The organism is Streptomyces sp. NPDC051677 (assembly GCF_044453465.1).
Classification (GTDB): Bacteria; Actinomycetota; Actinomycetes; order Streptomycetales; family Streptomycetaceae; genus Streptomyces.
This window is the reverse complement of the sequence record NZ_JBITCT010000006.1, coordinates 1-55789: the sequence shown is the minus strand read 5'-3', so window position 1 is coordinate 55789 and position 55789 is coordinate 1. Positions and strand designations below refer to the sequence as shown.

The 55789-nt window shown below is 68.3% G+C and carries 50 protein-coding genes and 4 pseudogenes (1 of these 54 cut by a window edge); 24 read left to right on the top strand and 30 right to left on the bottom strand.

Going from position 1 to position 55789, the window contains the following annotated elements:
- Together ACIBAF_RS08830 and ACIBAF_RS08825 are read right to left on the bottom strand one after the other, a co-directional pair.
- On the bottom strand, nucleotides 1-472 hold the 5' portion of the coding sequence (locus ACIBAF_RS08830) for an ABC transporter ATP-binding protein (protein WP_399462447.1). Its footprint begins 305 nt before the window's first position; the window shows 472 of its 777 coding nt (coding positions 1-472); the start codon lies at nucleotides 470-472; its stop codon lies beyond the left edge, outside the window.
- On the bottom strand, nucleotides 469-1809 hold the full coding sequence (locus ACIBAF_RS08825; protein ID WP_399462445.1) for an ABC transporter substrate-binding protein: 1341 nt from the start codon (nucleotides 1807-1809) through the stop codon (nucleotides 469-471). The genes ACIBAF_RS08830 and ACIBAF_RS08825 overlap by 4 nt, the downstream gene beginning before the upstream one ends.
- 104 nt (nucleotides 1810-1913) lie before the next feature.
- Between ACIBAF_RS08825 and ACIBAF_RS08820 the strand changes: the two genes are divergently transcribed.
- The 3 genes from ACIBAF_RS08820 to ACIBAF_RS08810 all read left to right on the top strand — a co-directional run bounded on the left by ACIBAF_RS08820 (nucleotide 1914) and on the right by ACIBAF_RS08810 (nucleotide 5604).
- Nucleotides 1914-2798: an IclR family transcriptional regulator gene (locus ACIBAF_RS08820; protein ID WP_399462444.1), complete on the top strand. Its 885-nt coding sequence runs from the start codon at nucleotides 1914-1916 to the stop codon at nucleotides 2796-2798.
- A gap of 183 nt (nucleotides 2799-2981) precedes the next feature.
- Nucleotides 2982-4088, top strand: coding sequence for an NAD(P)-dependent alcohol dehydrogenase (locus ACIBAF_RS08815; RefSeq protein ID WP_399462443.1), 1107 nt, complete (start codon nucleotides 2982-2984; stop codon nucleotides 4086-4088).
- Between the two features lie 55 nt (nucleotides 4089-4143).
- Nucleotides 4144-5604, top strand: a complete 1461-nt coding sequence (locus tag ACIBAF_RS08810) for an aldehyde dehydrogenase family protein (protein ID WP_399462442.1) — start codon at nucleotides 4144-4146, stop codon at nucleotides 5602-5604.
- Here the strand turns inward: ACIBAF_RS08810 and ACIBAF_RS08805 are convergent.
- The gene (locus tag ACIBAF_RS08805; RefSeq protein WP_399462441.1) at nucleotides 5592-6530 is read right to left on the bottom strand and encodes a helix-turn-helix domain-containing protein; all 939 of its coding nucleotides are present in this window, start codon (nucleotides 6528-6530) and stop codon (nucleotides 5592-5594) included. The genes ACIBAF_RS08810 and ACIBAF_RS08805 overlap by 13 nt on opposite strands.
- A gap of 126 nt (nucleotides 6531-6656) precedes the next feature.
- Between ACIBAF_RS08805 and ACIBAF_RS08800 the strand changes: the two genes are divergently transcribed.
- From ACIBAF_RS08800 to ACIBAF_RS08785, 4 genes are all read left to right on the top strand, one after another.
- A complete protein-coding gene (locus ACIBAF_RS08800; protein ID WP_399462648.1) occupies nucleotides 6657-7514 on the top strand; it encodes an NAD-dependent protein deacetylase of SIR2 family in 858 nt (285 codons plus the stop codon).
- A gap of 46 nt (nucleotides 7515-7560) precedes the next feature.
- Nucleotides 7561-8313 carry an NAD(P)H-binding protein gene (locus ACIBAF_RS08795; RefSeq protein ID WP_399462440.1) on the top strand — a complete coding sequence of 251 codons (753 nt, stop codon included), beginning with the start codon at nucleotides 7561-7563 and terminating at the stop codon, nucleotides 8311-8313.
- A gap of 191 nt (nucleotides 8314-8504) precedes the next feature.
- Nucleotides 8505-9266 (top strand): nuclear transport factor 2 family protein, encoded by a 762-nt coding sequence (locus ACIBAF_RS08790; protein WP_399462439.1) that lies wholly within the window; start codon nucleotides 8505-8507, stop codon nucleotides 9264-9266.
- A 139-nt stretch (nucleotides 9267-9405) separates the two neighbouring features.
- Nucleotides 9406-10410: a protein-ADP-ribose hydrolase gene (locus ACIBAF_RS08785; RefSeq protein ID WP_399462438.1), complete on the top strand. Its 1005-nt coding sequence runs from the start codon at nucleotides 9406-9408 to the stop codon at nucleotides 10408-10410.
- Here the strand turns inward: ACIBAF_RS08785 and ACIBAF_RS08780 are convergent.
- Nucleotides 10400-10858, bottom strand: a complete 459-nt coding sequence (locus tag ACIBAF_RS08780) for an Lrp/AsnC family transcriptional regulator (RefSeq protein ID WP_399462437.1) — start codon at nucleotides 10856-10858, stop codon at nucleotides 10400-10402. The genes ACIBAF_RS08785 and ACIBAF_RS08780 overlap by 11 nt on opposite strands.
- A gap of 165 nt (nucleotides 10859-11023) precedes the next feature.
- Here ACIBAF_RS08780 and ACIBAF_RS08775 point away from each other — a divergent pair, with 165 nt between their 5' ends.
- Both ACIBAF_RS08775 and ACIBAF_RS08770 read left to right on the top strand, forming a co-directional pair.
- Nucleotides 11024-11668 (top strand): AzlC family ABC transporter permease, encoded by a 645-nt coding sequence (locus tag ACIBAF_RS08775; protein WP_399462647.1) that lies wholly within the window; start codon nucleotides 11024-11026, stop codon nucleotides 11666-11668.
- Nucleotides 11661-11990 carry a branched-chain amino acid transporter permease gene (locus ACIBAF_RS08770; protein WP_399462436.1) on the top strand — a complete coding sequence of 110 codons (330 nt, stop codon included), beginning with the start codon at nucleotides 11661-11663 and terminating at the stop codon, nucleotides 11988-11990. Before ACIBAF_RS08775 ends, ACIBAF_RS08770 begins: the two co-directional genes overlap by 8 nt.
- Nucleotides 11991-12064: 74 nt before the next feature.
- On the opposite strand, the gene ACIBAF_RS08765 is transcribed toward ACIBAF_RS08770, so the two are convergent.
- On the bottom strand, nucleotides 12065-13231 hold the full coding sequence (locus ACIBAF_RS08765) for an alpha-hydroxy-acid oxidizing protein (RefSeq protein ID WP_399462435.1): 1167 nt from the start codon (nucleotides 13229-13231) through the stop codon (nucleotides 12065-12067).
- A 29-nt stretch (nucleotides 13232-13260) separates the two neighbouring features.
- Nucleotides 13261-14061 carry an enoyl-CoA hydratase/isomerase family protein gene (locus tag ACIBAF_RS08760; protein ID WP_399462434.1) on the bottom strand — a complete coding sequence of 267 codons (801 nt, stop codon included), beginning with the start codon at nucleotides 14059-14061 and terminating at the stop codon, nucleotides 13261-13263.
- 196 nt (nucleotides 14062-14257) lie between these two features.
- On the opposite strand from ACIBAF_RS08760, the gene ACIBAF_RS08755 reads away from it, so the two are divergent.
- Nucleotides 14258-15046, top strand: a complete 789-nt coding sequence (locus ACIBAF_RS08755) for an enoyl-CoA hydratase/isomerase family protein (RefSeq protein WP_399462646.1) — start codon at nucleotides 14258-14260, stop codon at nucleotides 15044-15046.
- A gap of 81 nt (nucleotides 15047-15127) precedes the next feature.
- Here ACIBAF_RS08755 and ACIBAF_RS08750 read toward each other — a convergent pair whose 3' ends face one another.
- The 6 genes from ACIBAF_RS08750 to ACIBAF_RS08725 form a co-directional block, all read right to left on the bottom strand.
- On the bottom strand, nucleotides 15128-16282 hold the full coding sequence (locus ACIBAF_RS08750; protein WP_399462433.1) for an acyl-CoA dehydrogenase family protein: 1155 nt from the start codon (nucleotides 16280-16282) through the stop codon (nucleotides 15128-15130).
- 51 nt (nucleotides 16283-16333) lie between these two features.
- Nucleotides 16334-17128 (bottom strand): enoyl-CoA hydratase/isomerase family protein, encoded by a 795-nt coding sequence (locus ACIBAF_RS08745; RefSeq protein ID WP_399462432.1) that lies wholly within the window; start codon nucleotides 17126-17128, stop codon nucleotides 16334-16336.
- A gap of 24 nt (nucleotides 17129-17152) precedes the next feature.
- On the bottom strand, nucleotides 17153-18793 hold the full coding sequence (locus ACIBAF_RS08740) for an AMP-binding protein (protein WP_399462431.1): 1641 nt from the start codon (nucleotides 18791-18793) through the stop codon (nucleotides 17153-17155).
- A 62-nt stretch (nucleotides 18794-18855) separates the two neighbouring features.
- A complete protein-coding gene (locus tag ACIBAF_RS08735; protein ID WP_399462430.1) occupies nucleotides 18856-19596 on the bottom strand; it encodes an SDR family NAD(P)-dependent oxidoreductase in 741 nt (246 codons plus the stop codon).
- Between the two features lie 101 nt (nucleotides 19597-19697).
- The gene (locus ACIBAF_RS08730; protein ID WP_399462429.1) at nucleotides 19698-21734 is read right to left on the bottom strand and encodes an FAD-dependent oxidoreductase; all 2037 of its coding nucleotides are present in this window, start codon (nucleotides 21732-21734) and stop codon (nucleotides 19698-19700) included.
- A complete protein-coding gene (locus tag ACIBAF_RS08725) occupies nucleotides 21731-23443 on the bottom strand; it encodes an AMP-binding protein (RefSeq protein WP_399462428.1) in 1713 nt (570 codons plus the stop codon). The genes ACIBAF_RS08730 and ACIBAF_RS08725 overlap by 4 nt, the downstream gene beginning before the upstream one ends.
- A gap of 291 nt (nucleotides 23444-23734) precedes the next feature.
- On the opposite strand from ACIBAF_RS08725, the gene ACIBAF_RS08720 reads away from it, so the two are divergent.
- Complete coding sequence (locus tag ACIBAF_RS08720; RefSeq protein ID WP_399462427.1) at nucleotides 23735-24442, top strand: TetR/AcrR family transcriptional regulator; 708 nt, start codon at nucleotides 23735-23737, stop codon at nucleotides 24440-24442.
- Nucleotides 24443-24484: 42 nt separating this feature from the next.
- On the opposite strand, the gene ACIBAF_RS08715 is transcribed toward ACIBAF_RS08720, so the two are convergent.
- On the bottom strand, nucleotides 24485-25297 hold the full coding sequence (locus ACIBAF_RS08715) for a thioesterase family protein (protein WP_399462426.1): 813 nt from the start codon (nucleotides 25295-25297) through the stop codon (nucleotides 24485-24487).
- Between the two features lie 197 nt (nucleotides 25298-25494).
- On the bottom strand, nucleotides 25495-27024 hold the full coding sequence (locus ACIBAF_RS08710) for a 3-hydroxyacyl-CoA dehydrogenase (protein WP_399462425.1): 1530 nt from the start codon (nucleotides 27022-27024) through the stop codon (nucleotides 25495-25497).
- Nucleotides 27025-27134: 110 nt separating this feature from the next.
- On the opposite strand from ACIBAF_RS08710, the gene ACIBAF_RS08705 reads away from it, so the two are divergent.
- The gene (locus ACIBAF_RS08705; RefSeq protein ID WP_399462424.1) at nucleotides 27135-28064 is read left to right on the top strand and encodes a LysR substrate-binding domain-containing protein; all 930 of its coding nucleotides are present in this window, start codon (nucleotides 27135-27137) and stop codon (nucleotides 28062-28064) included.
- 141 nt (nucleotides 28065-28205) lie between these two features.
- On the opposite strand, the pseudogene ACIBAF_RS08700 reads toward ACIBAF_RS08705, so the two are convergent.
- Nucleotides 28206-28655 (bottom strand): annotated as a pseudogene (locus tag ACIBAF_RS08700) (acyl-CoA dehydrogenase family protein); the annotation flags it as partial.
- Nucleotides 28656-28864: 209 nt separating this feature from the next.
- On the opposite strand from ACIBAF_RS08700, the gene ACIBAF_RS08695 reads away from it, so the two are divergent.
- The 3 genes from ACIBAF_RS08695 to ACIBAF_RS08685 are packed head-to-tail and all read left to right on the top strand — an operon-like array spanning nucleotide 28865 to nucleotide 32422.
- Complete coding sequence (locus ACIBAF_RS08695; protein WP_399462423.1) at nucleotides 28865-29959, top strand: branched-chain amino acid aminotransferase; 1095 nt, start codon at nucleotides 28865-28867, stop codon at nucleotides 29957-29959.
- Nucleotides 29960-30001: 42 nt separating this feature from the next.
- Complete coding sequence (locus ACIBAF_RS08690; RefSeq protein ID WP_399462422.1) at nucleotides 30002-30958, top strand: NAD(P)-dependent oxidoreductase; 957 nt, start codon at nucleotides 30002-30004, stop codon at nucleotides 30956-30958.
- A 36-nt stretch (nucleotides 30959-30994) separates the two neighbouring features.
- Nucleotides 30995-32422, top strand: coding sequence for an amino acid permease (locus tag ACIBAF_RS08685; RefSeq protein WP_399462421.1), 1428 nt, complete (start codon nucleotides 30995-30997; stop codon nucleotides 32420-32422).
- A gap of 84 nt (nucleotides 32423-32506) precedes the next feature.
- Here the strand turns inward: ACIBAF_RS08685 and ACIBAF_RS08680 are convergent, their stop codons facing one another.
- The gene (locus ACIBAF_RS08680; protein WP_399462420.1) at nucleotides 32507-33319 is read right to left on the bottom strand and encodes an enoyl-CoA hydratase/isomerase family protein; all 813 of its coding nucleotides are present in this window, start codon (nucleotides 33317-33319) and stop codon (nucleotides 32507-32509) included.
- Between the two features lie 246 nt (nucleotides 33320-33565).
- Here ACIBAF_RS08680 and ACIBAF_RS08675 point away from each other — a divergent pair, with 246 nt between their 5' ends.
- Together ACIBAF_RS08675 and ACIBAF_RS08670 are read left to right on the top strand one after the other, a co-directional pair.
- Complete coding sequence (locus ACIBAF_RS08675; RefSeq protein ID WP_399462419.1) at nucleotides 33566-34078, top strand: winged helix-turn-helix transcriptional regulator; 513 nt, start codon at nucleotides 33566-33568, stop codon at nucleotides 34076-34078.
- 21 nt (nucleotides 34079-34099) lie between these two features.
- Nucleotides 34100-34219, top strand: a pseudogene (locus ACIBAF_RS08670) (gamma-glutamyl-gamma-aminobutyrate hydrolase family protein); the annotation flags it as partial.
- 107 nt (nucleotides 34220-34326) lie between these two features.
- On the opposite strand, the gene ACIBAF_RS08665 reads toward ACIBAF_RS08670, so the two are convergent.
- Nucleotides 34327-34788 carry an Lrp/AsnC family transcriptional regulator gene (locus ACIBAF_RS08665; RefSeq protein ID WP_399462418.1) on the bottom strand — a complete coding sequence of 154 codons (462 nt, stop codon included), beginning with the start codon at nucleotides 34786-34788 and terminating at the stop codon, nucleotides 34327-34329.
- A gap of 66 nt (nucleotides 34789-34854) precedes the next feature.
- Between ACIBAF_RS08665 and ACIBAF_RS08660 the strand changes: the two genes are divergently transcribed.
- The 5 genes from ACIBAF_RS08660 to ACIBAF_RS08640 all read left to right on the top strand — a co-directional run bounded on the left by ACIBAF_RS08660 (nucleotide 34855) and on the right by ACIBAF_RS08640 (nucleotide 37999).
- The gene (locus ACIBAF_RS08660) at nucleotides 34855-35157 is read left to right on the top strand and encodes a hypothetical protein (protein WP_399462417.1); all 303 of its coding nucleotides are present in this window, start codon (nucleotides 34855-34857) and stop codon (nucleotides 35155-35157) included.
- 72 nt (nucleotides 35158-35229) lie between these two features.
- Nucleotides 35230-36042 carry an amidohydrolase family protein gene (locus ACIBAF_RS08655; protein ID WP_399462416.1) on the top strand — a complete coding sequence of 271 codons (813 nt, stop codon included), beginning with the start codon at nucleotides 35230-35232 and terminating at the stop codon, nucleotides 36040-36042.
- 154 nt (nucleotides 36043-36196) lie between these two features.
- On the top strand, nucleotides 36197-36472 hold the full coding sequence (locus tag ACIBAF_RS08650; RefSeq protein ID WP_399462414.1) for a hypothetical protein: 276 nt from the start codon (nucleotides 36197-36199) through the stop codon (nucleotides 36470-36472).
- 74 nt (nucleotides 36473-36546) lie between these two features.
- Entirely contained in the window at nucleotides 36547-36672 is a 126-nt protein-coding gene (locus ACIBAF_RS08645; protein WP_399462413.1) for a hypothetical protein, read from the top strand.
- Nucleotides 36673-36931: 259 nt separating this feature from the next.
- Nucleotides 36932-37999, top strand: a complete 1068-nt coding sequence (locus ACIBAF_RS08640) for an alkene reductase (protein ID WP_399462412.1) — start codon at nucleotides 36932-36934, stop codon at nucleotides 37997-37999.
- 376 nt (nucleotides 38000-38375) lie between these two features.
- Here the strand turns inward: ACIBAF_RS08640 and ACIBAF_RS08635 are convergent, their stop codons facing one another.
- The 5 genes from ACIBAF_RS08635 to ACIBAF_RS08615 form a co-directional block, all read right to left on the bottom strand.
- Nucleotides 38376-38621 (bottom strand): hypothetical protein, encoded by a 246-nt coding sequence (locus tag ACIBAF_RS08635; RefSeq protein ID WP_399462411.1) that lies wholly within the window; start codon nucleotides 38619-38621, stop codon nucleotides 38376-38378.
- A 79-nt stretch (nucleotides 38622-38700) separates the two neighbouring features.
- Nucleotides 38701-39009 carry a putative quinol monooxygenase gene (locus ACIBAF_RS08630; RefSeq protein WP_399462410.1) on the bottom strand — a complete coding sequence of 103 codons (309 nt, stop codon included), beginning with the start codon at nucleotides 39007-39009 and terminating at the stop codon, nucleotides 38701-38703.
- A gap of 598 nt (nucleotides 39010-39607) precedes the next feature.
- Nucleotides 39608-40405, bottom strand: a complete 798-nt coding sequence (locus ACIBAF_RS08625; RefSeq protein ID WP_399462409.1) for a TIGR03084 family metal-binding protein — start codon at nucleotides 40403-40405, stop codon at nucleotides 39608-39610.
- A 56-nt stretch (nucleotides 40406-40461) separates the two neighbouring features.
- A complete protein-coding gene (locus ACIBAF_RS08620; RefSeq protein WP_399462408.1) occupies nucleotides 40462-41715 on the bottom strand; it encodes a serine hydrolase domain-containing protein in 1254 nt (417 codons plus the stop codon).
- A gap of 56 nt (nucleotides 41716-41771) precedes the next feature.
- Complete coding sequence (locus tag ACIBAF_RS08615) at nucleotides 41772-43376, bottom strand: AMP-binding protein (protein WP_399462645.1); 1605 nt, start codon at nucleotides 43374-43376, stop codon at nucleotides 41772-41774.
- A gap of 245 nt (nucleotides 43377-43621) precedes the next feature.
- On the opposite strand from ACIBAF_RS08615, the gene ACIBAF_RS08610 reads away from it, so the two are divergent.
- Nucleotides 43622-44746: an NADH:flavin oxidoreductase gene (locus ACIBAF_RS08610; RefSeq protein ID WP_399462407.1), complete on the top strand. Its 1125-nt coding sequence runs from the start codon at nucleotides 43622-43624 to the stop codon at nucleotides 44744-44746.
- 374 nt (nucleotides 44747-45120) lie between these two features.
- Here the strand turns inward: ACIBAF_RS08610 and ACIBAF_RS08605 are convergent, their stop codons facing one another.
- The 8 genes and pseudogenes from ACIBAF_RS08605 to ACIBAF_RS08570 form a co-directional block, all read right to left on the bottom strand.
- A complete protein-coding gene (locus ACIBAF_RS08605) occupies nucleotides 45121-46365 on the bottom strand; it encodes an endonuclease/exonuclease/phosphatase family protein (RefSeq protein ID WP_399462644.1) in 1245 nt (414 codons plus the stop codon).
- A gap of 132 nt (nucleotides 46366-46497) precedes the next feature.
- Nucleotides 46498-48318: a LamG domain-containing protein gene (locus ACIBAF_RS08600; RefSeq protein ID WP_399462406.1), complete on the bottom strand. Its 1821-nt coding sequence runs from the start codon at nucleotides 48316-48318 to the stop codon at nucleotides 46498-46500.
- 318 nt (nucleotides 48319-48636) lie between these two features.
- Entirely contained in the window at nucleotides 48637-50898 is a 2262-nt protein-coding gene (locus tag ACIBAF_RS08595) for an ATP-binding protein (protein WP_399462405.1), read from the bottom strand.
- 67 nt (nucleotides 50899-50965) lie between these two features.
- A complete protein-coding gene (locus ACIBAF_RS08590) occupies nucleotides 50966-51247 on the bottom strand; it encodes a LacI family DNA-binding transcriptional regulator (RefSeq protein ID WP_399462404.1) in 282 nt (93 codons plus the stop codon).
- A pseudogene (locus tag ACIBAF_RS08585) lies at nucleotides 51244-51965 on the bottom strand (response regulator). Before ACIBAF_RS08585 ends, ACIBAF_RS08590 begins: the two are co-directional and overlap by 4 nt.
- A complete protein-coding gene (locus ACIBAF_RS08580) occupies nucleotides 51937-52281 on the bottom strand; it encodes a hypothetical protein (protein ID WP_399462663.1) in 345 nt (114 codons plus the stop codon). The pseudogene ACIBAF_RS08585 and the gene ACIBAF_RS08580 overlap by 29 nt, the downstream one beginning before the upstream one ends.
- Before the next feature lie 199 nt (nucleotides 52282-52480).
- Nucleotides 52481-52549 (bottom strand): annotated as a pseudogene (locus tag ACIBAF_RS08575) (hypothetical protein); the annotation flags it as partial.
- 92 nt (nucleotides 52550-52641) lie between these two features.
- Nucleotides 52642-53133 carry a winged helix-turn-helix transcriptional regulator gene (locus tag ACIBAF_RS08570; protein ID WP_399462403.1) on the bottom strand — a complete coding sequence of 164 codons (492 nt, stop codon included), beginning with the start codon at nucleotides 53131-53133 and terminating at the stop codon, nucleotides 52642-52644.
- Nucleotides 53134-53774: 641 nt separating this feature from the next.
- Between ACIBAF_RS08570 and ACIBAF_RS08565 the strand changes: the two genes are divergently transcribed.
- The gene (locus ACIBAF_RS08565) at nucleotides 53775-55535 is read left to right on the top strand and encodes an MFS transporter (protein ID WP_399462402.1); all 1761 of its coding nucleotides are present in this window, start codon (nucleotides 53775-53777) and stop codon (nucleotides 55533-55535) included.
- Nucleotides 55536-55789 lie beyond the last annotated feature (254 nt).

The following is a 55789-nucleotide window of genomic DNA, read 5'->3' as shown; positions in this document are numbered from 1 at the left end:
GCAGGCCGAGGCTCTCGGCACGCCGGTTGGCGAGGTCGATCAGACCGCACAGTTCCAGGACCTCGACGCACCGCTGGTGGGCCGCGCGCCGCGACAGCCGGGCGCCGTACGAGGCGCCGACCAGGACGTTCTCCAGGACGGTCATCCCGCCGAAGGGGCGCGGGATCTGGAACGCCCAGCCGATCCCCTGACGGCACCGCAGCTCCGGTGGCAGCGGCGTGACATCGTGGCCGTCGAGGTGGACGGTGCCCCGGTCCGGTGTCACCGATCCGGCCAGGGCGTTCAACAGGGTGGTCTTCCCGGCGCCGTTGGGGCCCACGATGCCGACGGCCTCGCCGGCGCCGACGCGGAAGTCGACGCCGTCCAGGACGCGCAGGTCACCGTAGTTCAGGGTGAGTCCGGCCCCGACGAGGACGTGCGGGAGGTCCTGCGTCCTCGCGGGGTCGGCTGCCGGGGTGCTGACGGCGCTCATGAGGTGTAGGGGCGCAGTCGCGCGGCGACGGGGACGTTGGGGTCGCTGGAGTTCTCGCACAGCACGAAGTCCAGCTTGTAGGGACTGCCCTGGGCCGCCTGCACCCACTGGCCGCCGAGGATGGGGGTGGCGACGACGTTGGCGTTGGGTCCCTTGCCCCACTGGAGCCTGCCGACCGGGGTCTGCACGTCGAGACCGGCGATCGCCTGGGCGACGGCCTTCTTGTCCTTGGGGTCGGCAGCGGCCTGGAACGCGGCCGCGGCCGCGTCGAACAGGGCGAGGCTGGGGCCGAGTTGCTGGGTCCACTGCTTGCCTGACGACTTCTGGTAGCCGTCGGCGAGGTCCTTGGACGAGGTCTTGGTGAGGGAGGAGCTGTAAGGGAAGGTCGGGGTCCAGTAGGCGCCGCCCGCGATGCCGATGCCTATGGAGCCCAGTGCCTCGACCTGGGAGGGGAAGAGGCCCGTCTTGGCGACCTGCACGATCTTGGGCTGGTAGCCCTGCTGCGCCGCCTGCCGCCAGAAGGTGGCGAAGTCGGAGGGGATGGGGAAGGTGTTGAAGATCTCGCAGTTCTGGGCCTTGAACCTGGCGATCTGCGACGAGTAGTCGTTGGTGCCGTCGGTGTAGGCGCCGGGATCGACGACGTCGTAGCCGTCCTTCTTCAGCAGGGGCCCGAGTGCCTGCCGGATGGCGTTGCCGTCGGAGTCGTTCGGCCACATGACGCCGGTCTTCCCGTTCGTCTTCACCTGTGGCCACAGATGTGTGTAGGCCTGGTGGAACTGCTCGACGCCGAAGCAGAAGTGGAAGGTGTACCGGAAGGCCTGCTTCTGGGTCGGCTTGGCTCCCCGGCCGAAGTACCAGGCCTCCCAGGGGACGACGGTGGAGATGCACGGGACGCCGGCGGCCTCGCATGCGTCGGAGACGGGGTTGACCGTCTCGGGCGTCGACGTGGTGAGCATCAGGTCGACGCCCTCGGCGTTGATCAGGTCGTTGGCGACCTGGGATCCGCGCTGCGGATTGGACTGGCCGTCCTTGTCGATGATCTTTACCTGGTACTTCTTGCCGCCGACGGTCAGGCCGTCGGCGAAGGCCTTGCGGGCGAGGCCGAGCACGTACGCGTCCGGCTCGCCGAAACCAGCCGCGGCGCCGGTGCGCGGGCTGACGAACCCGATCTTCAGGGTGGCCGTTCCGCTGCCGCCGCCGCTGCCGCCGCTGCCGACCTTGCAGGCGGCGAGCAGCGGACTGGCCAGGGCGAGTCCGGACATACCGAGTCCCGCCGTACGCAGAAGCTGGCGTCTGCTGGGTTCGGGAGACGGTTCGGACATAGGAGACTTAGGCATGTTCGCCCTCCTCGTGAACCAAAGGTGGGGGGAACGTAGGAGCGGCTGTCACGAAAGTCAACGCGGCGTTCCAATAACTGAAACATGCGGCGCTACCATGCGGCATGACCTCACGGAGACCGCCGTCGGCATCCGACGAGCCCACGCCCCCTGTCGAAGCCGACGCCGCCGAGGGCGCGGCGACGCCCCCGAAGGCGGCGGCCGCAGGGTTCTCCCAGTCCCTGGAGCGCGGACTGCTGATCCTCTCGTCGTTCAGCGAGACCCGGCCCGTGCTGGGCATTTCCGACCTGGGGCGCGCGGTCGGCCTCAACCGCAGCACCACCTACCGGTACGTGGCGACCCTCGCCAAACTCGGCTACCTGCAACAGGATCCGGACTCCCGGAAGTACTCCCTCGGGCCCCGGGTCGTCGACCTCGGGTTCGCGGCGATCAACTCCATGGAGATCACCCGCGTCGCCGGGCCGTTCCTGCAGGCCCTGTCGGACGAGACCGGCTACACCGTGAGCATGGCCGTGCTCGACGGCCCGGACATCGTCTACGTCGACCGGCGGCGCAGCGGTCGCGCGAGCGCCTTCGCCATGGGCCTCCACCTGCACGTCGGCTCCCGCCTTCCGGCCTACTGCACGTCGATGGGCAAGGTCCTGCTCGCCTACCAGGAGCCGGCCGTGCTGCGTGACCTGGTCGATCGCACGGACCTCGCCCGGCGGGGGCCGAAGACGATCACCGCGCGGGAGCAGCTCATGGTGGCGCTGGCCCGGGTCCGGCGCACCGGGTTCGCGCTCAACGACGAGGAACTCGCGCCCGGGCTGCGGTCGCTGGCCGCACCGGTGAGGGACCGGTCCGGCGCCGTGGTGGCCGCGGTCAACGTCGCGGTGCACCTCACGGTGTGGAACGCGTCGGTGGAATCCGTCATGTCGCGCCTCGAAGCCCCCCTGCGGCGCGCCACCACCGAGATCTCCACCCGGCTCGGTCATCGGCCGCAGGCCTGATGCACAGCCGTCTCAGCGATGTTGTTTGAATAGTTGAAACATCGGTCCCTATAAGCGGAACAAGGCGGACTCATTTCATTGACACCGGTTCCGGACCGGGCGCAGACTCACGCCGCCGCCACAGTTCTGTGGACGTAACTTCACCAGGCGAACAGAGCTGTTCTCTGTGTCCGGGAGGCCGCCATGCGTGTACAAGCCGCCGTGTTCGAGAAGCAGGACGGCCCGTTCCAGCTCCAGGACGTCGAGCTGGACGACCCGGAAGCGGGCGAGGTCGTCGTGCGGATCGCGGCCACCGGCATCTGCCACACCGACGGCCTGGCACGTCACGGTGACCTTCCCTTCCCCGCCCCCGGGGTGCTCGGTCACGAAGGCGCCGGTGTCGTGACGGCGGTGGGTCCCGGTGTCACATCGGTGCGGGAGGGCGACCACGTCGTCATCGGCTGGCCCTGGTGCGGCGAGTGCCGCAACTGCCTGGCGGGCGAGCCCCGTTACTGTGCCCGGCTCGGCGAACTGCTCGTCGGCGGAGTCCGGCCGGGGACCGGGACCTCGGCCCTGCGCCGCCCGGACGGGAGCGCCCTGCACGGACACTTCTTCGGCCAGTCGTCGTTCGCCACGCACTCCCTGACCCGGGCCAACAGCCTGGTGAAGGTCCCGCACGACGTCCCGCTCGACCTGCTCGGCCCCCTCGCCTGCGGGCTGTCCACGGGCGCGGGCGCCGTGCTGAACACACTGCGCCCGCAGACCGGCTCCAGCCTCGTGGTCTACGGCGCCGGCTCGGTGGGACTCGCCGCCGTCATGGCGGCCCGCAACAGCGGCGCGACCACGATCATCGCGGTCGACCGGCACGCCTCCCGGCTGGAGCTGGCGGCGGAACTCGGCGCCACCCACACCGTGAACGCCGCCGACACCGACCCCGTCGCCGCCGTGCACGACATCTGCGGCGGGCCCGCCGACAACGCCCTGGAGTGCACCGGCATCATCTCCGTCGTCCGCCAGGCCGCCGACTCGGTCGGCATGCTCGGCACCTGCGCACTCATCGGCGGCGCCCCGGCGGGAGCCGAGTTCACCCTCGACCACCTCACCACCCTGTGGGGCAAGCGCATCGTCGGCGTCCTCGGCGGCGGCGGCCGCAGTACCCAACTCATCGGCGCGCTCATCGAGTTGTACCGCCAGGGCCGCTTCCCCATGGAACGCCTCGTCTCCTGGTTCGCCTTCGACCAGATCGAGCAGGCGCTTCAGGCGTCGCACGCCGGCGACGTCATCAAGCCGATCGTCCGCATGCCCGTCTGAGCACCGCACGCCCCGTGGCCCTGCCGCGACTGCCCCGTACCGAAAGAAGCCCTTCATGTCTCTCACCCGTGAACTTTTCATCGGCGGCAAGGACGTGCCCGCCGTCTCCGGCCGCACCGCCGATGACATCGCCCCCTACACCGGTGAGGTCTACGCGACCGTCGCCGCGGCCGGGCCGGAGGACGTGACCCGGGCCGTGGACGCCGCCGACGCGGCGTTCCCCGCATGGGCCGCGCTCGCGCCCTTCGCCCGTCGCGCGATCTTCCTCAAGGCGGCGGATCTGCTGGACGCCCGTGCCGAGCAGGTGGCCGAGATCATGGCCCACGAGGCCGGCGGCACCCGCCCCTGGGCGTTCTTCAACGTGGCGCTGGCGGCGAACATCCTGCGGGAGGCCGCCGCCGCGATCACCGCTCCGCGCGGTGAGGTGCTCAGCGCGCAGGAGGAAGGCGCGCTGGGCCTGGCCGTGCGGGAACCGTTGGGCGTGGTCGCGGCGTTCGCGCCGTGGAACGCTCCGGTCATCCTCGGCGTCCGGGCCGTGGCGGCGCCGCTCGCCGCCGGCAACACGGTCGTCGTCAAGCCCAGCGAGGACGCGCCGATCGCCTGCGGACTGCTCGTCGCGGACGTACTGCGCGAGGCGGGACTGCCCGACGGTGTGCTCAACGTGGTCACCAACGCCCGCGAGGACGCGGCGGAGATCGCCGAGGTGCTGATCGCCGATCCCCGGGTGCGTGCCGTGAACTTCACGGGCTCCACCGGGGTCGGCCGGATCATCGGCACGCACGCGGCGAAGCACCTCAAGCCGGCCGTGCTGGAACTGGGCGGCAAGAACGCGGTGATCGTCCTGGACGACGCGGACGTGGACTACGCCGTCGACGCCGTCACCTTCAGCGTGTTCATGAACTCCGGGCAGATCTGCATGTCCGGCGACCGGATCCTCGTACACGAGTCGCTGGCCGAGGAGTTCACCCGGAAGTTCACCGCGAAGGTCGCCTCCCTCCAGGCCGGGGACCCCGCCCATCCGCACACCGTGGTGGGCCCGCTGGTCACCGCCTCCGCCGCACAGCGCGTCGCCGCTCTGGTGGAGGACGCGGTCGCCAAGGGCGCCACCGTGCTGACGGGCGGCGGACGACCGGAGGGCGCGGTGCACACGGCGACCGTGCTCACCGGCGTTCCCAAGGAGGCGGACCTGTACCACGCGGAGGCCTTCGGGCCGGTCTGCGTCGTCGAGACGTTCGGCGACGACGACACCGCCGTGGCCGTCACCAACGACACCGACCATGGTCTGACCTGCGGAATCATCACCGAGAACGCCACCCACGGGCTGAGCGTCGCCCGTCGGGTCCGCACGGGCATCGTGCACATCAACGACCAGTCCGTGGCCGACGAGCCCCACGCGCCCTTCGGCGGCGTGAAGGCCTCCGGCTACGGCCGGTTCGGTGGACGGTGGGGCATCGAGGCGTTCTCCAACACCCGCTGGGTGACGATCGCGACCCAGCAGGCCCGCTACCCCTTCTGATCGGCGCCCTGACGGACACCATGCGACTCGTTCGGCGCCTGTCCCCGGATCTCCTTGCGGAAGTCGATGGGGGAACGGCCCGTGCGTTGCATGAAGTACTTGCTGAACTGGGAGGCCGTGACGAAGCCGAGGCGGTCCGAGATCTGGGCGGCGGTCTCGTCGCCGTGCGCCAGCAGACGCTTCGCCTCCAGCACGACCCGGCGGTCGATGAACTCCTTCGCGCTGAGCCCGGCGCCCGACAGGGTCGCCCGGGCGAGGGTGCGGCCCGCATAGCCGAGCATGCGGGCGTAGTCCTCCACCCGTCGGGTGGCGGTGAAGTGCTGTTCGACCGCGTCACGGAACCGCAGGTAGGTCTCGTCCGGCTCCGGCGCGGGGCTGCCGACCGGGACGGTGAGATGGGCCAGCCGCAGCAGGAGGACGGCGAGGAGGTGGCGCAGGGCCGCGATGTGCACATCGAGTGGCAGGTGACCGAGCGCCTGGAACTCGCGGCGCAGGTGTTCCGCGGCCATGGTCACCGCCTCGGCCTCGGCGGCGACGGGGGTGCACACGACCGGTGCGTGCGGGTCGTCGACCCGGGCGGCCGTCGCCGTGGCCGGGTCCAGCACGTCCTGCTGGAAGAGGATCAGCGTGCCCTCGGCCTGGGTGAGGTCTCCCCACTGGTGCACCTGTCCCGGGCGCACCCACAGCCAGGAGCCCGGCCGCAGGGCGTGGCCCTCGAAATCGACGACGTGCCAGAGGTCGCCGGCGGTGAGAGTGAGCAGGTGATGGAAGTCGGGGCGCTGAGGCCGCACGAGGGTGCGCTCGGAGACGCGTCGCCGTAGCTCGGCCAGCGACATCACCTCCACACCGGCGGGAGTGCCCGCGGGAGCGGCAAACGCGACCTCGGGGATCTCACGCGGGGATCCGTGTCGGCTTTTGGCCATCATCAGTCGGAAGTTTATCCGGCTTTCCCTGCGCGCTCTTCGTACGTTGGTCGTACCGCTGCGGAAAACGGACGAGTACACGCACCAGATGTCCGTGGCACTGGAAGGAACCTGCGCGTCGTGAGCACCATGAACAACGTCCCCGTCTCGACCGCACCGGCGCGCGAGACCATCCGCGCCTGGCTGGACACGGCCGACCGGGTCCTGATCGCGGCCGGCGCGGGTCTGAGCGCGGCCGCCGGCTACGACTACGGCGACACCGAACGCTTCCGCGAACTGCTGCCGGCGCTGTACCGGCTCGGCCTGCGCTCGCGCTACCTGCTCGGCGTGCCCCTGCCGAAGGACATGATGTGGGGCTACTGGGCCGTCCACATCGACGACATCCGCTACGGCGCCGAACCCAACCCCCTGTACCGCACGCTGAGGCAGCTGGTCGGCGCCCGCGACCACTGGGTGATGACGTCCAACGTCGACGCCCTCTTCGCCCGCAACGGCTTCGAGGCGGACCGGGTCTTCACTCCGCAGGGCGACTACGGCCGCCTCCAGTGCACGGTCCCGTGCACCCGGGACACCTGGTCCAGCAGGCCGCACCTCGACACGCTCCTCGCCGCGTACGACCGTGACACCGGCCGGGTGACAGACCCGGCGGCCCTGCCGCGCTGCCCCCGCTGCGGCGCCGACGTCTTCCCCAACATCCGTGTCGGCCCTGAGTTCGTCGACGACTCCTATCTGCCCGCGGGGCAGCGGCTGGCTCGATGGCTCGACGGCGCGCCCACGGACAGCACCTTGCTCGTGCTGGAAATCGGCGCCGGATTCAATACCCCCGGCGTGATCCGCCGGCCCATGGAGAGCCTGGTGCGCCAGACCCCTCGGGCCCGCCTCGTCCGGATCAATCCCGACCATCCCGACGTCCCGTCGGACCTCGGGACACGAGCTCTGTCCGTTCCCCACGGAGCGGACCTGCTCCTCGACGGGCTCGCTCCCTGACGTCCGGCGCGGCGCGCCCCTGTCCCACAGGAAGAGAAGTCACGACATGTCCCAGGCATCCGAGGCACCCGTCCCCACGATCGCCGTCACCGGCTCCACCGGCCGACTGGGCGGGCGCGTCGCCCGGCGACTGGCCGGGCGGGGCGTCCCGCAGAAACTCCTGGCCCGCAACCCGGAACGGGCTCCACGGCTCCCCGGAGCGACGGCGGTGCGAAGCGCCTACGCCGACCAGGGCGCCGTGCGGGACGCCCTCGTCGGCACCCGCACCGTCTTCATGGTCTCCGCCTCCGAGAGCGCCGACCGGCTCGCCCAGCACAAGGCGTTCGTGGACGCCGCCGCGGAGGCGGGCGTCCGGCACGTGGTGTACGTGTCCTTCTACGGCGCGGCGCCCGACGCCACCTTCACCCTGGCGCGTGACCACTTCCACACCGAGCAGCACATCCGCGCGAGCGGCCTCGCGTACACCTTCCTCCGGGACAACTTCTACGCGGAGTTCGTACCCGACCTCGTCGGCGAGGACGGCGTCATCCGCGGACCGGCCGGGCACGGACGCGCCGCGTTCGTCGGCCAGGACGACATCGCCGACGCCGCCGCGTCGGTGCTGTCCCGGCCCGATGACCACGCGGGCCTCGCCTACGACCTGACCGGGCCCGAGTCCCTCACCCTGCTGGACGCCTGGGTGTCCACCTACACGGCCATCGCGTCCGGCGAACTCGACGGAGTCAGCGACGCCGTGCCCCGCCTCACCGACCACCCCGCCACGCCCCTCGCCGACGTCGTCCGCGCGACAGGGAGCTGACCCGCACCGCCGTCGGCACCGTCTGGCCGGACGACGTCCTCGCCCGGCTCGACAAACAAAGCGTGTCGCTTTTTGAACATCTTCAGTCGCCATTCCTGCGGATCGATCGCGCTTCGTCGACATAGTTTGAACACATCGCCGCCGGACCATCGGTCCGTCCCCGGCCGGGCCCTCAAGCAAGGAAGACAGTCATGAGCAACGCGAAGAACACCGTCCTTCAGGCCGCCACCGAGCTGTTCGGCGACAAGGACCCCTCCGCCGTGGACCGCTGGGCGGCAGCGGGCTACAAGCAGCACAGCGCGCTCGCCGCCGACGGGCCCGAGGCCCTGCGCGGGCTCGTCGCCGGCTTGGGCGAGGACTTCCGCTACGAAGGCGCCCGAGTCATCGCCGACGGCGACCTGGTCGCCCTGCACGGCACCTACCACGGCTTCGGTCCGGACCCGCTCGTCGGGTTCGACATCTTCCGGGTCGACGCCGACGGCAAGCTGGCCGAGCACTGGGACGCCCTGACCCCCGAGGTCAAGGACACCCTCTCGGGCCGCTCCCAGACCGACGGCCCCGCCGCGGTCACGGAGACCGACAAGACCGACGCCAACCGTGCCCTGGTGGCCGAGTTCGCCGAGAAGGTCCTCGTCGGCGCCGACTACTCGGTGCTCACCGACTACATCTCCACCGAGACCTACCACCAGCACAACACCGACGCCGCCGACGGCCTCGACGGCTTCGGGGCGGCCGCGGCCAAGTGGGCCGAGCAGGGCAAGAACCTCGTCTACAAGAAGGTGCACAGGGTCATCGCCGACGGCGAGTTCGTCCTGACGCAGTCCGAGGGCGAGTTCGGCGTGCCCGTCGCCTACTACGACCTCTTCCGGGTCGCGGACGGCAAGATCGTCGAGCACTGGGACGTCATCGCCCCCATCCCGGCCGAACTGCCCCACGGCAACGGCCTGTTCTGACCTGAGCGACCTCACCTACGCAGGAAAGACGTACAGAAGAGATGTGATCCACCCGCCGGTCGCCCGGCCCCGCGCGCGCCGACGTGCGGATGCCGGGCCATCGGCGCCCCTCGTTCACCCGCCCCGCCCGGAGCCTTTGATGATGCCGATCCGCGTCGAGTCCGATGCCGCCGCCGGGACGGAGACACAGCTCTCCGCACTGCCCCTGGCCGCCTACCGCACGGCCGTCGTCCTCGACGAGCCCTTCCGCCCCACGGCGGCCCCGGCCACACCGGCTCGGCTGGACGCCCATGTGCGCTCGGCACTGCAGCTGCTCAGCGCCGACCCGGCCGTGTCCCGGCTCGGGCTGCGGGCCGACTCACTGGGGCGCCTCCCCGACGCCGACACGGCCCGTCGGGCGCTGCGCGCCCTGCTGACCGTACGTGATCCCGGTCCGCTGCCGGAGGGAGCGGACCGGGAACTGGACGCGCTCCTCGGCGCGGAGCGGCGCCTACGGCCCGCCGTCTCGGCACGTGAACTGCCCACGATCGCAGAGGAGTTCCACGGCACGACCTTCCGGGCCCCGGCCGAGGCCGTGCTGTGGCGGGGAGACATCACCACGCTCGCCGCCGACGCCGTGGTCAACGCCGCCAACAGCCGACTGCTCGGCTGCTTCCGCCCTCTGCACCCCTGTATCGACAACGCCCTGCACAATGCCGCCGGACCTCGCCTGCGCGACGACTGCCACACGATCATCACGGCGCAAGGAGCCCCCGAACCCACCGGCACGGCCAAGATCACCCGGGGCTACCACCTGCCGGCCCGGTACGTCCTGCACACCGTCGGCCCCGTCGTCCAGGGCCGTCCGCACGCGCAGGACGCGCAGGCGCTCGCCTCCGTCTACCGGGCCTGCCTGGACCTCGCCGCCGAGGTGGAGACCATCCGCACGCTCGCCTTCTGCGCCGTCAGCACCGGAGTCTTCGGCTACCCCAAGGAGGAGGCCGCACCGGTCGCGCTGCACACCGTCGCCGACTGGATCGCAGCGCATCCCGGACGGTTCGACCGCGTGGTGTTCACCGTGTTCGAAGAAGACGACGAACGCGCCTACCGGCACGCCCTCGGCGCATGCGAGACCAATCCTCTCCACAGCGAATTCAAGCCGTGACCTTGATCTTCTTCATGGCGAGGTGGGATGCGATCCGCTGGACGCCGGGCAAACCCATGAGCTTGCGGGTCAGGAAGTCTTCGTAAGCAGCGTGGTCGGCGACGGCTACCTGGACGAAGTAGTCGGGGCGGCCGAACATCCTGTAGAAGTTCGCAACCTCGTCGTACCCGGCCACGGTGGCCTCGAAGGCTTCCACCGTCTTCCGGTCGGTGGCAGACACCTCGATCTCCACCAGGACTTGCAGGCCGCGTCCGAGGGCGACGGGGTCGATGACCGCCCGGTAGCCGACGATGACGCCGACCTCCTCAAGACGCTTGACTCGGCGCAGACAAGGCGCCGGGGTCAGGCCGACTCGTTTGGACAGCTCGAGGTTGGTCAACCGTCCGTCCTGTTGGAGTTGAGAGATAATTTCTCGATCGATGGCGTCTAGGTTTGATTCATTGCTCACAGCGGTATCCTAGCGCCATGATTGGCAATCAAAGTTCCCCATTTTTTGCCTATCATTTCTTGCATGCAAGCTTTGCCCGTCGCTGAGCACTCAGCGCTCCCCCATTCCGCTCCGCCCCCCGCCGCCCCCTCCGACTTCCGGTCCGCCCTCACGGACTCCGGTTCCGTGGGACTCGGTCTGGTTCCCTTGGGGCTTGCATTCGGTGTGTTCGTGACTCAATCCGGTCTCGACTGGTGGTGGGCCAGCGCGTTCACCAGCCTGATCTACGCCGGGTCCTTCGAATTTCTGCTCGTCGGCCTGCTCGGTGTGCTGGCGCCCTTGACGACGATCGTCCTGACCGCCTCGCTGGTGAACGTCCGGCACGTCTTCTACGCACTGTCGTTCCCGCTGAACCGCGTGCAGGGCGGCCTCCCCAAGGCCTACAGCACCTTCGCGCTCACCGACGAGGCCTACGCCCTCACCACCAGGGAACAGGCACGCTCCTGGTCCGGACGCCGCATCCTCTGGCTCCAGGGCCTCCTGCACCTCTACTGGGTGGGCGGAGCCACCGTCGGCGCCCTGCTGGGTTCCCTCATACCCGGCAGCGTCAAAGGCCTCGACTTCGCCATGACCGCCCTGTTCGCCGTGCTCGCCGTCGACGCGGTGCGCGAGCGGCGCGGTGACCTGCCCACGCCCGTGCTGGCCCTGCTCAGCGCGTTGGCGGCGCGGCTCGTCTTCCCCGGTCAGATGCTGCTGGGGGCGTTCGCCCTGTTCACCGTCGTGCTGTTGGCGCGTCACATGACGTCGCGCAGGGGGACTTCCCATGCCTGATTCGCTCTACATCCTCACCGCGGTCACCCTCTCCGCCGCCGCCACATGGGCGCTGCGCGCTCTCCCCTTCACACTCCTGGCACCGCTGCGCGCCAGCGGGACTGTCCAGTACCTGAGCACACGCATGCCGGCGGGAGTGATGGTGATCCTGCTGGTCTACTGCCTGCGCGACGTCTCGATGAGCGTGTCCGGCGCCGTGGCCCCGCTGGCGGCGCTCTCCGCCACGGTTGGCCTTCATCTGTGGCGCCGCAGCGCGCTGCTCAGCATCCTGGCCGGCACAGCCGTCTACGTCGTCCTCACCAGCACCGTCTTCGCAGGCTGAGGAACGGACACCTGGCGCAGTGGAGCGCGGCGGGGCTGCCCGGCGAGAACCGTGGCGGCCCCGCCGCGCGATTGTCAGTCCACACGCCGCAGGCCGCCCGCCCGCAGGTCGGCGATCGTGGGGTAGCCGTCGATCGCCATGAGCAGGTCGGCCTCGGCGAGGACCGATCGCAGGAAGTGGACGACGCCGTCCTCCCCGCCGACCGCGAGGGCGTACGCGTAGGGCCGGCCGATGCCGACGGCCGTCGCGCCCAGGGCGAGCGCCTTGACGACGTCCGTGCCACTGCGTACCCCGGAGTCGAACAGCACGGGTACGCCGTCTGCCGCCTCGACCAGCTCGGGCAGCACGTCCAGCGCCGGGATGCCTCCGTTGGCCTGGCGACCGCCGTGGTTCGAGCAGTAGATGCCGTCGACGCCGAGGTCGATGGCCTTGCGGGCGTCGTCGGGGTGACTGATGCCCTTGACGACCACTGGCAGGCTCGTCGCTTCGCGGATCCAGGAGAGATCGTCCCAGGTCAAGGAACGGGCGAAGCCTCGCGCCCACTCCGCGGCCGCCGCTGTCAGGTCCTCCTCGGGGCTCTTCGGGAGCTTCTTGAGGAAGTGGTCGTCGGTGAAGTAGTTGGCCAGGCAGTAGCCCCGCAGCTGCGGGAAGTTGGCCCGGTTCAAGTCCCTCGGCCGCCAGCCGGTGATCCAGGTGTCCAGGGTGACCACGAGCGCCTTGTATCCGGCCCGTTCGGCGCGCTGGATAAAGCTGATCGCCAGGTCACGGTCCTTGGGCGTGTAGAGCTGGAAGAAACCGGGGGTGTCTCCCAGAGCCGGTCCGAGATCCTCGACCGGGTCCGTGGAGAGAGTGGACTGGATCACCGGCACGCCCGTCCGGGCGCCTGCGCGCGCCACGTGCAGGTCGCCGTGGAAGTCCTGGGCGCAGATGCCGATGACGCCGATGGGCGAGGTGAAGACAGGCGTCGGCAGGCGCATGCCGAACAGTTCGATCGACAGGTCGCGCTGGTAGCTGCCGTTGAACATCCTCGGCATGAGGCCCCACTTGCGGAACGCCTCGACGTTGGCTCGCTGGGTGTGCTCGTCCCCGCATCCGCCGGCCACGTAGGACAGAATCCACTCCGGCAGCACCTCGGCCGCCTTGCGCTCCAGCGAGGCGAAGTCGACGGGGTAGCGGGGCAGCACGCCCTGCACGCCCGCGTGATAGATCTCCAGCTGGAAGTCGCCGTACTGCTCGCTCACGTCTCGTCTCCTGTCTGCCGGTCGTGGGTTCAGGCCTGCGCGGAAGGGAAGTTGGGGGCCCGCTTCTCCCGCAAGGCGGTGTAGCCCTCGACGACGTCCGGGCCGAGGAAGGTGAGCATCTCGTAGGCGGCGGACTGGTCGAAGGTGGGCCCGAAGGTGCGCAGCCAGTTGTTCAGCGCTCGCTTCGTCAGGCGGATCGCCGGCTGTGATCCGGTCGCCAGGCCGTCGGCGATCCTGAGCGCCTCGTCGAGGACCTGGTCGCGGGGCAGGGCCTTGGCGACCATGCCGATGCGTTCGGCTTCCGCGCCGGTGAGCATCTCGCCGGTGAGCAGGTAGTAACGCGCCTTGGCCATGCCGGCCAGCAGCGGCCAGATGATCGCGGCGTGGTCTCCGGCGGCGACGCCGAGCTTGACGTGTCCGTCCCCTATCCGCGCGTCCTCGGCCGCAATGGCCACGTCCGCCAGGAGCGCGGCGACTGTTCCGGCGCCGACGGCGACTCCGTTGATCGCGGAGACGATCGGCTTCTCACAGTTGATGATGTTGTAGACGAGGTCGCTCATCTCCTTGAGCATGTGCGAGACCCGGTCGTAGTCGCCGGCCATGCGTTCGACCATCGCCAGGTCTCCGCCGGCGGAGAATGCCTTGCCCGCTCCGGTGATCACGGCGACCCGCGTCTCGGGGTCGGCGGAGACGTCGTTCCAGACCTGGGTGAGCTCTGTGTGCATCTCCTCGTCGGCCGCGTTGTACTTCTCGGGACGGTCGAGCGTGATCAGCAGAACGCCGTTGTCACGTCGCGAGAACGTCAGCTGCTTGTAGCCGTCGAAGGCCATCGTCGCCCCTTCGCTGGATCCGAGCGGCCGCCCGCACGTAGGCAGCCGGTTTACCGCTTCCCAGCCAACCACATCTACGGCTACCCGACTAGTATTACGAGCTATCGACTCATCGGTTGAAAAAACGAGCAGCCGGTCTGTACCGTCCACGGGGAACCGCACCGACGCGAAGGAGGAGGGTGGCGCGTTGACCGAAGTGATGCGTGACCGCGTTCGATGGAGCGTGGAAGACAAGGTGGCGCGGCTGACGCTGGCCCGGCCGGAGGCGGGGAACGCGCTCGACATGGCGATGGCAGCCGCCCTCCAGGACGCAGCCGACCGCGTGGTCAAGGGCGCCGCTGACGGCACCGTCCGGGTCGCCGTGCTGGAGGCCGAGGGCCCGACCTTCTGTGTGGGCGGTGACCTGCGGGAGTTCGCCGGTGCGGAGGACCGCGGGCAGAAGGTGAAAGAGGTCGCCGACGCACTGCACCGCGCGATCCTCGCGCTCCGCGCCTGCCGGGTCCCTGTGGTGAGTGTCGTGCACGGGACAGCTGCCGGCGGCGGCATCGGCATGGCTCTGGCGGCCGACATCGTGCTGGCGGCATCCGAGGCGAAGCTGCGGCTGGCCTACACCGCGGGCGGCCTCACCCCCGACTGCGGCGCGACCTGGGTCCTCACCCAACGGCTCGGCCCCGCACGTGCCTTGGACCTCGCGCTGACCAACCGGGTCGTGACGGGCGCGGAGGCCGCGGCATGGGGGCTGGTCAGCCGGGCGGTCCCGGCCGCCGAGCTGCCCGCGGAGTCGGCGCGGGTCGCCGAGGCGCTGCGGTCGGGTCCCGCGGGCGCCTTCGCCGAGGCCAAGCGGCTGGTCGGCGCGGCCCAGGGCCGCTCACTGGCCGAGCAGCTGCGCGATGAACGCGACACGATCGGTCGACAGATCGGCACCCCGGAGGCCTACGAGGGCATCGCCGCCTTCTTCGAGAAGCGGACACCGGAGTTCGACTGATGCGACCGCCCTACGGCCCGGTCTCGGGCGCCTCTGCCGTGGCTCCCGAGACCGGGCCGTAGTGGTTTTGTGGCCGGGTCGTCAGAGGCCCAGGTCGCGGCCGATGATCTCTTTCATGATCTCGGTGGTGCCGCCGTAGATGGTCTGCACCCGGGCGTCCGCGAAGGCCCGGCTGACCGGGTACTCGCGCATGTAGCCGTACCCGCCGTGCAGTTGGAGGCACCGGTCGGCGACCCGGACCTGCAGTTCCGACGCCCACCACTTGGCCTTGGCTGCCTGCACGGCGGTGAGCTCTCCCCGGACGAGCAGGGAGACGCAGTGGTCGATGAAGACGCGGGCGATGTCGACCTCGGTCCGCAGCTCGGCCAGCAGGAAACGATTGTGCTGGAACGATCCCACCGGCTTGCCGAAAGCACGCCGCTGGGCCGCGTACTCAACAGTTCGGGCGAGGACTCCTTCTGCGGCGGCGACGGCGCTGACGGCCAGCGACAGCCGCTCCTGAGGCAGGTACCGCATCAGCTGGTAGAAGCCCTCGTCCTCCTCCCCGATCCGGTTTTCCACCGGCACCCGGACGTCCGTGAAGTGCAGTTCGCTCGTGTCCTGGCCGTGCAGACCCAGCTTCTCCAGATTGCGGCCGCGCTCGAAGCCGGGCATGCCGCGCTCGACGACGAGCAGCGTCAGGCCCTTGTGCGGGTCCTCCGACGTGCGTACGGCCACCAGCACGAGGTCTGCGTTCTGCCCGTTGGAGATGAACGTCTTCGAGCCGTTGACCAAGTAGCCGCCGCGGTCGGTCACAGCGCGGGTGCGGATGCCTGAGAGGTCGCTGCCGGTGCCCGGCTCGCTCATGGCGATCGCTCCGATGAGATCGCCCGAGGTCAGACCGGGCAGCCAGCGCTCCTTTTGCCCGTCGACGGTCGACTGCAGCATGTACGGCCCGAGGATGTCGTTCTGCAAGGCGATGCCCAGGCCCACCGAGGCGTAACCGGACCGTGCGAACTCCTCGTCCACGACGGCATTGAACCGCCAGTCCTCCACCCCCGCTCCCCCATGGGTCTCGGGGGTGCCGAACATCAGCAGCCCCGCCTTGCCCGCTGCTCGGTACAGGGAACGGTCGACGATGCCCTGGCGCTCCCAAGCGTCGTCGTACGGCGCCACTTCGGTCTCGATGAAGGACCGGACGCTGTCGCGGAAGAGCTCGTGGTCCTGGTCGTAGACCGTGCGGAGGGGGGTGGGCATGGGCGTCTCCCGGTGAGGTGGGGGCAGGAAGGGCGGACAGGCGGGCGGAGGTCAGTGCGGTCCGCGAGGCGAGGTGAAGGCGGCCGGCCGGCGTTCGAGGAAGGCGTTGACTCCCTCGGTCGACTCTTCTCCGGCCAGTGCCAGCGCGGCCAGCGCCGTCTCGACGCCCAGGCCGGTGTCGAGCGGTGCGTCCTGGCCCGCCGCGACGGCACGGACGATCCCGCGCACGGCCCGCGGTCCTTGGCCGGCGATGCGGGCCGCGATCCCGGTCGCCGTCTTGAGCAGCGTCTCCGGCTCCACGGGCGGGACCGGGGTCAGGCCGAGGTCGTACGCACGGCGCGCGTCGAGGCGGGAACCGGTGAGCATGAGATAGGTCGCCACCCGCGCCCCAACGGCCCGCGGAAGTCGCTGGGTGCCGCCGTACCCGGGGATCAGTCCGAGTCCGGACTCCGGCAGTCCCAGCGACGCGGTCGTCGACAGCACGGGGAACGTGGCGGCCAGGACGAGTTCGAAGCCTCCGCCCAGCGCGATGCCGTTGACGGCGGCGATCACCGGCACGCGCGTCTGCTCGATGGACCGCAGCACATGCTGGCCGTGTTCCATCGCCCGGTGGGCGGCGTCCGGGCCGATGCCGGAGAGTTCCTTGAGGTCGGCGCCGGCACTGAACGCCTTGTCGCCGGTGCCGGTGACGACGACCGCGCGGACGGTGTCGTCGTCTGCCGCTTGCGAGACGGCCGTCTGAAGTCCGGCCAGGACTTCCGTGTCGAGTGCGTTGAACGCGTGCGGACGGTTGATCCGGACGGTGAGGACACCGTCCGCGCGCTCTGTCAGTACGGCATCACTCACGATGCGTCCGTTTCTGTCGGTCGGTCAGGGCTTGAGGCCCAGCAGGTCCTTGGCCATCTCGCGCATCTCGACCTTGCGGATCTTGCCGGTGACCGTCATCGGGTATTCCTCGATCACATGCACGAAGCGCGGGATCTTGAAGTGGGCCAGCTTGCCCGTGCAGAAATCCTTGAGGGCGGCGGCGTCGAGCGTCGGCGCGCCGTCCCGCAGCTTGATCCAGGCCATGAGTTCCTCGCCGTACGTGGCGTCCGGTACCCCGATGACCTGCGCGTCGAGGATGTCCGGGTGGCTGTGGAGGAACTCCTCGATCTCGCGAGGGTAGATGTTCTCGCCGCCACGGATCACCATGTCCTTCATCCGGCCGGTGATGGCGACGTATCCGTCCTCGTCCATGACGCCGATGTCGCCCGAGTGCATCCAACGGTCCGGGTCCACGGACGCGGCGGTCTGCTCCGGCGCTTGCCAGTAGCCCTTCATCACGGAGTATCCGCGGGTGCAGAACTCGCCGGGTTCGCCTCGTGGGACGATCGCTCCGGTGACCGGGTGCACCAGCTTGACCTCGAGATGCGGCAGTACCCGGCCGACCGTCGTCACCCGTTTGTCGAAGCTGTCCTGGCGGCGGGTCAGCATGGAGATGGGGGCCGTCTCGGTCATGCCGTAGCAGACGGCGATCTCGGTGATGCCCATGCGCTCGATGACCTGTTTCATGACCTCGACGGGGCAGGGAGCGCCGCCCATCGCGCCGGTCCGCAGATGCGACAGGTCGTAGTGTGCAAAGTCGGGTACCGCAAGCTGGGCGATGAACATGGTCGGCACGCCCAGGAGCGATGTGCACTTCTCGGTGTCGATGGCCTGGAGCGTCGCGACGGGTTCGAACGAGCGGGCGGGGATGACGATGGCTGCCCCGTGCGTGGTGCAGGCCAGGTTGCCGATCACCATGCCGAAGCAGTGGTAGAAGGGCACGGGGACACAGACCCGGTCCTGCTCTGTGTACCCCAGCAGTTCCCCGATGAAGTAGCCGTTGTTGAGGATCGCGTGGTGGCTGAGCGTGGCGCCCTTGGGGAAGCCGGTGGTCCCGGACGTGTACTGGATGTTGATGGCGTCGTCGAACGACAGGGCGTCCTGTGCGGAGGTCAGAGGTGACGGGTTGGCGGCGAGTGCCGCCCGGCCCTCGGCTGTCAGCTCCTCCCAGGCGGGGCTGTCGAGGTATACGACGTCCTTGACGGTGGGCGTGCTCGGCCGTACCTCGTCGATCATCGCCGTGTAGTCGGAGGTCTTGAACCGTTGCGCCGAGACGAGCAGCCCGACGCCGGCGTGGTCGAGGACGTACTGGAGTTCGTGTGCACGGTAGGCGGGGTTGACCGGGACGAGGATCGCGCCGATCTTGGCTGTCGCGTACTGCAGCATGAACCATTCAGGACTGCTCGGGGCCCAGATGCCGACCCGGTCGCCCTTGGCTACGCCTCGGCGCAGCAGTGCGAGGGCCAGGGCCGAGACGTCCTGGTGGAGCTCCCCGTATGTCCAGCGGCGGCCGGAGGGGAGGTCCACCAGCGCGTCCTGGTCGGGAAAGCTGCGGCAGGTGCGATCGAAGTTCTCCCCGATCGTCTCGCCCAGCAGCGGTGTTCTGGAGGTTCCGGATGCGTAGCTCGGTGTCGAGGCAGTCATGGCTCGGTCCTTTCAAGCGTGGAACTGCGCTGTTCTCACGTCTCGTGTCCGTGGGACCTCGCTCAGCCGGCCATCGTCAGGCCGCCGCTGACGCTGAGGACCTGGCCCGTGATGAACGCGGCCCGGTCGGAGGCGAAGAACAGCACGGCGTCGGCGATTTCCTCGGGGGCGGCGAGGCGGCGGAAGGGGATGGTCTTCACCAGGCCGGTCCGGATCCTCTCCGGAAGGGTGTCGAACAGCGGGGTGTCGGTCGGTCCGGGGCAGACGCAGTTGACGTTGATCCGGTGCCGCGCCATCTCACGGGCCAGGGACTTCGTGAAGGCGATGATGCCGCCCTTGGTGCCGGAGTAGACCGTCTCCCCCATGCTTCCGACGCGGCCGGCGTCGCTCGCGATGTTGACGATCTTGACGGTCCTGTCCTCGGCCAGGATCGGCTCCAGGAAGGCGTGGGTCAGCCGGACGGGACCGAGGAAGTTGACGGCGACCAGCGAGGTCCACAGCTGGTCGTCGTTGTCCATGAACGGCTCGACGCGGTCGAACCCAGCGGCGTTCACGATGACGTCGGGCAGGCCGTGGGCCGCCATGACCTCCTCGCGCAGCGCGAGGATGGCGGCGTGATCGGAGAGGTCGGCCTCGTGCGCGGTCGACCGGCCGCCGATGCCCGCGGCCGTCTCCTTGGCGCCCTGCTGGTTGACGTCCACGACGGCGACGGTCGCCCCGGCGTGCGCCAGGCACACTGCGATCGCCCGTCCGATGCCGGACGCACCGCCGGTGACGAGGGCAACCTTGTTCTCCAGATTCATGTTCTGCTCTCTGTGTCGGGAGGCGGCCGCGAGAGGCGGATCGCCTTGTTCGGTGAAAGCGGGCCACGTCGTCTCGGGTGGAGTCGACGGCTTCCCTGGCGTTAGAGGGCGTGGGCCGCCCAAGTCCCCTGGTCGATCGCGGAGACGGCGTCGAGTTCGGCCGCCGTGTGGGCGCCGCCGATGAGGACCGGTTCGACACCGAGTGCGCACAAGTCGTCGTACAGGCTGCGTTCGCTCTCCTGCCCGGCACAGACGATGACGGTGTCGACGTCGAACACGTGCTGTTCGCCGTCGAGGGTGTAGTGCAGGCCCGCGTCGTCCAGCCGGTCGTAGCGGGCACCGGCGATCTCGCTCACCCCGGCGTGCTGCAGCCGCGTCTTGAGGATCCAACCGGTGGACTTGCCCAGGGAGCGTCCGAAGCGTCCGGGGCGCCGCTGGAACATCGTGATCTCGTGGGCCGGCGGCTCGCCGAGCGGGCGTCGCCGCCCGCTGCTCAGGCTGCCGCCGGATGCCTGCTCGCCGGTGTCCACGCTCCACTCCCGCAGGAACGCGTCCGCCTCCAGCGACTCGCGGTGATCCCCGAGCACGTACTCGGCGACGTCGAACCCGATACCGCCGGCCCCGATGATCGCGACCCGACGGCCCGGTGTCACGGCCCCGGTCAGTACATCGACGTACGACACGACCTTGGGGTGGTCCACGCCCGGGAAGTCGGGCACGCGCGGAACCACTCCGGTGGCGACGGCGACGGATTCGAAGTCGCCCGAGGCGAGTTCCTCCGCGGTGACCTTCTTGCCCAGCCGCATCTCGACGCCGAGCCGGTTCAGACGGACGGAGAAGTACCGCAGCATCTGGGCGAACTCCGACTTGCCGGGTACGGCCTTGGCCATGTTGATCTGGCCGCCGATCTCTCCGGCGGCGTCGAACAGGGTCACGCGGTGACCGCGCTCGGCGGCATTCAGCGCGAAGGAGAGGCCGGCCGGCCCCGCGCCGACCACAGCCACGCGTCGGCGGACCGCGGGCAGGGGAAGCAGGAAGTCAACTTCGCGGCCGGCACGCGGATTGACCATGCAGGAGGCGGTCCGGTCGGTGAAGATGCGGTCGAGGCACGCCTGGTTGCAGGCGATGCACGTGCAGATCTCGTCGGCGCGGCCGGTGCGTACCTTCGCGGCGAAGTCCGGGTCGGCCAGCAGCGGGCGGGCCATGGAGACGAGGTCGGCGGTTCCCTCCGCGAGCAGGGACTCGGCCGTGTCCGGATCGTTGATCCGGTTCGAGGCGATCACCGGGACGGAGACCGCGTCCTTGACCCGCTTGACCGCGAAGGTCCAGGCGGCTCGGGGCACGCCGGCGGCGATGGTGGGCACGGCGGACTCGTGCCAGCCGATGCCGGTGTTGATCACGTCCGCGCCTGCGGCCTCGACCCGGCGGGCCAGTTCCACGATCTCGTGGGGAGTGAGCCCGTCTTCGACGAGGTCGACCGCGGAGATCCGGTAGATCAGCAGGAAGTCGGCTCCCAGCCGTTCCCGGACGGCACGGACGATCTCGACCGGGAGCCGGAAACGGCCGTCGAGATCACCGCCGAACTCGTCGGTGCGATCGTTGGTCCGGCATGCAGTGAACTCGTTGATCAGGTAGCCCTCGGAGCCCATGATCTCGACACCGTCGTATCCGGCCTCCCGCGCCAGCTCGGCGGTGCGGACGAAGTCACCGACCAGGTCCCATACCTCACTGGTGGTCAGCACCCGTGGCGGGAACTTGTTGATCCGTGCGCGCTCCGCGGAGGGGCCGACGCACTCAGGCACCTTGGCGTAGCGGCCGGCGTGAAGTATCTGCAGCACGATCGCGGCTCCGGCCTCGTGGACGGCTCGGCAGATCTCGCGGTGCCCCTGTTCCTCGAGCGCCTCGGTGCTGTCGAGAACGCTGCTCTCCGGATCCATCCGGCCCTCGGGGCGCGGGGCGAACCCTCCGGTCAGGATGAGTCCGATCTCGCCCTGCGCGCGGGCCCGGTAGAACTCGACCAGCCGCTCCGTCGGGCGGTCCAGCGTCTCCAATCGCGTGTGCATGGCACCCATCACCATGCGGTTGCGCAGGGTGACGGGCCCCAGTTCCAGGGGCGCGAGCAGGTTCTCGTACGTCATGGCGTCTCCTCGCCGATACTCGTGGAGGGGGCGTCCGGCGCGGGCTTGTGGTCCACGGCGAGTTCTCGCACCCGGAATTTCTGGATCTTGCCGGTGGCGGTGCGCGGCAGCTCGGGCACGACCGTGAGGAACTCCGGCCAGAAGTGCTTGGCCATGCCCTGTTCTTCGAGGAAGCCGGTGAGGTCGCCCAGGTTCGGCGGGGCCGCGGGGTCGGTTGGCACCACGACGGCAGTCGCCCGCTCCCCCAGCCGTTCGTCGGGAACCCCGACCAAGGCGACGTCGCGCACTCCGGGGTGGCGGACCAGTTCGGCTTCCACCTCGACCACCGGTATGTTCTCTCCGCCCCGTACGACGATGTCCTTCGCCCGGCCGGCGATGCGGATGTATCCCGCGTCGTCCATCCGTGCCAGATCGCCGGTGTCGAACCAGCCCTGGGCGTCGAAGGCGGCCTCGAAGAGGTCGGGGCGGCCGTGGTAGCCGACCAGGAGCGACGCGCCGCGCACGCCCAGGCGGCCCACGCTTCCCTTCGGTACCTCCGCGCCGTCGGGGCCGAGGACGGCGAGTTCGTTCCAGGCCATCGCGGCGCCGTCGGTCTCGGCCGCACGCAGTGGGTCGTCGGAGCTGAGGGTCGAGGTGACGGCGCCGACCTCGGTCATCCCCCAGACGCTGAACAGCGTGGCGTTCAGGATGTCCTGGACCTGGTGCACCAGGGAGGGCGGGATCGGGGCGCCGGCGCAGCTGATGCGCCGCAGGGTCATGGCCGCCGCCTCGGGCTCTGCCGCGTCGCAGAGATCCTTGATGAAGGGTGTCGCCGCCATCGTCCAGGTGACAGCGTGGCGACGGACGAGACCGAGTGCGACGCGCGGGTCCCACAGATCCTGGAGGACGACGGTCATGCCGTAGGAGACCGGCATGGTGATCCCGTAGTAGAAGCCCACGGTGTGTGCCAGCGGCGAAAAGGCCAGCACCACGTCGTCGGAGGTCAGGCCCACCGCTTCGACCGAAGGTCGCATACCGGCGTAGACCGTGTTCCACGTGTGTACGACGCCCTTCGGCTCGCCGGTCGTGCCGGATGTGAACTGCACTTGGGCGACCGTGTCCGGCTCGGGGCCGGGTCCGGCGAGGGTCTCGCGGTGTCGGCCCCGCCAGTCAGCGTGCACGAAGTGCCTGTCGAAGTCGCGGACGCCGGTGGGGAGACCCACTCCGTCGGCATCGATCGCGAGCACGTGTTCCAGCGTGTCCAGTCCGGCGGAGACCTCTGCGGCCATCGCCGCGTGGTCGAACCCCCGGAACGACCTGGGAACGATCAGCACGCGCGATCGGAGCCGGTCGCAGATGAAGCTCACCTCGCGACGTCGCAGGATGGGCAGGATCGCGTTGGTGACGGCTCCGATCCGGCCGCAGGCCAGGTGCAGCGCGACGAACTGCCACCAGTTCGGCAGTTGCATGGAGACCACCTCGCCGCGGCGGACGCCGAGCTCCAGGAGCGCGCCGGCGAAGCGGTCCACCCATTCGGCCAGCTCGGCGTAGGTGAGGGTGTCCGGCTCGCGGTCGTGGTGGTGCGAGATCACTGCTGTCTTGAGCGGCTGCGCGGTCGCGTGGTCCAGCAGGTCGTCCACGACCGTGCGGTCACGCCACCAGCCGAGGGCTTTGTACTTCTGGGCCTGTGCGGGGTCGACCGCCCCTCGGATCACTCTGTTGAAGCTCATGACACTCGGCCGTTCTCGGTTCGTCCGGTGCCGACGCTGAGCAGCTGTGCCATCGCCGGTCTCCTTCATCGGGTCAGGCGGGGGCCGCCGCGGGGGCGGCCGGCCGCCACAGTGCGGCCGTGTGGCCACCGTAGGGAGCACGTCCGAAAACTGTCAACCGATCGGTCGGGTTTCCGTCTGTGGAGTCGCATAACTGCCCCACTGGATGATTAGCCGAATCCCTGAGTCACTTCGCTGCTAAGCTGAACCCGGCCGCGCCATGCGGTCGCTTACGAGAGGAGCCGGGGCGCAGTGCCGAGGACGCAGAGGGCAGAGGCCGCTTCGCGGCAGTCGGGCACGTCGACGAAGACCGCGGGCGCCGGAGCGCGCAAGCCGTCGCCCTCCGCCGATGCGCCTTCCACGCCGGGGGCCACGCGCCTGTCCCGCCGGCGTGATCGTCGCAAAGCCGAGATCGTCCAAACGGCGACGGAGCTCCTTGCCTCGCACGGCTACCAGGGCATGAGCCTGGAGGATGTGGCCGAGCGCACCGACATCGCCAAGGCCACGCTGTACCACTACTTCTCAAGCAAGGACGAGCTGGTCGGCGCAGCACTCGAGGCGCTCACCGAGGAAGTCCTCACGCGGCTGGAGGCCAGACGGCAGACAGTGCCCGACACGTCCGCCACCGAGCAGCTGCGCGCGCTCGTGGACGAGCAGATCCTCATCCTCACGGAGACGGCGCCGGAAGTCGCCACGGTGTTCTCATGGCCCAAGTCATGGCCCGAGCTCTTCGACGAGCCGATGAAGGACATGCGCCGACGCCACGACGCCGTGTTCCGGCGCGTCGTCGAAGAGGGCGTCCGCAACGGCGAGTTCACCTGCCCCAACATCAACGTGGCGCTCCAGTGCCTGCACGGCATCCTCAACCAGTCCTCGGTCTGGCTGCCAGGCGTGGTGGGCGCCGACCACGCGGAACTCCGACGCGATGCGGTCGACTGCGCGCTGCGCATCTTCAGCTGAGAGACGGCGAACAGCACGGCCGACAAGGGCGCGCTGCTCGCCCTACTCGGCCGCCGGCTGTGAGCGCACCGTGAGCGCCTGCTGCGCGTATCCGACAGGACCGTGGACATCGTGCAGAACCGTGCTGGTCACGCCCAGCCCGGCAGCCCCGAAGACGACCGTCGTGTCCAGGCCGGTCCAGCGCCCCTCGGGCTGCCTGTACAGGTGCACGGACATATCGATGTTCGGATACATCCACCGCATCGGCGGCTGCCGGACGGCGATGCCGTTGGCGGTGTCGACGAGTGCCATGTAGTTCGCCAGGGCGCTACTGCGCTCACCGTGAACGAGGGTGAGGGGTGTGGAGACCCAGGCTGTGGCACGGCCGGGACGCGGCTCTCCGACAGGTCTGACGTCAATGGACTCGATATAGCCTCCCGGCCACCGCTCGGACATGGCCCACCTGTCGAGCCGTTCGGGTGAGGGCAGCGCGGCGGGCGCACCGCCCTCGACCTCACTGGTGTCCTGCGGAGCCAGCAGCCAGGCACGGGCACGCACCACGGCACGCCCGGCGATGGTGACGACCGCCTCGACGAGTTCGATGGTGCGGCCCGGTCTGATCGTCTCGACAGAGATGCGGGTCTTGTCCAGAGCGATCCGTCCGAGAATGTCGAAGCTGAAACGGCTGAACAGCATGTCCGGCCGGGTCGCGGCGGAGGCGAGGTGGCGCTCCACGGCATGGACGATGAGGCCGCCGAGCGGGCTGAAGTGCTGTTCGTCCGTGCTCCATGCCCCGCTCGCGTGGGCGGTCGGCTTGTACTCTCCCTCGTCGATCCGCTCGTAGTAGCTCTGTGCGGTCCATTCGTCTTTGGTCAACGACGCTCTCTCCACTCGGTACGACACATGTAGACGTCAGTCGGCACATGTAGACGTCAGTCGGCCGCACTCCGGCCAGGCCGGGCTATTCGGTGTCAGCTACACCGACCTCAGCATAAGGGTGGTCGGCTCTCGTCCGATGTTCCTCGTCCGACGCTGGAGAGCTCTCGTCGTGAGAGACGGGTGACTGCTCGTTCCTACGGCACGACGTGTGAGGGGCTGGTGCCTGCTGCGGTCAGTGGCAGTCCCAGGTGGGCGCGTTCGGTGACCCAACGGGTCGGCCGGTAGCGAGGATCGCCGGTGCTGCGATGCAATGCCGCCTGCATGGTCAACAGCCGCGTGGCGCCGATGCGTTCACCCCAGGCCAAAGGGCCGACCGGATAGCCGAGACCGGCCGTCACAGCGAGGTCGATGTCGTGCGGGGAGGCGATGGAGCGCTCGGCGATCGAGGCCGCCACCGACACGACGGAGCACAGCAGCCGTTGGGCCACTGAGCCTGCCGTGTCCCGTACGACCGAGACCGTGCGTGCGGCGGCCGACTCACCGCCCTTGGCCAGCACGGCCCACGCATCGCGTGCCACGTGCGGGTCCGACGCGGGCGTGACGGCCAGCACACGGCGTGGAGTATTCAGGGAGAGCGGGTCGACGCCCAGGGTGCGCGCGGCGGGCAGGCCCTCGTCGGCCACCGTCGCGGCGACGGTGGTGCCCCAGGTCGGCACGAGGACCACGGCCCGCTCGGACAGTTCCGCCTCGACCGAAGCGCCCTCGCGGTGCAGCGCATCCCGCAGCGCATCGGCTTCGGGGCCTGTGCCAGGGATGTACACCGGGCGAGCCGCGTCGCCGTCGACGGACGGTTCGCCCGGGGCCGCGGACGCGTCGGCGCCGTAGGAGTAGAAGCCGCGTCCCGTCTTGCGTCCGTACAGGCCGGCTGCGACCCGGTTGGGGGTCAGGTAGGAGGGCCGGAGCCGGTCCGAGTGCCGAAAGCCCTGCCAAACGGAGTCGATCACGGTGGCGGTGATGTCCAGGCCCGTCAGATCCATCAGTTCGAAGGGGCCCATCCGCAGACCGAGCACATCGCGGGCGACGCGGTCGATGTCGGCCACGTCGGCGACGGACTCCTCCAGCAGCGCGAATGCCTCGGTGACCAGCCCGCGGCCGGCGTGGTTGATCAGGAAGCCGGGGGTGTCCGCCACGACGACTGCCGCGTGCCCGGTTTCGCGGACCAGGGCGGCGAGAGCGGTGGGAATGTCCGGGCGGGTGAGCGCTCCGGGCACCACCTCCACGATCTTCATCAGCGGCACGGGATTGAAGAAGTGCAGTCCCGCCAGCCGGGACGGATCCGACAGCCCCGCCGCGATCTGCGTCACCGACAGCGAGGACGTGTTGGTGGCGAAGACCGTCCGGTCGGGCAGTGCCTTCTCCAGTTGCCGGAAAAGGTCCGTCTTGGCCGAGAGGTTCTCCACGATGGCCTCGATGACCAGGTCCACGTCGTCACCGGGCGCCGCCGGTGAGTCGAGAAGGACGAGACGCTCGACGGCCGCGGAGGCCTCCTCCTGCGTGATCCGTTGCTTCTGGACGGACCGTTCGATCATGCTGCTGACGAAGCCGACCGCTTCCGGTACGGCCTCCCGGAGAACGTCGCAAAGCTCTACCGTGTGACCCGCGACGACCGCCCACTGGGCGATGCCACGCCCCATGACACCGGCACCCACAATCCTGATGCGCATGTGTCCACCGTGGCAGCGGACATTGATTCACGTCCAATACCGAATTAGGCTCACATTGAGATCCCGATGAGATAGATGTCCGAGCCGGGCCTGAACGGAAGTGAGGTCCCGTGGAACTGCGGCACGTCAGCGCGTTTCTCGCCGTCGCCGAGGAACTGCACTTCGGGCGGGCCGCCAAGCGGCTCCAGATGGCACAGCCACCACTGAGCCAGCAGATCCGCCAGCTCGAGAAGGAGCTGGGAGTCCAGCTCTTCGAGCGCAACACCCGCTCGGTACGACTCACCAGCGCAGGCCAGGCTCTCGTCGAACCCGCCCGGACGATCCTGGAGGACATCGACGTCGCCACCCGCATCGCGAAGGCGGCCGGACGAGGTGAGTTCGGCCGTGTGACGGTGGGCTTCGCCGGCGCATCGAGTCATGAGACCCTCCCGCTGCTGACCCGCGCCGTTGCCGCCGCCCATCCGGGGATCGAGCTCGTCCTGGAAGGTCAGACGTACGCCAACATCGCACTGGGTCGCGTCGCGGAACGTGCACTGGACCTGGGCTTCGTACGCCTGCCCGTGACACAACCGGGCGTAGCGGCCCGGGTGATCGCCGAAGAGGAGCTCGTCTGTGCCCTGCCGTCGGGTCATCCGCTGGCACGACGCAAGCGCATCCCCGTCGCGGAACTGTCCGACGAGCGCTTCGTCAGCTTCCCGGCCAACTCGGGCTCCTCACTGCGCGACGCCACCGTGCGGACCTGCGAGGACGCGGGGTTCACTCCCCGAGTCGCGCAGGAGGCCCCGGACTCGCACACGATCCTGGCGCTGGTGGCCGCCGGCGTGGGGGTGACGCTCACACTCACCTCATGCCAGCACATCCAGCAGACAGGCCTGGTGTACCGGCCCCTGACAGGTCCTCCCATCCGGCTCCAGGCCGCTCTGGCGTGGCGAAAGGACAACCCTTCGGCCGCCCTGCGCGCCGTCCTCGCGGTTGCGGAGGAGGCCCTCCCGTCACCGTCTGACCTCACGTCCGTCGGTGGTGGACGGACCCCGGATTGAGACGCTGCCGGTCCCGCTGCACCAACTCACAGCACTCCGGCCCATCATGCGATCAGGTCACGGCCGATGATGAGCTTCTGCACCTGACTGGTCCCCTCGTACAGGGTGAGCACCCGCACATCACACAGGTACTTTCCGGCCGCCCTTGCTCACCTCCCCGAGCCGTGCGGAGTCCGGAACGCGCATACCGTCATAGGTGAGTTCAGCGGTCGCCTGACCGCGCAGCCCGAGCTTGCCGTGGATCTCGGTGGCGGTGAAACCCGGTGCGTCGGTCGGAACCAGGAACGCGGTGATCCCTTCCTCGCCCCTGCGTGCGAAGGCGAGGGCGACCGAGGCGACGGTGCCGTTGGTGATGAACATCTTGGTGCCGTCGAGCACCCAGTCTCCTCCGTCACGGACGGCCCGGGCGGCGAGCGAGGCCGCGGGCCCCAGGAACCCCAGTTCGCCGAGTTTCTTGACGATGCCGGGGTCGGCTCGCTCGGCTCGGTCCCATTCCCGGGCATGCGGGACGATCTCCTGGTCGACGAACTCCGCCGCCATGTTCCTGATGTCACGCTGCGTCTCGGTCAGTCCGAGATCCCTTGAGTACATGGCAGATCAATCAGGCAGCGTCACCGTCGGCCTCGGACTCCCGAGCCATCCAGAGGCATCAGATTTCAGCTATTCCAGGATCAATGAAATCCCATGCCGTGCATGCGCAGACTCCTGACACAATTAGCAATCAAATGCCACCCTCTCTGAACTATCCTGCCAAGGTGGCGTATTGGGCTACTGCCCCTGCGTAAAAGGAGCGGACATCCATGAATCTTGGCGATGAACAGCTATCGCATGTGTCGCACCCGAACCCTGTTCCGGCGAGGGAGCGGGAGGCGCTGCTGCGCAATCCCGTCTTCGGTCGCGTCTTCACCGATCACATGGTGACGATCCGGTACTCGGAAGAATGGGGCTGGTACGACGGCAAGGTGTGCCCCCAGGGAGAGCTGCCGGTCCATCCCGGGTCGCTGGTCCTCCACTACGCCCAAGAGATCTTCGAGGGCATGAAGGCCTACCGCCTGCCCGACGGAGGTGTCACGCTCTTCCGCCCCGACGCCAACGCCCGCCGCTTTCACAACTCCGCCGTCCGACTCGCGATGCCTCCCCTGCCCGAAGAGCTGTTCGTCAAGTCGGTGCGCTCCTTGGTCCGCACCGACCAGGACTGGATTCCGCGGGCCGAGGAAGGGGCGCTCTACCTGAGGCCGTTCATGATCGCCACCGAGGCCGCCCTCGGCCTCAAGCCCTCGGCCGAGTATCTCTACGCGGTGGTCGCCTGTCCCGTCGGGTCGTACGTGCAGTCAGACGCCTCGGCGATCACGCTGTGGGCCTCCGAGACCTATTCACGGGCAGCACCCGGAGGTACCGGCGAGGCGAAGTGCGGCGGCAACTACGCCGCCAGCCTCGCCGCTCACGCGGAAGCGGTTCGTGAGGGATGCGACCAGGTGGTCTTCCTCGACGCCGTGGAGCGGCGCTGGGTCGAGGAGGTCGGCAGCATGAACGTCTTCTTCGTCTTCGACGACGGCTCCCTGCAAACCCCTCCGCTCACCGGGACCATCCTGCCGGGCATCACCCGCGACTCCCTGATCACTCTGGCCGGCGACCTGGGGCTGAAGGTGCGCGAGGAGCCGTACTCCATCGACCAGTGGCAGGCGGATGCCGAGAGCGGGCGCCTGCGAGAGGTGTTCGGCTGCGGTACGGCGGCCGTGGTCACACCGATCGGCAAAGTCCGCAGCCAGTCGCACGACTTCACGATCGGCGACGGCGAGGCAGGCCCCGTCGCACAACGCCTCAAGTCGGCGCTGACCGACCTCCAGAACGGTCGCAGGCCCGACCCGTACGGCTGGCTCGACCGGGTGCTGTGAACAGGACCGTCCGACCTTCGCTGAACATCAGGAGCCTCGAAAATGACCCACGCGACAAGGAGCCCCGTCCACCGGTCCGAGGAGGAGATCGGCTTCGTCGGGCTCGGCGTCATGGGGCAGCCCATGGCGCTCAACCTGGCCAAGGCCGGTACCAGCCTCGTGGTGTGGAACCGCACCCCCGAACGCGCCGAGCCGCTGCGGGCCCTCGGCGCGGCCGTGGCGGACAGCGTCGAGGAGGTGTTCACCCGCACCCGCACTGTGTTCGTCATGCTGGTCAACGAACAGGTCACCGACGAGGTGCTGGGGCGCGGCACACCCGCGTTCGCGAAGTTGGTGTCCGGCCATGTCGTCGTGTCGACGGGCTCGACCTCGGCCGAGTACGCACGCGGACTCGCGAGGGACATCGAAGCCGCCGGCGGACGGTTCGTTGAAGCGCCGGTGTCCGGTTCCAAGAGGCCTGCCGAGGCCGGCCAGTTGGTCGCCCTGCTCGGCGGCGACCTCGACACCGTGTCCAAGGTCCGTCCGCTGCTCGCGCCGATGTGCCGGGAGACTGTGATGTGCGGCCCGACCAGTAGCGGGCTGCTGATGAAACTGGCCGTCAACCTGTACCTGGTCACCATGCTCGCCGGCCTGGCGGAAGCGGTGCACTTCGCCGAGGTCAACGGCCTCGACCTCGAAGCCTTCAACGCGGCAGTCGAGGCCGGCCCAATGGCCTGCGACGTCACCCGAGTGAAGATCCCCATGCTCATCGAACGAGATTTCATCGCGCAGGCGGCCACGTCCGATGCCTACACCAGCACCCGGCTGATCGCCGCAGCCGCCCGCGCCGCCGGCGTGGCATCGCCGCTGCTCGACCTGAGCAACATTCTCTACGGCGAGAGCGTGGACCTCGGCAACGGCAGGCTCGACATGATGTCGGTCATCCAGGCCATCGAGGCCCGCACCAAGGCGAGCGGCTCGAACGTCACTTCCCCACCCCGCCCGGACACCGCGTCCTAACGGCGCGCGTCAGCAGACACCGAAAGAGACACCAGTATGCAACCGTTCTCCGTTGAGCAGCGCTCCCCCGGCGGTGCAACTGACACGGTCCTCCCCGAGGAGGGATACCAACGGGGGCTGAGCAGTCGTCAGATCCAGATGATGGCGCTCGGCGGGGCCATCGGCACGGGCCTCTTCTACGGCTCCAGCAGCGTGATCGCATCCATCGGACCAAGCGTGATCGCCTGTTACGCCGTCGCCGGAGTCGTCATTTACTTCATCATGCGGGCTCTGGGCGAACTCCTCACCCACCGCCCGGTGTCAGGCAGCTTCGCCGAGCATGCCCGGGAGTTCCTCGGCCCCTTCGCGGGGTTCGTCACGGGCTGGTCCTACTGGGCCTTCTGGGTCACCGCCTGCATGTCCGAGGTGACTGCCGCGGGCGCCTACATCAACTACTGGTGGCCGCAGATACCCGCCTGGTCCACCGCGGCTGCCGCGCTCGTGGTGCTGTTCACGACCAACCTCGTCTCGGTGAAGCTGTTCGGCGAGTTGGAGTTCTGGTTCGCGACCATCAAGGTCGTCGCCATCACCGCGATGATCGTGATTGGTGTGGGGGTGCTGACGTTCGGGTTCTCCTCGGCCGGAGAGGCCGCCTCGGTCAGCCATCTGTGGGCCGATGGCGGCTTCGCTCCGCACGGCGCCTGGCAGTCCATGGTGGCCATGCAGGGTGTCATCTTCGCCTACATCGGTGTCGAGCTGGTCGGTATCACCGCCGGGGAGGCAGAGAATCCCAAGGAGACCCTGCGGAAAGCCATCAAGACGCTTCCGGTCCGCATCGGGCTCTTCTACGTCGGCGCGCTCATCGTGCTGCTGTCCATCTTCAGCTGGACCTCCTACTCCCCGGGTGTCAGCCCGTTTGTTCAGGTATTCGCCAAGGTCGGCATCCCCGGCGCGGCGGGCATCATGAACTTCGTCGTCCTCACCGCCGCCCTGTCCTCGTGCAACTCCGGTATCTACTCCACCGGACGCATGCTGCGCGGTCTCGCTCTGAACGGCGAAGCACCCAAGGCGATGGGCCGGCTCAGCGAGCGACGGCTGCCGCTGCCCGCGCTGACACTGTCCACGCTCATCATGGGCATCGGCGTCATCGTGAACATGGTCTCTCCGGACAAGGCGTTCGTGTACATCACCTCGGTCGCGACCTGTGCAGGCATGTGGACCTGGCTGATGATCCTCGTCACCCACCTGCGGTTCCGCTCCCGGGTTCGGTCCGGAACCGTGCCCGCCACGGACTTCCCGATGCCCGGCGCGCCCGTCACCACCATCCTGAGCATCGGCGTGCTGGTGTTCGTCGCCGCATTGATGGCCACCTCCGACGACACCCGGCCCGCGCTGTACGTGTGGGCGATCTGGTTCTCCGCGCTCTGCGTCGCGTACCGCATCGCCCGGTCTCGCACTCGGTTGCCGGATTCCCCAGGGGCCTAGGGTCCTTCTGATGAGGATTCCCTGAAGGGCCGATCCATAAGCAGGGCTCAGGTTCGGCCCATCTGGATGATCCGTCGACGGCACTCAGCCTTGCGCCACGAAGTCCCCGAGCTTGTCCTCGACTGGTCCGGGTCGCTGGAAGCCCTGCTCGAACAGCCGGCCCACACGGGCCTGCACTTCCGGCCTCATGACCCCGGCCATGAATGTCTCGAGCTGAGGCGGGAACTCCTCGTCCGCAGGCAGGGTGAGCGGGTCAACCGCCTCCTTGAGCTCTCGAATCGCGCGGCGATCGAGCCTGGCCAACCTCGTCACGAATGCGTCGACGAATGCGTCGAACTCCTCGTCCGCGACGGCACGGTTGACGTAGCCGTATCGTTCGGCGAGCTGTCCGTCGAAGTCCTCGGCGCCGGCGATGATCTCGATCGCGCGGCCCCGCCCGACCAGGCGTGACAGTCGCGACAACGCGCCCCCGCCAGGCACGACTCCGGTTGCGAGCTCGAACTGGCCGAGAACGGCCTTATCGCTTGCGAACCGGATGTCCGTGGCGAGCGCGAACTCGCTGCCGGCGCCACGCGCGCGGCCACGGATCGCGCTGACGGTGAGAACGGGCAGCTTGCTGAGTCGAATGAAGACATCCAAGAGCGGCGGCTGGCCGGTCGGCCCGGGAGGAAGGCTGGTCATCGCCTCGCCGCTGTCGGCGAGATCCCAGTGCGCGATGAAGTAGTCGGGGTTCGCACTGTCGAACACGATCACGGCGACGTCGGGGTCCGATTGCACAGCTTCCACCAGAGCACGCAGCTCGACGACCATCTGCCCGCCCATGAGGTTGAGCGGGGGGTTGTCGAAGGTTGCACGCCAGAGCGTCGCAGTGGGTTTGGTGATCCTGATCTGAGTCATGGACGCAGCCTAAACATGCTGACTTGCAAAACGCAAGACAGCTCATCCTTTCCGGAGCCACAGGGTCCCCCGGTCTCCTCTAGCGAGTGGCGCTCGCTGGGCGCGCGGCAGGAGGCATCCGCCCGGTTGGCCGGCGGCATCCGTCGCCGGCGCCTCCCGAGCCCTCACCATGGAGGTTTCGCAAGCGTCGTACACTCGCAGGGTGATAGCCCATAGCTCGTCACCCGCCCACAGGAGCGTCGATTGATGACACGCCCCTCATCCGTAGATCCGGAGATCGACACCCCCGACGCCGGGCGCGTCGCCCCGCCGGTGTCCACGCCCGCCGAGGACGCATATTGTTCAATCGAACGGACGATCGCGATCATCGGCGACCGATGGACTCTGCTCATCCTTCGTGAAGTGCTGATTTTCGGCCTGACCCGGTTCGCCGACCTGACAGCCTCCATCGGGATCGCCCCGAACGTTCTCACGAACCGCCTGGACCGCCTCACGCAATGCGGCGTCCTGGAGCAGCGAGATTACCGAGACGCAGGCAGCCGCACCCGGCAGTCCTATCACCCCACGGAAGCCGGCCTGGAGCTGCGCGTCCTCCTCGCAGCGCTTGGCCAGTGGGGCGACGACTTCATCCCACCCGAGTCAGGGGTCAGCGCCACGCGCGAGCTGCAGCAGACCGGACAGCAGGTACGACTGGGGTTCGTCACCGACGAGACACTCCTGACGCCGACAGACGAGGTTGCGTTCGTACCCGCGGTGTAGCGGACGCACAAGTCGTCCGTCGACGGCGGCCTCCTCCCCGGCGGCGGCGATCTCGCTCCGCACCGCTACGGCGACACCGATACCCACGAGGCCGTCTACGACGTCGACGACCTCCAGGACACCTTCGGCATCGAGGTCGCCACGTCGCCACCAGCAACACCCGATCCTTCAGCGACAGCCACCACGGTCGGCCGCGCTATCACCCACCGATGGCGCGACAACCTTTGGGCAGGAATCGGATACGCCTTTCAGAGCGGCAATTCTGAGGTCATCTTGATCTTCTGCATCGGAATCTCCGTCTTGACGTTCTGCACACCCTTGATCCGGGTCAGATGGTCGAGTTGGAACTTCCTGTAGGCGTCCAGATCAGCTGCCACGACGCGGAGCAGGAAGTCGCAGTCGCCGGCCATCAGATGACATTCGACGATCTGCGGCAGCCGCTTCACCTCGTCGGTGAAGTGCTCGACGGTTTCGGCGTCCTGTCCGGTCAACCAGACCCGCGCGAAGACCGTGAGGCCCACTCCGATCTTGGAGGGGTTGAGCAGTGCGACATAGCGCTCGACCACTCCCGCCTCTTCGAGGATCTTCACGCGCCGCAGGCACGGGGAAGGCGACAGGCCCACCTTCTCGGCCAGCTCAACGTTCTGGATCCGCCCGTTCTCCTGGAGCACCCGGAGAATGCGGCGGTCGATTGCATCCAGCTCCTTCATGGATGGAGCCACCTTCCTCCCGAAGAGGCATCACGTGCCTATATTCTGCGGAAACGATAGCAGCAGATGCCAATAGATCGTGACTTTGCAGCAGACAGGACGGCGATCCCGGCGCGGCGGGCTCGCTGGGTGGAGTACGACAACGGCTACAAGGCCATGGACACCTCCTTCCGGGCTCTCTGGTACTGCTGGCACTGCGAGACGCCCCTGTCGAGTACCGAGACCAACATGGACGACGTCTACGTGAACCGTCAGGATCCGGCGCTCACCGTCGGCCTGACAATCGTCGCGGCACCGGACCAGGAGGCCCTGACGGACGCGGAACGAGAGGCGCGCCTCCAGTCGCTGTGCGCTGCAGGCATCGACTAGGGTTGCAGTAAGCGATCGCTTAGCCGTTTCGGGGCAGGACGGCGAGCGGCTAGCGAAGAGGCAGGGAGTCCGATGCCGGTCATTGATGCGTGGATGCAGCACCCCACACTCCGTCACTCCAACCACGAGATGTTCGAGTCGTTGCGCCAGTGGACGGGGCGGGGGCTGTTGCAGGAGCCGTTGCCGGTCAAGGCCACGGTGGCCGCGATGGCAGCGGCCGATGTCGAGATCGGGCTGTCGGCAGCCTGGTACGGGCCCGGGGGTCCGCTGATCAGCAACGATGAGGTCGCCGAGTTTGCCGCCCAGTCCGACGGGCGGCTGCGCGGGGTGGCCGGCGCGGATCTCACCCGGCCAGTCCAGGCGGTTCGGGAACTGCGCCGCGCGGTGCAGGAACTCGGTTTTGTGGCCCTGCGGATCGTGCCCTGGCTGTGGCAGCTCCCGCCCACCGACCGACTGTATTACCCGCTGTACGCCGCGTGCGTCGACCTCGGCATTCCCTTCTGCACTCAGGTCGGCCACACCGGCCCGCTGCGCCCGTCCGAAACCGGCCGACCCATCCCCTACATCGACCAGGTCGCGCTCGACTTCCCCGAGCTGACCATCGTGTGCGGGCACATCGGGTACCCGTGGACCATGGAGATGATCGCGGTGGCCGACAAGCACGCGAACGTGTACATCGACACCAGCGCCTACACCACCCGCCGCTACCCACGCGAGCTGGTCGACTACCTGCGCGGCCGGGGCCGCCGGAAGGTGCTGTTCGGCACCAATTACCCCATGATCACCCATAGTCAGGCGCTGGAGCACCTCGGCGAACTGGACTTGGACGAGGAGACCACCGAGCTGTTTCTGTCCGGCAACGCCCGACGAGTCTTCAGCCTTTGAACACACCTGGTCAGCTGACCTTTTCCCCGCCTCATAGCCCCGGAAGTCCCGGCCGACTGTTCCCCCGAGAGATCACGAACGCTGGGCCGTCCCCATTGAGGGGGCCCGGGCGGGGCCTCACAGGGGAGGTGCCGACTGATCCGTCGGTGCAGTCGTGCGGGACGGGGACCGTCTCGATGCGGGCGCCTCCCAACAGCGTGACCAAGCGGTCGACCGCGACCGCTCGTGTGTCGTCGAACGCGGCCGCCTCCGGCAAGTACTCGTCCAGCAGCCAGAACCTGCGGCTGCTGTCGTGGTCGAAGGTGAAGACAACGATCCACTGCCGGGCAATGCGGCGCAGTTCCTCAATGCCGACCCCCAGGTCGCTTGTTGCCCGACGTTCGTTGTGACGATGTCGGCGACGCTACTCATGCAGCTCTCGCTGCAGTGAAGGGCCTAACCTCCGGCGAGATCGTCTCCCATCTCTCCCGGACGTACGGCATGACGACTACGAAGGAGACCGTCATGGCCGCCCGTCACGGCGACCGGCTTGAGGAGTGGATCGCCGGCATCGAGCACGACACCCCGGCTCCGCTTGCGGCCTTCGCCCGCAACCTCGCCCACAACTTCGACGCCGTCCCTGCCACATAGTTCAGGCGCGGTTGAAGGGATCCTGCGGCACCTGCTTCAGCTCACCTCAAGAGGCTTACTTGCAGCAGCCCGCCACCCCGAATAGAATTATGAACGTACTTCTATAGGTGGCGCCGTCATCTGGGCGACCGATGGGGGGCTTGGCAGGTGCGACACCGGGCCTGAACCACAAGAACCCGATGTCCGTCCGATCGACCCCACCCAGACGGCATCCGCCCGCCTTCAGCGAGCCATCTTCCATCACCTTGAGGAATCATCCATGAGCAACGCCCTGTGGAACCCGACCGTCGTTGGGGAGATCCCCCTGTCTCACCGGCTGGCCATGGCTCCGCTGACCCGCAGCCGAGCCACCCCGGAAGGCGTGCCGACCGAGCTGAACGCCGAGTACTACGCCCAACGCGCCTCGCACGCGCTCATCATCACCGAGGGCACCCAGCCCTCCGCCGACGGCCAGGGCTACCCGACAACCCCGGGCATCTACACCGCGGAGCACATCGCGGGCTGGCGCAAGGTCACCGACGCCGTACACAAGGTCGACGGACGTGTCGTCATCCAGCTGATGCACGTCGGGCGCATCTCCCACCCCGACAACACCCCCCACCACCGGCAGCCGGTAGCCCCCTCCGCGATCAAGCCTTCGGGCGTCATGTTCACCGCCAACGGGCCCCAGGAGATGCCCGTGCCACGTGAGCTGTCCGCCGAGGAGATCGCCGCGACGGTCAACGACTTCCGGCACGCCGCCGCGGCCGCCATCTCGGCCGGCGCCGACGGCGTCGAGATCCACGGAGCCAACGGCTACCTGGTCAACCAGTTCCTCTTCCCCAGCGCGAACCAGCGCACCGACCAGTACGGGGGCTCCCTCGACAACCGCGTCCGTTTCGCGGTGGAGGTCGCGACAGCCGTGGCCGACGAGATCGGCGCCGGCCGCACCGGCATCCGAATCTCTCCCGGCAACCCCTTCCAAGTCAACGGCCTCGCGGAGAGCGACCCCCACGAGCTCTACCCCCACCTCCTGCACGCCCTCGCCCCCCTCAACCTCGCCTACCTGCACATAGCCCACGGCGGCGACGAGGAGCTCCTGCACACCCTCCGCAAGCTGTGGCCGACCACTCTGCTCCTCAACCGGGCAGGCGCAGATATAGCCACCCGCGCCAAGGACATCGAGGACGGCCTCGCCGACGTCATCACCGTCGGCTCGATGGCCCTCGCCAACCCCGACCTCGTCGAGCGCGTACGCGCGGACGCCCCCCTCAACACCCCCGATCCCGCCACCTTCTACGGCGGCGGCGCGGTCGGCTACACCGACTACCCCACCTACGCCGCCTGAGCACAGCGCCTGGCACCTGGCGCTTGGCACCTGGCACGGCTGCGGCACGTGGCGGCTCCGCAACTCCTGGGGTCGCGGAGCCGCCATCCTCATCGAGTGCACTAGTCCCGACCCAACTCGTCGCCCAGCTGACCGACCTGATCGTGGACACCGACAGCTCAGCGACATCAAAAGGGGCGAGCTGCGCGTGAAGATCCCCGACAAGCCTGGCCTGAACCGCTACCTGCGCATCACCCCGCGGGCACGACAGTCAGTCGGGCCGGGGGTGCAGGTATCCGGTTGCCCAGCCCGGCCGCACCAGGCGTCCAGGGTGACCTCGGACATGCCCAGGTGCTCAGCGAGGTCGCGGAGCCACCACTCGTGTTCGTCCAGGTTGTCAGGGCGACGGCGAGGGGGGGCGCTGGATGACCGGGGCCCGCAGCAGGTCCTTGACTGCGCTCTTGGTGAACGGCTTACACCGCTTGGGCGGGCGGAAGCCGTCGGCGTCGAGGCCTTCGGCGTCGAGGGCCTCGACGATCCGCTCGGTGGCACAGCCAGCCTCGACCAGTTCGGCGCGCGGGCGCGGAGGCGGGGGTAGTAGCTGAGTTGAGTCAGGCAGGCCACGGGCCGTGCCACCTAGCATCGGTGCCTGTCACCCCGGTTCAAAAGACTTTCGTGCTTCCGCTCATGATCCCGACAGCGCCACAAGGGAAACGCGCAGGTTAGCGCAGCGTGCCTTTGGCCTCGACACCGAGCGGGATCGGGTCGACAACCCGGATGTCGCCTGGGCCGTCCAGCACCGGGCCGAGGTGCTCTCTGGTACGCGTGAACCCCTCCCCGTCCGTGTGGGCCTTGAGGTCCTCCGGAGTTGCCCACGATTCGACGAGGAACACGTCGGTGCCGTCAGTATGGACGGCGAACAGTTCACAGCCGGGTTCGGCGTGGATCAGGGGAACTTCCTGGCGGTAAATATCCAGTACCTTCTCAAGCTGACCCGCGGCGGGGTGCAGCCGGACAATCACCACAGGCATACCAAGTACCTCGGTTTCATAGAGATTGCGCCTGGTTAAGCCTCTCGGGCCCCCCACCGCGGATACCGCGCCCCCCAACGCTCGATGAGAGACCGGTCGATAAGACCGTTCAGCACGGGGGGGGTACGAACATGAGGAGGTTGTCATGGGAGCCCCTCCCCCGAGAGGTAAGTCTCATAATGCAACTCACCTTATCGACGGGTGCTCCATCAAGCAACCTTCCACCCGGGCCAATTCGCCGAAGGTCAGGCTGGGAACGCCGACGTGGTATCAGCCGTGCGACGCTTACAGCTGATGTGGCTCGGAGCCCTCTTCTCAGCGCTGCCGCCCTCGGCAGATCCTTTATCTCCAGTCCGGACTTCGCCGACCGCATACCTGCATCCGTACGTTTCAACCCCCAGGGACGACCCTCGTCCTACAGGGAAAGCCACGCGGATACACCGACCGTCCCCGCCTCGACTGAGTCACGAACCAAGATCCACATGACGGCCCATCAGCCGACTAGGCTCGAAAACAGGCCACTGACCAGTCCAAATGGAGAACCGCGACTGCGGTACTAACACATCAGCGGGACCATTGGGGCTTGTTCTTGCCCGGGTCAGGGAGCTGGCCGCCGCCCCCGGCCGGGTGGGCCGGCGAAGGCTTGGGCGATGTCGAGCCACTGGTCGGCGACTTCACCGGTCGCGAGCAGGTCGAGATCGTCGCGGTGGCGACGTTGCGTGACGCAGAGCGCGAAGTGGTATGCGGATCCACGGATCGAGTTCTTCGCGTCAGGCGATCCGTCTTCCCAGACCATTCCAGAGGGCAGTGTCACGTGCACGTAGACGTCCTCGGTGGGCAGGGGCAGTCCACGGCTCGCGAAGGTGAATCCTCGGGTCCGCACGCCCAGGTGCACGACATGACGAACAGGGTCGGTCGGTTCAGATACAGCGTCGAGTGCCTCGGCTATGTCGAGCCCGTGCGCCCATGTCTCCATGAACCGAGCGGTCGCCATCGACGTCGGACTCATCGGTGGGCCGAACCACGGCAGCTTCCGACCGGCGGGAAACTCCCGCAATGCGCTGTGGAGTCTCTTCCGCGACGCGCGCCAAGCAGCCAGCAGATCGCCGGGTGGTGCGGCGACCAGTGAGGCCGCCGCTGAGTCCACGAAGCCCGATGGGTCCATGCCCACCTGCCGTACGAGTCCGTCCCAGCCTTGCTTATCGGTCGCCGCGAGAACGGCTGCCTCATCGGTGGACGCCAGATGGGCGATCTGATGAGCAATGGTCCAAGTCTCGGCCGGTGTCGACATGCGCCAGTCATCAGCAGCCAGTGACGCGACGAGGGCATCGAGTTGGTTGCTCTCGGCCTCCAGGTCGGTGAGCACTTCGTCGAGCTTGGTCGCCCCGGCGGTCATGAAGTGGCCTCCTCTCGGTGGATCAGTCTGTCCGTTGAGTCCGCATAACCTGCGGCTCACACCATCGCGCGGTAGAGCCGGTTCTCGAAGTTCCGGGACACGGCCAGCATCGCGGGGTCGGCGAAGGGACAGAACTGGCTGTAGACCGCGCCGGCGATCTTGGATTTCCGGTCGATCCAGAAGTAGGTGTTGAACAGCCCTGCCCAGCCGCCGCTGCCAGGAGCCCGGAAGCCCGGCTCCTGGTCGGTGGTCAGCAGAAGGCCGTAGCCCCACTTCATTCCGCTCGGACCGTTCCACGAACTCGCCACTACCGGATCTGCCGTCGGGATGTGCGCCGGGAAGACGAGATCACCGATCTGATTGCTGAACATCTCATCCACTGTGTCCTTTCGGAGCACGGCCGAGCCGTCCAGGGAACCGCCGGCGAGCAGGGCCCGCTGCAGGCGCAGGAAGTCGTTCGGAGTGCTGTACAACCCGTGCCCACCCGAGTGCCAGGACTCGGGATCCTGCAGGTCGAAGTCGGTGGCGATCCATCCCGCGTCGGGGGTTCTCAGGTGTATCGGCACCAGGCCCTGCCGGGCGTCGGCATCGGGGGCGAACATGGTGCTGCTCATCTCCAGCGGCTGGAAGATCTCCTGCCGGAAGTAATCCTGCAGCGTCGCACCACTGGTCTTCTCCACGACCTCGCCGAGCCAGTCCACGCCGATCCCATAGATGAAGCGCTCGCCTGGGTCGACGACCATCGGGGCGGAAAGGTAGCTCGCTTGATCACTGGCCAGCGGATTGACGACGCCGTTGACCATCTGCCAGCGCTGGACCTCAGCACTCCAGAACCAGTACCCCAGGCCCGCAGTGTGCGTCAGGAGCTGTCGGACGGTGGCTCGTCTCGCAGGCGGTCGTACGAGAGGGCGATCGCCGTCGAAACCGTCGAGCACGCCGATGTCGGCGAACCGTGGCAGATAGGCGTCCACGTGCTCGTCGAGGTCCAGGTTCCCGCGCTCGACCTGCTGGAGGACGGCGATCGTCGTCACGATCTTCGTCATCGAGGCGATCCTGAACAGCGAACCAGGGCCCACCGGCTCGGGGCTGCCCGATGCCATCGGGCCGGCCGCGCCCTGGTAGATACAGCCGGAAGGATCCGCTGCCAGTGCGACGACATGCGGCACCGCGCCCTGGCTCACCGCATCCCTCAAAATACGGTCGATGTCTGAGTTGCTCACGACAGCCTCCTTGCCGATCACGTCAACTCGCCCGGAATGGGCGGTCATTGGGCCGACGGCTGAAGTGCTGCCGATCGGCGCGTCTTCCATCGACACCGGTGATGCGCATCAGGCCCTCCCACTTCGCCCGAGGTGGGAGGGCGCGCTCAGGCCTCGGCCGTTGCGGTCGGCATACTGGCGAAACTCTCACGCAACACCGTCTTGCGGATCTTTCCGGAACCGGTCTTGGGGAACTCCCCGACCGTTCGCCAGATGCGCGGGACCTTGTGCCGGGCGAGTCGTTCTTGGCAGTAGCGGATGAGTTCGTCCTCGTTGAGCCGATGGCCGTCGACCGCGAGGACGAACGCCGCCACCTGCTCGCCCCAGCGCTGGTCGGGCACGCCGACTACCGCGACATCGCGCACGTCCGGGTGGGTCAGCAAGACGTTTTCGATTTCGCTCGGAAAGACGTTCTCCCCGCCCCGGATGATCATTTCCTTCAGTCGGCCCTCGATGCGTAGATAGCCACGCGCGTCCATGCTGCCCAGGTCGCCGGTGTGCAACCAGCCGTCGGCATCGATGGCTTCGGATGTCTGCTCGGGGGCGTCGAGGTAGCCGGACATGACGTGATAGCCACGGGTGCAGATCTCGCCGATCTCGCCGACCGGCAGGACGGTCGTACGATCCAACGGGTCGACGATGCGCAGATCGGTGGCCGGCAACGGCCGTCCCACGGTCTGCGTGCGGTCGTTCGCGCTGTCCCGGAACGGGTCGACCATCGTGATGGTGGGAGATGCCTCGGTTTGACCGTAGACGATCGCCAGCGGCACGCCCAACTCGCGCTCGACCCGCCGTGCCAGCTCCGGCGGCACCGCGGCGCCGCCGGAGAGGGCGAAGCGCAGCGTCGAGGTATCCGTGGCGGGGAACCGTTCGTGTTCGAGCATCGCTAGCAGCATCGTCGAGACGCCGCCGACGACCACGCTTCGCTCCTCCTCCAAAAGCATCAGCTGCAGCCCCGGCTCGAAGAAGGGCATCAGGACCTGCGTGGCGAGTGAGGCGATCAACCCCAACGTCAACACCCCTGAACCTACGGTGTGAAACAGCGGCATGCTGTTGACGAACACGTCGCCCTGCCGCAAGGGAAGCCGACCGACGCCGAAGCGGGCGTTGTTGACCAGCCCGCGGTGCGTCAGCACGACGCCCTTGGGGACTCCGGTGGTGCCCGACGTGTACAGGATCTGCGCCTCGGAATCGGCCGACACGTCGGGCAGTTCGCGATGCGCGGACCCAGACGCCACGAACGGGGGCCAGTCCTCGAAGTACACGACCTCACGCAGCTTCGGCAGCCCCGGACGCACCGCCTCCAGGATCGAGGCCATCGCGTTCCTGCGGTACTCCGCTCTCAAGAACACCCCGGCCGCACCGGAGTGGTCCAGGACATGCCTCAACTCCCGGGCCTGCAACGCGGGATCGATGGGTACGAGGGTGATGCCCGCGTGAGCGGCGCCGAGCTGGACCAGGATCCATTCCGGGATGTTGTTGCTCCACACCGCCACTCGCTCGCCCGGGACGAAGCGGCCGAGCAGCGCACGGCCGACACGCACGCTCTCCTCGAGCAGCTGAGCATACGTCCACCGCCGACGCTCGGCGGTGTCGGCGACGCCTTCGACGAGTGCGACGGTGGAGGGTGCGAGAGAGGCCGCCCGGCGGAGCAGCTCGCCGATCGTGGCGTCCTGGACGGTCCCGCTGTCCCGTGCGGGCCAGCGCGACATCTCGAAGACCGCGTGTTCGGTCACCAGTCTGCTCCCTCGTCGTCGGTCGACATGCGCTCCCGTCGAGCGAGGCGCTGCTGCCCTGTGAACGGCGAAGTCATGGGCTCCTCCTGGACGGCGCTGTCCGGGCAAGAGGTTAGAGTCCGTTAATGAAACTCTGCAAGTAGATTGACCGAAGCATCTTGAGGGATGAGGATTCAATGCACGCTCACATACCCGTCGGCATCCCTCAGGAGGAGCCTCCTATGACCACCACCGCCTCAACCTCATCCCGCGCGGCACAGATCCTTTCCCGTCCCGTCGCGATCAACGGTCTGACTGTCCCGAACCGCATCGTCATGGCGCCCATGACCCGCATGTTCTCTCCGGGCGGCGTCCCGGACGAGGACGTGGTGGCGTACTACTCGCGACGTGCCGCCGCCGGCGTGGGCCTGATCGTCACCGAGGGCACATACGTGGGCCACGAGTCGGCCGGCGACAACGACCGCGTGCCGCGGTTCCACGGCGAGGAACAACTGGCGGGCTGGGCGAAGGTCGCCGAGGGCGTGCATGCGACCGGCGGCACGATCATGCCGCAGCTGTGGCACGTCGGCATGGTACGCAAGGCCGGCGATCCGCCGTACCCCGAGGCTCCGGCCTTCGGCCCGTCCGGCCTGCGCATCGACGGTACCGAGGGCACGGGCCGTGCCATGACGCAGCAGGATCTGGACGACGTCGTCGCCGCCTTCGCCGAGTCTGCCGCCGCGGCCGAGCGGATCGGCTTCGACGGGGTGGAGTTGCACGGGGCGCACGGCTATCTGATCGACCAGTTCCTGTGGGAGGGCACCAACCGCCGTACGGACGCCTACGGCGGCGCCCCGGTCGCCCGAGCGAAGTTCGCGGCGGAGATCGTGGCGGCCGTGCGCGACGCGGTCTCACCGTCCTTCCCGGTCATCTTCCGTTACTCGCAGTGGAAGCTGGGCGCGTACGAGGCCCGGATCGCCGAGAGCGTCGAGGAGTTGGAGGCGATCCTCGCCCCGCTCGCGGCCGCGGGCGTGGACGCCTTCCACGCCTCCACGCGCCGCTACTGGCTTCCCGAGTTCGAGGGCTCGGACCTCAATCTCGCGGGTTGGACGAAGAAGCTCACCGGCAAGCCGGCGATCACGGTCGGCTCGGTGGGCCTGGTCGGTGAGTCCCGCTGGTTCCAGGGCGAGGGCGCCCAGGTCGGGGGTATTGACAACCTCCTGGATCGCCTGGAGGCGGAGGAATTCGACCTGGCGGCGGTGGGCCGGGCACTGCTCACCGACCCGGAGTGGGCCAAGAAGGTCCTTGAGGGCCGCCTCGACGACCTGAACGCGTTTGACGCGGCGTCGCTGAACACCCTGCACTGAAGTACCGAGCCCAACCCGCGCCTCTCCCCGGCGCGGTGTCCGGATTTCGACCGGAGAGGCGAACCTGAGTTCTAAGGCGGATCCCAGCGAGCGTCGCAACACGTGATCACTCCAGTGTTGCGACGAGCTCAGTGAAGAGCTCGGCGGGCGTATGCCAGCCGAGGAACTGGCGGGGGCGGTCGTTGAGCTGCGGCAGGGTGCCCACGACGACGGAGTGTCCGCCTCAGGGGCGAGGAGAAACTGCTGATCGGCCGGGGTGAACATCGAGCTGTTCGCCTCCTCGACGGTGAGCTGGGTGCGCGCAGCCTGCCGGGGAATCCGGTGAGGGCCCGGGAGGCCCGGACCCTCACACTTCGCCCTTCGGATCTTGATGCCTAGAAGACGACGAGAGGGGCGTTCGGTCCAGGGTCGTTGTCGAAGCGGAAGTTGAACCGGGCCTCACCCTTGTTGCAGCTCATCGTGGTGATGATCTCGGTTCCCCACCCGAAGTCCGTGTCGTCCCCGAGGCAGGTAGTCCGGTTGGCGGGCTTGATCGCGAGCTGGCCCGTGTCGGCCCAGTAGTTGATGTCGAACAACTGCGAAGAGGCGCTGTTACAGGGGGAGTGGGCCAGCTGTGTGCTGATCGCGTCCATGCACTGTTCGGGGTTCATATCCCGGAGTGCTTGCCTAATGGTGTAGTTGCCGCCGCCGGCGGCGACGAACTTCCAATGGCCGTACCGCCCTGGGATTTGACTGGACGATATGATCGTATTCCCATCCTGGTCCAGGGCCCGGTTGCCATCGTGGGCGTTGAGCAATTGGACGCTGGCGTTTGCTGCCAGGCGGCGGAACATGACGGCCAGGTGGTCGGACCCGAAGCCCCGTCCGACGCCGCCGTAGCCGGGGATCACCTGATTGGACACCATGTAGTCCAGTTCGTGCTGACCCATGTGCGTGGCTCGGCCGGTTGTGTACTTGTGCATGCCGGGTCGGGTTTGCAGGGTGTTCGGTTCGCGGTTCCAGTCGCCCATCGCTGCCCAGGGGCGGAGAAGCGCCGCTGAGGCCATTCTCTCCAGCAACTGTCTGCCGTCGTTGCCTCCGCCTGACAGCGCGTGCACGCTGTAGAAGACCGTACCGTTCAGGTTGACGCCGAGGGCGGGCCGGGCGGTCGGGAGCCCATTGCCGCCATAGAAGGTGTCGCCGGGACGAGCGACCAGCACCGTGGTCGCGCGCTGCCTGGTCAGGATGGCGATGTTCACCCGACCTCCGTGATAGCCGGCCGGGCCGCTGAAGTCCGTTCGCACCCAGTAGATGTACCAGTCCTGGGCCTGGCCCAGTGGCCGCCATGTGTATTCCTGCGGCCGCCATCCCAGCCAGTGGGAGGTGTTGCCCAGATACCCGATGTTGCGGACGAGGTGTGCGCTCGCAGGAGGCTGGGGGCCGGCCTCCTGCAGCGCGATCACGTTGTAGCCGCCGTTGATGAGCTGTGGGATGTCGGTCGTCCACTTGCTGCCGCCGGCGCCGCCGCCGCCCTGCATGTTGTAGGTCGCTGGGCGGTAGTCCTCCACACCCGCCGCGGAGGCGCGCTGCGGAGTCGCGATGGTGACGAGCAGGCCCGCCAGCACCGCGACTGCGAGCATCGGCACGAGAACGAGCATGCGCAGTCGGCCGTCGGCGTGGCGGCGCTGTCTCCTGCGCGATGCCGGGAGAGGGATTCTCACAGGTCGTCCTTCCGGTTTGCGCCAGTGACGGCGCCAGGAGTGGGAGCGGGGTCAGCCGGCATTGGTGGCCTCGGCGTTGGACGTGTCGACGGGGTCGGGAGCGGGGAAGGCGGCAATCGTGACCTTGTTCGGGTACGCGGTGAGCAGCGGGTCGGTGACCGAGCTCGGGGCGTCGGTCTCCACCACGACCCGGTCGCTCATCCCGTCGTAGTGGACGGCGACGCTGTAGGCAGAGGTGTCGCCGTCGGCCGAGACCTGTCGAATGGCCGCGTTCTGGATGTCGGTGATCTGGGCCAGGGTGAACTGGGGGCTCTTCGCGGTGGTGGGGGTGGGCCAGCTGGCCGGGACATCCCCGTAGTCCGAGGTCCACCCCGGCGGCTTCTGAAGGTCGTCGATGTCGCCGGTGTAGTCGGAGGGGAAGATGACGACCGGGCCGATGGTGGGGTCGTCGAACGCGGCTAGGGCACAGTTGTAGTCGGCCAGGGCCTGGACCTGCTGCCACTGCGTCTTTGTCGAGGCATCGCCGAATCCTGCGGCTGGCGCGGGGGCAGGGGCCAGCACCTGGCCCGCGGTCACCCGGTCAGGGGCGCATGCGGCCGGTGGCGGGTTGTCCAGGGTGTATCCCTCGATCACGAGCTTGCCGGCGTACTGGGTGGCCAGCGGGTCGGTGACCGATGCCGGAGCGTCGGTCCGCGCCACCACCCGGTCGCTCATCCCGTCGTAGAAGACGTTCAGCTGGTAGGTGGTGTCGCCGTCGGGCTGCACCTGCGCGGTCACCGCGTCCTGGAGGGCGGTGACCTGGTCGAGTGTGAACAGCGGGCTCTTCGCGGTGGTCGCGGTGGGCCAGCTGGTGGGGTCGTTCCCGAACTCGTCCGTCCACTCGGGCGGGGTCGGCAGGTTGTTCAGGTCACCGGTGTAGTCGGAGGGGAAAATGATGACCGGGCCGATGTTGGGATCTTCGAAGACGGCGAGCGCGCCGTTGTAGGCGGCCAGTGCCTGCAGTTGCTCCCACTGCTGTTCGGTGCCGGTGGCCACAACCTGCACCTCGGAGGGGTTCAGGGCGCGGTTGTACAGGCGGAAGTCGCGGATCCTGCCCTTGAAGTACAGGTCGTTGGCGTAGAGGGAGCGGCCGATGTAGTCCGCGGTGGTGGTTCCACCGCCGATGGCGCCAGGTGTGATGGTCACATCGGTCTTGCGGGCTTTCTCCACGCCGTTCTCGTAGAGGATGCCGGTGTTGCCGGTCTGGGTGTAGGTGACGTGCTCCCACATGCCGCGCGGCAGTTGGTAGGGGGAACCCGAGGGCTGGATGTCCTGCTTGGCGGTGTAATCCGTCAACGAGACCGAGGTGCGGAAGGTGTTCCCGGTGGTGAACAGGTAGCCGTTACCGCTGGTGCCGCTGGTGTTGCCGAACCCGTAGAAGAAGTACGGCTTGCCCATAGCCGGGTCGATCCACACGTCGAACGCGACGGTGATCGAGCTGAGCCCGGCCATGATGTTGTTCGGCACCTTGACGTAGGTGTTGGAGCCGTTGAAGGCCAGCCCCTCTTCGCCCTTCCAGTCGGCGGTGCCGTTGACCGTGCCGTCCCGGTTGCTCCCCGAGGAGTCGTGCGCGACCGTGCCCGACGTTTCGTCCAGCTTGTAGCGCAGCACCAGTCCGTCAGTGATCTCGGCCTGCGCCGGGGAGGCAGCAGTCATGGCGCCGGCAGCCAGCGCGAGACTCAGGACGGCGCCGACGCCGGCGAATTTCCACCGGCGCAGCGAGGCACCGGTGCGGGTTGGCCGGGAGACGGTCTGAGCCCCTGGATCGAGCCCCGGCACGATCCTGGTCAAGGCAGCGGTGACCCCTGCCCCGACCATGTTCTTTCTTCGCATGCTCTTCCTTTCGAGGCGGCATTCACGCATCGGGTCCGACGGCTGGGGGAGCGGCATTGCCGTCCCGGAGGGCGGCACAGGGCAGCCCGACGGCGCCCGTCCGGGTCGGGAAAGGTGAGGCTCGAAGCTGTCGGGATCCAGATGCTGCGACAGGCCCGGATGTCCAGAACCCGTCGACACGGCACCACGCGATGCCCGCACGCACCGGCCCGTCGCAGGTCGGGGCCGGTCCGCACAGATGTGGCGTCCTGGTGATCAGGATGAGGGAGGGGGCCATCCCCCGGGCATGGGTACTTTTACCGGTTCCTTATATGGCTTTTACGAGGTCTTCGCCTCATTGACTGCCCACCAGGCCGCGATCTGGGCTCGGGAACCGAAGCCGAGCTTGGCCCGGATGTTCTCGAGGTGGCCGTCGACCGTGCGCTGGGAGATCACGAGCGCGGCGGCGATCTGCCGGCTGCTCATGCCCTTGGCGACCAGCGCGGCAACCTCGCGTTCGCGGGGGGTCAGTGGGTTGGGGGCGGCGACCGGGGCGGAGGGCGTTGTCACCCCCAGGGCGAAGTCGATCGCCCGGCCGGGGGTGTCGTGACCGGCACCGGACGCGAGCGCCCGCTCGTACTCCGCCCGGCCCAGGCACCGTACGATCGACTCCTCGCACTGCTCGTGGTACGCCACCGCCGACGGTCCGAAGGCGGAGATACCGGTGCCCATGTCCAGCCACAGGCCACGCGCGGCGCCCAGCAGGAAACCTGCCTGTTCGTGCTCGCCGAGAGACGCGGTGACCCAGGCGAGCAGCTCCAGCATCAGGCCCGCGCCCAAAGGCTCGTTGAAACCCCGCTCGATTTCCAGGCCGTCCCGGGTCAGCGCCACCGCCCCCCGGCAGTCGCCGCGGGTCCAGGCGTCATAGCCGAGTGCCCACAGCCCGAACGCACGACCCATTCGCTCACCATGCGCCTCCGCGATGGCGACCGTCCGTCTGCCGGCCTCCGCAGCACGTGAATCCCCCAGCTGTGTCAGGACGACGGCCAACTGGAACCGGACGAAGAGCGAGGCCGCTTCGCCCTCGGCGGATGTCAGAGCGACGACCGCCCGTTCGTAGAGTCCCACGGCCTCAGCAAGCCGCCCCCGGAACATCAACGCCATCGCGCTCAAGCTCGTGACGTGGGCGGTCGCCACGGGATCGGCGTGCCGCTCACCGAGCTCGGCGGCCTCAGCCAGCCACTGATCGGCCGTCGCGTGATCGCCCTGGAGCAGCGCCACCCAGGCGGCGACCCACAGCGCCCGGGAGCGGGCCCCAGTGGGCTGCGGCGCGGCCGCAAGCACCCGGTCGAGCTGACGCCGGCCTTCCCCGAGAAACCCCCCGAGGCACCAGTGATACCGGAGCGCGGCGGCCAGCCTCAGCGTGGCCTGGGGGTCGTTATCGAAGCGCAGCGCGACGAGCAGGTTGCGGTGGTCGGCCCGGAGCCGGGCCAGGCCGTCCACCTGCCCCGGGCCCCACCAACGGTCGGCGATGGACTCGGCAAGAGAGAGGAAGTAGTCGCGGTGACGGCGTTGCAGACCCTGTTCTTCCCCGCGGCCGACCAGTCGTTCACGCCCGTACCGGCGGATGGTCTCCAACAGCCGGTAGCGGGGCTGGCCCTCGGCTTCCGTGATCAGCACGACGGACTGGGAGACAAGCCGATCGAGAAGGTCCAACACCTCCGGCGTGGCGATGCCGTCCCCGGAGCAGACGCCTTCGGCGGTGTGCAGATCGAAACCGTCGGCGAAGACGGACAGCCGGTTCCACAGCAGGCGCTCGGCCGGGGAGCACAGCTCGTAGCTCCAGTCGATCAGCGCGCGCAGCGTGCGCTGATGAGGGGGGCCGATGCTGTTGCCGCCGGTGAGCAGCGCGAAACGGTCCTCCAGCCGGTCCAGCATCTGCTGCAGCGAGAGGGTGCGCAGCCGGGACGCGGCCAGCTCGATAGCCAGTGGCAGACCGTCCAGCTCGTCGCACAGCCGCGTGGCCGCCCCCCAGGAGGCATCGGTGATCCGGAACTCCGGCCGGACCGCGACGGCCCGGTCCTGCAGCAGTTCGACCGCTTCGTCCGGTACCAGGGGCGCCAGCGTGTACACGTATTCGCCGACGATGCCCAGGGTGCGGCGGCTCGTCGCCAGCACCCGCAGTCCTGGGCCGGCCGACAGAAGGGTGCCGGCCAGTTCGGCGCAGGCGTCGACCAGGTGCTCGCAGTTGTCCAGTACGACCAACGCACGACGCCCGGCCAGATGCCTGGCGAGCTGGTCGAGGGTGGGCAGCACGCCCAGGTCCGCGATCCCCACCGCGCTCGCGGCCGTGCTCGCCACTGCCGCCGGGTGTTGCACCGGTGCCAGGTCCACCAGCCACGTCCCGTCCGGGAACGCCTTCCTCGCCTCAGTGGCCACTTCCAGTGCCAGCCGGGTCTTGCCCACACCGCCCACCCCGGTCAGGGTCAGCAGCCGCGTCGTACCGAGGAGGCGGCGGATCTCTGCGATGTCACGCCGCCGCCCCACGAAGCTGGTGAGGGCGACCGGAAGGTTTCCGTTCCCGTATACCACACTTGTCATGCCTCCCTCACCTCCCGGTCGGCCGACGGGGCGCACGGCGCTCAAGACTCGCTCAAGACTCCCCGTCTCAGCAAAACCCGACGTGAGTTGTATAGGGACTGTGCGAACCGAGGCCGGTTCCCAGCGTAGCGTTCCGTCGGAACACTCGAATGGCTCGCCCGCCGGACCCCGGGCGGACGTAACCGCGCCGCGCCAGCAACTCCTCAACCCTGGCCCGCGTCGCCGCACCCACGTCAGGGCACCGGTGCACCACCTTCGACACGGTGCTGAGAGACACCCCGGCCTCACTGGCGATGGTGGTCAGCAGGCCGTACTGCCCCTCCCCCTGCGTCCCGCTCCGACCTGTCACCGTTCGCCTCGCCTTGCATGGTCACTCGGTGTCCGCCCGCCCGGACGACACCGACTCGCCGATCCACCTCGCTCCCCGGCGGAAACTCCGCCGCAACCTAACGGGACATAACGCGCCTGGGCAAGGCTGCCGCGGCGTTCGCGCGGTGACGCACCTCGGTCGCGGGCGCCAAGTTCGGTCATGGCGCGCTGGATATGGGGGCACACGGTCAGGACGCTCAGGACGAGCTCGTCGGCGATCTCGTCGTTGGACTTGCCCTGAGACGCCAGCGCAGTGACTTCCGGGCGCGGTGAGAAAGCGGGTGATACAGGGCCCGGGTTGCTCCCGGGGGCGACAGCAGTGCCTCACCAGCCGCGACACTGCGGATGCCGGCCAGCAGCGCGTCGGTGGTGACGTACTTGCCCAGGAAGCCGCTGGCACCCACGCGCAGTGTCTGGGCGACGTACTCCTCGGTCTCGAACATGGTCAGGACGAGAACGCGGGTGCCCGCCAGTTCGGCGGTCGTCGCAGATGGTGGCCGTGGCGGCAAGACCGTCCGTGCCCGGCATGCGGATATCCATGACGCCGAGGTCGGGGCGCTGGGTGCGGGCGAGTGCCACCGCTTCCTGGCCGTCGGCGGCCTCACCGACCACCTCTATATCCTCGCATGAGTCGATCAGGAGTCGGAACGTGCCTCGCAGCAGGCCTGGTCATCGGCGACCAGGACGCGGACGGTCAACGGGTTGCCTCTCGTCGTTCGGCCGGGCTTCCCGCCTGGACGTGGTGCTGGAGCGGTAGGGCGCTGGTGACTTCGAAGCCGCCTTCGGGGCGAGGCAGGCGTGGAGGTCACCGCCGACGGAGTGGGCGCGCTCTCGCATGCCCAGCAGACCGTAGCCGCCCGGGATCGTCGGGGTGACGGCACCGCCGCCGTTGCTGACACTGATGAGCAGCCGGGAGTCCGAGAAGGTGAGCCGGGCATGGGCCGCATGGTCGGCAGCGCGTTTCGTGGCCTTGGTCAGGGCTTTCTGGATAATCCGGTACGCCGTCAGGTCCACCCCCGGTGACAGTGGACGGGGCTCTCGTTCGGTGGTCGCCGTCACCGCAAGTCCGCCCGACTCGCGCGGGGCCACCAATTCTGGTAGCCGCTGCAGTCCCGGAGCCGACTCCAGGACTTGATTCGTCCTCGGCGTCCCCGGCCTGCCGCAGCACCCCTAGCGTCGCCCGCAATTCCAGCAATGCCGACGACGTCGTCCCCGCCAGATCGGCCAGAAGCTTCTGCGCCTGCTCCGGATGCGAGCACGCCGGATGCGCGGCCGTCCCCATATGCGCGTTGGCCACCGCCATGCGGTGGCCACCACGTCATGCAGCTCATGGGCGAACTGCATCCGCTCCTCCGCCACGCGCAACCGACTGATTCACCGACTGTCCGAGCCGACGTGAATGAGCCCCGGCCCGGCGTCGACGAACGAGTCCCCGAACGGAACGTCGTGACCGTCGTCGCAGCGGATCACCGCATGCACCGCGGCATCGCATTCCTTGTGGCGGACGACCACCGGGGGCCCCTGTTCACCCGCGGCCCAGATGTCGCCCCACTGCCGCAGCGCCACGAGTACGGGCTGGAAGTCACGGCCCTTCTCGGTCAGTTGATAAGCGTACCGAGTCCGCTGGCCGCGCTCCTGGTAAGGGACGCGCTCCAGGAGCCCGGCGGCGGTCAGCTCCTTCAGGCGTGCCGAGGTGGCGGGTTCACCGATGCCCACACGCCTCGCGAAGTCGTCGAACCGGCGAGTACCGAAGAACGCCTCGCGCATGATCAGCAGCGATGCCCTGGTGCCAACGATCTCCAGAGTGCGGGCGATGGAGCAGTTGGCCATGGACCAGGCATCCCGCCCTGTCAGCAGATCACTCATCTCTCAACCTCTCACCTGACTTGCTTCAACCATAGCTAGGCTATAGCGTCATGACTGACTTCTGTACACATAAGTCAGCTTGAGTATGTGCATTCAACGGAGGAATCACGGACATGAGCGCAGCAACCGCCCTGGCCACCGTGGCCAACCGCGGGCCCGGAAGGCTGCGCGCTCAGAAACCGGTCGGACGCGGCGCCACGGCGTACACGGCGACCCGTCGACCGCACCAAATCGATCCGCCCGACGTGAAAGCGATCGGGAGCTACGTCTCCGATCCAGCATTCACAGCCGAGGCTGCCGGACCGTCCCGTGACGTCACCGCGCTGATCAACAATGCAGGCAGCACCACGGGAGCCGACTTACCGCGGCGGCAACCGGGACTCCGTCCGACTGGCGATGGAGACCCACTACCTGAACACCTTCGTCATGATCCGGGCTTTCGCCCCGGCGATGGAGGGGGCGGCAGTGCCATCCTCGCCAAACTGTCCATGCTGTCGTGGATCAGCCTCCCGACAGTTGGCGCGCATACGCCGCCAAGGCCGCGCGGTGGAGCCCGACCGACACGGTGCGTCAGCAGCTTGCACCACAGGGCATCACCGTGCCCGGACTCCGCATCGGCTCCACGGGCACCGTGGCCCGGCATGTCACCACGCCCCACAACGATCCGGCAGGCGTCGCCCGCCGCCGTGCACCAGATCCCCACCAGCGCTCACGAGGCCGTCGTCAACGACCTCACCAGCCGGGCACAGGCCGACCCTTCCGGTCGCGCCGCCGCCCTCTATCCGCAAATTCGCCAAGACGAGGACACCATGGCTTCCAACCCTTCCCCCGCCGCGGCCCGGCGCCTGGGCCGGCTCAAGCCGGCCGAGGAGCGACCCGGGAACCGGCTCTCCCCACACCAGCCCTCCCGGCTCGCCGCAGCCGTCACGCTCGTCGCGATGTGCCTGGGCGCCATGACGACCTTTCTACTGGTCACCGCATCGGTGTCGGCGCTGTCGGCCATCCAGGACGACCTGCGCGTCTCCCCGACCGGCCTGGTCTGGATCCCCTCCGCGTACAACCTGCTGGTGGCCAGCCTGGTGATGTCCGCGGGCACCATCGGCAACCTCTACGGCCGCAAGCGTGCCTTCCTCGCCGGCACCGCGATCATGATCATTGGTTCGCTCACCGTCTTCTCTGCGGGTTCAGTGGAAGGCGTCATCGCCGGCCAGCTGATCTCCGGCGTCGGCGGCGCTCTCATACTCCCCAACAGCCTGGCCATCCTGGGAGCCAGCTTCCCCGACCCTCACCGTCGCACCGAGGTCATCACCGCCTGGGCAGCCTCCTCCGGCATCGGACTCGCCGCCGGCCCCCTGATCGCGGGCGCACTGCAGGAGCACTTCCACTGGAACACGGTCTTCCTGTCGACCGCCGTCCTCGCCGTGGTCACCATGGCCATGGCCGTATTCGTCGTCGAATCACGCAGCCCCGGCGGCAAGCTCGACATCCCCGGCCAGGTCCTGGCCGTCCTGGGCATCGCCGCCCTCGTCTACGCCCTCATCGAAGGCGGACACGACGGCTACACCAGCACCCGCATCCTCACCGCCTGGTTCATCGCGGCCGCGGCTCTGACCGGATTCGTCCTCGTCGAGCGCGCCGGCAGCACACCCATGCTGGACATGACCCTGTTCCGGTCGGCGTCGTTCAGCTCTGTCATGTTCGCCGCCGCCGTCTCCCTGTTCGGCTTCACCGGCATGGGCATCGTGTCGGTGCTCTTCTACCAGCGTGTCCAGCACCTGTCCGCCCTGGAAGTGGGATGGCGTCTGCTGCCCCTCTTCGGCGTCTACGTCATCGTCGCCGCCCTCACCGGACGCGTGATCCGCCGCACCGGCTTCAAACTCCCGCTGACCCTGGGCTTCCTCATCGGAGGAGCCGCTGCGCTCGGATTGACCACCCTGGAGCCGACCACACCCTATTCCCAGATGTGGTGGCTGTACGTACTCTTCGGAGCCGCATGCGGCATGGTGGCCGCGCCGAGCACCGCCGCCGCCCTGGTCAGCGTCTCCCACGAGCGCGCCGGCATGGCTTCGCAGGCCGTCAACGCCTTCCGCCAGATCGGATCCGTCACGGGCACCTCCCTCCTCGGCGCACTCCTCGCCAGCCGGCTTCAGTCCCAACTGCCGGACCAGCTCGACGCCCACCACGTGCCCCAGGCTGCATGGCCCGCCATCGAGCACGCCGTCTCCACCGGTGCCAAAACCCAAGCGGCCCCGCCGAACGTGACCGCCGCAGTCGGCGACGCCTTCACCTCCGGCGTCCACGCCGGCATGGCCGTCATCGCCGCCCTATTCCTGTTCGCAGCCCTCGCCGCAGCCTTCCTGGTACACAACCGACCGCACCACACCGCCGTCAACGCGAACTGACGAACAGCTTCAGCAGCGACAGCGAGGCCCACGGTTCCCTGAGCAGCGATGCCAGGATGCCGGGGCCTTGCGGTCAATGAGCGACGCCACGCAGATGCAGCCCCGGGAACGCGCCGTCGCCGACCGGAGGAAACCGCCGGACGCGGGTTCCGAGTCGACCCTCGATGCACATCGCCATAAAAAATGATTTCTACCTGCATAGTTGTATAAATAGACCCTCATGGTTAGGCTCGTTTGCCGAGCCGACAGCAACG

Bases quoted from the DNA above. Each gene is read 5' to 3' on its own strand.
- ACIBAF_RS08815 (WP_399462443.1), top strand. From the start codon at position 2,982: ATGCGTGTACAAGCCGCCGTGTTCGAGAAGCAGGACGGCCCGTTCCAG.
- ACIBAF_RS08595 (WP_399462405.1), bottom strand. From the start codon at position 50,898: ATGACAAGTGTGGTATACGGGAACGGAAACCTTCCGGTCGCCCTCACC.
- ACIBAF_RS08655 (WP_399462416.1), top strand. From the start codon at position 35,230: ATGCCGGTCATTGATGCGTGGATGCAGCACCCCACACTCCGTCACTCC.
- ACIBAF_RS08825 (WP_399462445.1), bottom strand. From the start codon at position 1,809: ATGCCTAAGTCTCCTATGTCCGAACCGTCTCCCGAACCCAGCAGACGC.
- ACIBAF_RS08630 (WP_399462410.1), bottom strand. From the start codon at position 39,009: ATGCCTGTGGTGATTGTCCGGCTGCACCCCGCCGCGGGTCAGCTTGAG.
- ACIBAF_RS08710 (WP_399462425.1), bottom strand. From the start codon at position 27,024: ATGCGCATCAGGATTGTGGGTGCCGGTGTCATGGGGCGTGGCATCGCC.
- ACIBAF_RS08695 (WP_399462423.1), top strand. From the start codon at position 28,865: ATGAATCTTGGCGATGAACAGCTATCGCATGTGTCGCACCCGAACCCT.
- ACIBAF_RS08750 (WP_399462433.1), bottom strand. From the start codon at position 16,282: ATGCCCACCCCCCTCCGCACGGTCTACGACCAGGACCACGAGCTCTTC.
- ACIBAF_RS08800 (WP_399462648.1), top strand. From the start codon at position 6,657: ATGAACAACGTCCCCGTCTCGACCGCACCGGCGCGCGAGACCATCCGC.
- ACIBAF_RS08685 (WP_399462421.1), top strand. From the start codon at position 30,995: ATGCAACCGTTCTCCGTTGAGCAGCGCTCCCCCGGCGGTGCAACTGAC.
- ACIBAF_RS08605 (WP_399462644.1), bottom strand. From the start codon at position 46,365: ATGCTCGCAGTCGCGGTGCTGGCGGGCCTGCTCGTCACCATCGCGACT.
- ACIBAF_RS08760 (WP_399462434.1), bottom strand. From the start codon at position 14,061: ATGGCCTTCGACGGCTACAAGCAGCTGACGTTCTCGCGACGTGACAAC.
- ACIBAF_RS08615 (WP_399462645.1), bottom strand. From the start codon at position 43,376: ATGTCGCGCTGGCCCGCACGGGACAGCGGGACCGTCCAGGACGCCACG.
- ACIBAF_RS08635 (WP_399462411.1), bottom strand. From the start codon at position 38,621: ATGCTAGGTGGCACGGCCCGTGGCCTGCCTGACTCAACTCAGCTACTA.
- ACIBAF_RS08680 (WP_399462420.1), bottom strand. From the start codon at position 33,319: ATGACTCAGATCAGGATCACCAAACCCACTGCGACGCTCTGGCGTGCA.
- ACIBAF_RS08810 (WP_399462442.1), top strand. From the start codon at position 4,144: ATGTCTCTCACCCGTGAACTTTTCATCGGCGGCAAGGACGTGCCCGCC.
- ACIBAF_RS08570 (WP_399462403.1), bottom strand. From the start codon at position 53,133: ATGAGTGATCTGCTGACAGGGCGGGATGCCTGGTCCATGGCCAACTGC.
- ACIBAF_RS08625 (WP_399462409.1), bottom strand. From the start codon at position 40,405: ATGACCGCCGGGGCGACCAAGCTCGACGAAGTGCTCACCGACCTGGAG.
- ACIBAF_RS08740 (WP_399462431.1), bottom strand. From the start codon at position 18,793: ATGACTGCCTCGACACCGAGCTACGCATCCGGAACCTCCAGAACACCG.
- ACIBAF_RS08620 (WP_399462408.1), bottom strand. From the start codon at position 41,715: ATGGAAGACGCGCCGATCGGCAGCACTTCAGCCGTCGGCCCAATGACC.
- ACIBAF_RS08640 (WP_399462412.1), top strand. From the start codon at position 36,932: ATGAGCAACGCCCTGTGGAACCCGACCGTCGTTGGGGAGATCCCCCTG.
- ACIBAF_RS08600 (WP_399462406.1), bottom strand. From the start codon at position 48,318: ATGCGAAGAAAGAACATGGTCGGGGCAGGGGTCACCGCTGCCTTGACC.
- ACIBAF_RS08790 (WP_399462439.1), top strand. From the start codon at position 8,505: ATGAGCAACGCGAAGAACACCGTCCTTCAGGCCGCCACCGAGCTGTTC.
- ACIBAF_RS08725 (WP_399462428.1), bottom strand. From the start codon at position 23,443: ATGAGCTTCAACAGAGTGATCCGAGGGGCGGTCGACCCCGCACAGGCC.
- ACIBAF_RS08785 (WP_399462438.1), top strand. From the start codon at position 9,406: ATGATGCCGATCCGCGTCGAGTCCGATGCCGCCGCCGGGACGGAGACA.
- ACIBAF_RS08795 (WP_399462440.1), top strand. From the start codon at position 7,561: ATGTCCCAGGCATCCGAGGCACCCGTCCCCACGATCGCCGTCACCGGC.
- ACIBAF_RS08665 (WP_399462418.1), bottom strand. From the start codon at position 34,788: ATGAAGGAGCTGGATGCAATCGACCGCCGCATTCTCCGGGTGCTCCAG.
- ACIBAF_RS08610 (WP_399462407.1), top strand. From the start codon at position 43,622: ATGACCACCACCGCCTCAACCTCATCCCGCGCGGCACAGATCCTTTCC.
- ACIBAF_RS08690 (WP_399462422.1), top strand. From the start codon at position 30,002: ATGACCCACGCGACAAGGAGCCCCGTCCACCGGTCCGAGGAGGAGATC.
- ACIBAF_RS08770 (WP_399462436.1), top strand. From the start codon at position 11,661: ATGCCTGATTCGCTCTACATCCTCACCGCGGTCACCCTCTCCGCCGCC.
- ACIBAF_RS08805 (WP_399462441.1), bottom strand. From the start codon at position 6,530: ATGATGGCCAAAAGCCGACACGGATCCCCGCGTGAGATCCCCGAGGTC.
- ACIBAF_RS08645 (WP_399462413.1), top strand. From the start codon at position 36,547: ATGGCCGCCCGTCACGGCGACCGGCTTGAGGAGTGGATCGCCGGCATC.
- ACIBAF_RS08820 (WP_399462444.1), top strand. From the start codon at position 1,914: ATGACCTCACGGAGACCGCCGTCGGCATCCGACGAGCCCACGCCCCCT.
- ACIBAF_RS08675 (WP_399462419.1), top strand. From the start codon at position 33,566: ATGACACGCCCCTCATCCGTAGATCCGGAGATCGACACCCCCGACGCC.
- ACIBAF_RS08730 (WP_399462429.1), bottom strand. From the start codon at position 21,734: ATGACGTACGAGAACCTGCTCGCGCCCCTGGAACTGGGGCCCGTCACC.
- ACIBAF_RS08735 (WP_399462430.1), bottom strand. From the start codon at position 19,596: ATGAATCTGGAGAACAAGGTTGCCCTCGTCACCGGCGGTGCGTCCGGC.
- ACIBAF_RS08565 (WP_399462402.1), top strand. From the start codon at position 53,775: ATGTCACCACGCCCCACAACGATCCGGCAGGCGTCGCCCGCCGCCGTG.
- ACIBAF_RS08660 (WP_399462417.1), top strand. From the start codon at position 34,855: ATGCCAATAGATCGTGACTTTGCAGCAGACAGGACGGCGATCCCGGCG.